This is a genomic window from Chryseobacterium sp. 22532, assembly GCF_052044665.1.
Classification (GTDB): domain Bacteria; phylum Bacteroidota; class Bacteroidia; order Flavobacteriales; family Weeksellaceae; genus Chryseobacterium; species Chryseobacterium lathyri.
In genome coordinates, this window is the sequence record NZ_JBQENJ010000005.1 from 1 (window position 1) to 57,671 (window position 57,671).

At 36.9% G+C, this 57,671-nt stretch carries 52 protein-coding genes and 1 pseudogene (1 of these 53 running past the window's edge); 19 read left to right on the forward strand and 34 right to left on the reverse strand.

All coding sequences use genetic code 11. The annotated features are described in order from the left end of the window. The 6 genes and pseudogenes from ACTJIV_RS14115 to ACTJIV_RS14140 all read left to right on the forward strand — a co-directional run. Nucleotides 1-2,160, forward strand: a 2,160-nt coding sequence (locus tag ACTJIV_RS14115) for an RHS repeat domain-containing protein (RefSeq protein ID WP_440628226.1), incomplete at its 5' end; no start/stop codon positions are given. A 4-nt stretch (nt 2,161-2,164) separates the two neighbouring features. Further along, complete coding sequence (locus ACTJIV_RS14120; RefSeq protein ID WP_440628228.1) at nt 2,165-2,545, forward strand: hypothetical protein; 381 nt, start codon at nt 2,165-2,167, stop codon at nt 2,543-2,545. Nucleotides 2,546-2,675: 130 nt separating this feature from the next. Then, on the forward strand, nt 2,676-3,521 hold the full coding sequence (locus ACTJIV_RS14125) for an RHS repeat domain-containing protein (RefSeq protein WP_440628230.1): 846 nt from the start codon (nt 2,676-2,678) through the stop codon (nt 3,519-3,521). A gap of 25 nt (nt 3,522-3,546) precedes the next feature. Then, on the forward strand, nt 3,547-3,951 hold the full coding sequence (locus tag ACTJIV_RS14130) for a hypothetical protein (RefSeq protein WP_336379103.1): 405 nt from the start codon (nt 3,547-3,549) through the stop codon (nt 3,949-3,951). A 121-nt stretch (nt 3,952-4,072) separates the two neighbouring features. Then, nucleotides 4,073-4,264: pseudogene (locus ACTJIV_RS14135) on the forward strand (RHS repeat-associated core domain-containing protein); the annotation flags it as partial. Between the two features lie 755 nt (nt 4,265-5,019). Next, a complete protein-coding gene (locus tag ACTJIV_RS14140) occupies nt 5,020-5,433 on the forward strand; it encodes a hypothetical protein (RefSeq protein ID WP_440628232.1) in 414 nt (137 codons plus the stop codon). 379 nt (nt 5,434-5,812) lie between these two features. On the opposite strand, the gene ruvC is transcribed toward ACTJIV_RS14140, so the two are convergent. Then, a complete protein-coding gene (ruvC, locus tag ACTJIV_RS14145; RefSeq protein WP_040997663.1) occupies nt 5,813-6,367 on the reverse strand; it encodes a crossover junction endodeoxyribonuclease RuvC in 555 nt (184 codons plus the stop codon). Between the two features lie 60 nt (nt 6,368-6,427). Further along, nucleotides 6,428-6,949: a 2'-5' RNA ligase family protein gene (locus ACTJIV_RS14150; protein WP_440628235.1), complete on the reverse strand. Its 522-nt coding sequence runs from the start codon at nt 6,947-6,949 to the stop codon at nt 6,428-6,430. 82 nt (nt 6,950-7,031) lie between these two features. Between ACTJIV_RS14150 and ACTJIV_RS14155 the strand changes: the two genes are divergently transcribed. Next, on the forward strand, nt 7,032-7,355 hold the full coding sequence (locus ACTJIV_RS14155; protein WP_034746505.1) for a PadR family transcriptional regulator: 324 nt from the start codon (nt 7,032-7,034) through the stop codon (nt 7,353-7,355). Then, nucleotides 7,352-8,077: a hypothetical protein gene (locus ACTJIV_RS14160; protein WP_440628237.1), complete on the forward strand. Its 726-nt coding sequence runs from the start codon at nt 7,352-7,354 to the stop codon at nt 8,075-8,077. The genes ACTJIV_RS14155 and ACTJIV_RS14160 overlap by 4 nt, the downstream gene beginning before the upstream one ends. Nucleotides 8,078-8,158: 81 nt before the next feature. Here ACTJIV_RS14160 and ACTJIV_RS14165 read toward each other — a convergent pair whose 3' ends face one another. Beyond that, nucleotides 8,159-9,136: a serine hydrolase domain-containing protein gene (locus tag ACTJIV_RS14165; RefSeq protein WP_440628239.1), complete on the reverse strand. Its 978-nt coding sequence runs from the start codon at nt 9,134-9,136 to the stop codon at nt 8,159-8,161. Between the two features lie 289 nt (nt 9,137-9,425). On the opposite strand from ACTJIV_RS14165, the gene ACTJIV_RS14170 reads away from it, so the two are divergent. Beyond that, on the forward strand, nt 9,426-10,835 hold the full coding sequence (locus tag ACTJIV_RS14170) for a pyridoxal phosphate-dependent decarboxylase family protein (RefSeq protein ID WP_440628241.1): 1,410 nt from the start codon (nt 9,426-9,428) through the stop codon (nt 10,833-10,835). 83 nt (nt 10,836-10,918) lie between these two features. Here the strand turns inward: ACTJIV_RS14170 and ACTJIV_RS14175 are convergent, their stop codons facing one another. From ACTJIV_RS14175 to ACTJIV_RS14185, 3 genes are all read right to left on the reverse strand, one after another. Next, nucleotides 10,919-11,629 (reverse strand): diphthine--ammonia ligase, encoded by a 711-nt coding sequence (locus ACTJIV_RS14175; RefSeq protein WP_440628639.1) that lies wholly within the window; start codon nt 11,627-11,629, stop codon nt 10,919-10,921. Nucleotides 11,630-11,645: 16 nt separating this feature from the next. After that, the gene (locus tag ACTJIV_RS14180) at nt 11,646-12,416 is read right to left on the reverse strand and encodes a hypothetical protein (RefSeq protein ID WP_440628243.1); all 771 of its coding nucleotides are present in this window, start codon (nt 12,414-12,416) and stop codon (nt 11,646-11,648) included. Between the two features lie 109 nt (nt 12,417-12,525). Further along, nucleotides 12,526-15,873 carry a methylmalonyl-CoA mutase family protein gene (locus ACTJIV_RS14185; protein WP_440628245.1) on the reverse strand — a complete coding sequence of 1,116 codons (3,348 nt, stop codon included), beginning with the start codon at nt 15,871-15,873 and terminating at the stop codon, nt 12,526-12,528. Between the two features lie 186 nt (nt 15,874-16,059). On the opposite strand from ACTJIV_RS14185, the gene ACTJIV_RS14190 reads away from it, so the two are divergent. Then, nucleotides 16,060-16,392, forward strand: coding sequence for a hypothetical protein (locus ACTJIV_RS14190; RefSeq protein WP_111955608.1), 333 nt, complete (start codon nt 16,060-16,062; stop codon nt 16,390-16,392). On the opposite strand, the gene ACTJIV_RS14195 is transcribed toward ACTJIV_RS14190, so the two are convergent. Then, nucleotides 16,389-17,501 carry a DUF3667 domain-containing protein gene (locus ACTJIV_RS14195; RefSeq protein WP_223560393.1) on the reverse strand — a complete coding sequence of 371 codons (1,113 nt, stop codon included), beginning with the start codon at nt 17,499-17,501 and terminating at the stop codon, nt 16,389-16,391. The two genes, ACTJIV_RS14190 and ACTJIV_RS14195, sit on opposite strands and share 4 nt — an antisense overlap. Nucleotides 17,502-17,827: 326 nt before the next feature. On the opposite strand from ACTJIV_RS14195, the gene rplM reads away from it, so the two are divergent. The 3 genes from rplM (at nt 17,828) to rpsB (ending at nt 19,621) form a co-directional block, all read left to right on the forward strand. Further along, on the forward strand, nt 17,828-18,283 hold the full coding sequence (rplM, locus tag ACTJIV_RS14200; RefSeq protein ID WP_034706094.1) for a 50S ribosomal protein L13: 456 nt from the start codon (nt 17,828-17,830) through the stop codon (nt 18,281-18,283). A gap of 6 nt (nt 18,284-18,289) precedes the next feature. Further along, the gene (gene rpsI / locus ACTJIV_RS14205) at nt 18,290-18,676 is read left to right on the forward strand and encodes a 30S ribosomal protein S9 (RefSeq protein WP_045501218.1); all 387 of its coding nucleotides are present in this window, start codon (nt 18,290-18,292) and stop codon (nt 18,674-18,676) included. Nucleotides 18,677-18,859: 183 nt separating this feature from the next. Continuing rightward, nucleotides 18,860-19,621, forward strand: a complete 762-nt coding sequence (rpsB, locus tag ACTJIV_RS14210) for a 30S ribosomal protein S2 (protein ID WP_111955604.1) — start codon at nt 18,860-18,862, stop codon at nt 19,619-19,621. 110 nt (nt 19,622-19,731) lie between these two features. Here rpsB and ACTJIV_RS14215 read toward each other — a convergent pair whose 3' ends face one another. The 9 genes from ACTJIV_RS14215 to tsf form a co-directional block, all read right to left on the reverse strand. Then, the gene (locus tag ACTJIV_RS14215; RefSeq protein ID WP_223560392.1) at nt 19,732-20,169 is read right to left on the reverse strand and encodes a DUF6759 domain-containing protein; all 438 of its coding nucleotides are present in this window, start codon (nt 20,167-20,169) and stop codon (nt 19,732-19,734) included. Nucleotides 20,170-20,174: 5 nt separating this feature from the next. Beyond that, nucleotides 20,175-20,873 (reverse strand): DUF6759 domain-containing protein, encoded by a 699-nt coding sequence (locus ACTJIV_RS14220; RefSeq protein ID WP_223560391.1) that lies wholly within the window; start codon nt 20,871-20,873, stop codon nt 20,175-20,177. A gap of 20 nt (nt 20,874-20,893) precedes the next feature. Continuing rightward, complete coding sequence (gene trmB / locus ACTJIV_RS14225; RefSeq protein ID WP_111955600.1) at nt 20,894-21,571, reverse strand: tRNA (guanosine(46)-N7)-methyltransferase TrmB; 678 nt, start codon at nt 21,569-21,571, stop codon at nt 20,894-20,896. A 97-nt stretch (nt 21,572-21,668) separates the two neighbouring features. Beyond that, on the reverse strand, nt 21,669-22,442 hold the full coding sequence (locus ACTJIV_RS14230; protein ID WP_111955598.1) for a DUF6759 domain-containing protein: 774 nt from the start codon (nt 22,440-22,442) through the stop codon (nt 21,669-21,671). Between the two features lie 196 nt (nt 22,443-22,638). Beyond that, entirely contained in the window at nt 22,639-23,427 is a 789-nt protein-coding gene (locus ACTJIV_RS14235) for a hypothetical protein (RefSeq protein WP_440628250.1), read from the reverse strand. 161 nt (nt 23,428-23,588) lie between these two features. After that, on the reverse strand, nt 23,589-26,981 hold the full coding sequence (locus ACTJIV_RS14240) for a T9SS type B sorting domain-containing protein (protein WP_440628252.1): 3,393 nt from the start codon (nt 26,979-26,981) through the stop codon (nt 23,589-23,591). A 114-nt stretch (nt 26,982-27,095) separates the two neighbouring features. Next, a complete protein-coding gene (locus tag ACTJIV_RS14245; protein ID WP_440628254.1) occupies nt 27,096-29,939 on the reverse strand; it encodes a T9SS type B sorting domain-containing protein in 2,844 nt (947 codons plus the stop codon). Nucleotides 29,940-30,076: 137 nt separating this feature from the next. After that, the gene (locus ACTJIV_RS14250; RefSeq protein WP_440628256.1) at nt 30,077-32,932 is read right to left on the reverse strand and encodes a T9SS type B sorting domain-containing protein; all 2,856 of its coding nucleotides are present in this window, start codon (nt 32,930-32,932) and stop codon (nt 30,077-30,079) included. Nucleotides 32,933-33,210: 278 nt separating this feature from the next. After that, the gene (tsf, locus tag ACTJIV_RS14255; protein WP_111955588.1) at nt 33,211-34,038 is read right to left on the reverse strand and encodes a translation elongation factor Ts; all 828 of its coding nucleotides are present in this window, start codon (nt 34,036-34,038) and stop codon (nt 33,211-33,213) included. Between the two features lie 144 nt (nt 34,039-34,182). On the opposite strand from tsf, the gene ACTJIV_RS14260 reads away from it, so the two are divergent. Further along, nucleotides 34,183-34,941, forward strand: a complete 759-nt coding sequence (locus tag ACTJIV_RS14260; RefSeq protein WP_111955586.1) for a DUF6759 domain-containing protein — start codon at nt 34,183-34,185, stop codon at nt 34,939-34,941. A gap of 62 nt (nt 34,942-35,003) precedes the next feature. On the opposite strand, the gene ACTJIV_RS14265 is transcribed toward ACTJIV_RS14260, so the two are convergent. From ACTJIV_RS14265 to ACTJIV_RS14295, 7 genes are all read right to left on the reverse strand, one after another. Then, complete coding sequence (locus ACTJIV_RS14265; RefSeq protein ID WP_111955584.1) at nt 35,004-35,960, reverse strand: acetyl-CoA carboxylase carboxyltransferase subunit alpha; 957 nt, start codon at nt 35,958-35,960, stop codon at nt 35,004-35,006. Nucleotides 35,961-36,008: 48 nt separating this feature from the next. Beyond that, nucleotides 36,009-37,736, reverse strand: coding sequence for a glutamate--tRNA ligase (gltX, locus tag ACTJIV_RS14270; RefSeq protein WP_440628259.1), 1,728 nt, complete (start codon nt 37,734-37,736; stop codon nt 36,009-36,011). Between the two features lie 150 nt (nt 37,737-37,886). Then, nucleotides 37,887-38,792 carry a glycosyltransferase family 2 protein gene (locus tag ACTJIV_RS14275; RefSeq protein WP_440628261.1) on the reverse strand — a complete coding sequence of 302 codons (906 nt, stop codon included), beginning with the start codon at nt 38,790-38,792 and terminating at the stop codon, nt 37,887-37,889. A gap of 33 nt (nt 38,793-38,825) precedes the next feature. Then, nucleotides 38,826-40,340, reverse strand: coding sequence for a hypothetical protein (locus tag ACTJIV_RS14280; RefSeq protein WP_440628263.1), 1,515 nt, complete (start codon nt 40,338-40,340; stop codon nt 38,826-38,828). Nucleotides 40,341-40,360: 20 nt separating this feature from the next. Further along, nucleotides 40,361-41,599: a glycosyltransferase family 61 protein gene (locus ACTJIV_RS14285; RefSeq protein ID WP_440628264.1), complete on the reverse strand. Its 1,239-nt coding sequence runs from the start codon at nt 41,597-41,599 to the stop codon at nt 40,361-40,363. A gap of 51 nt (nt 41,600-41,650) precedes the next feature. Next, entirely contained in the window at nt 41,651-42,853 is a 1,203-nt protein-coding gene (locus ACTJIV_RS14290; protein ID WP_440628266.1) for a glycosyltransferase family 4 protein, read from the reverse strand. Further along, nucleotides 42,850-43,827 (reverse strand): glycosyltransferase family protein, encoded by a 978-nt coding sequence (locus ACTJIV_RS14295; protein WP_223560382.1) that lies wholly within the window; start codon nt 43,825-43,827, stop codon nt 42,850-42,852. The genes ACTJIV_RS14290 and ACTJIV_RS14295 overlap by 4 nt, the downstream gene beginning before the upstream one ends. A gap of 41 nt (nt 43,828-43,868) precedes the next feature. On the opposite strand from ACTJIV_RS14295, the gene ACTJIV_RS14300 reads away from it, so the two are divergent. Continuing rightward, entirely contained in the window at nt 43,869-44,966 is a 1,098-nt protein-coding gene (locus ACTJIV_RS14300; protein WP_223560381.1) for a glycosyltransferase family 4 protein, read from the forward strand. On the opposite strand, the gene ACTJIV_RS14305 is transcribed toward ACTJIV_RS14300, so the two are convergent. The 9 genes from ACTJIV_RS14305 to pdxA all read right to left on the reverse strand — a co-directional run bounded on the left by ACTJIV_RS14305 (nt 44,963) and on the right by pdxA (nt 53,287). After that, entirely contained in the window at nt 44,963-45,706 is a 744-nt protein-coding gene (locus ACTJIV_RS14305) for a polysaccharide deacetylase family protein (protein WP_111955570.1), read from the reverse strand. The genes ACTJIV_RS14300 and ACTJIV_RS14305 overlap by 4 nt on opposite strands. Nucleotides 45,707-46,087: 381 nt before the next feature. Beyond that, a complete protein-coding gene (locus tag ACTJIV_RS14310; protein ID WP_440628269.1) occupies nt 46,088-46,843 on the reverse strand; it encodes a glycosyltransferase family 2 protein in 756 nt (251 codons plus the stop codon). Further along, the gene (rocD, locus tag ACTJIV_RS14315) at nt 46,843-48,090 is read right to left on the reverse strand and encodes an ornithine--oxo-acid transaminase (protein WP_440628271.1); all 1,248 of its coding nucleotides are present in this window, start codon (nt 48,088-48,090) and stop codon (nt 46,843-46,845) included. The genes ACTJIV_RS14310 and rocD overlap by 1 nt, the downstream gene beginning before the upstream one ends. 420 nt (nt 48,091-48,510) lie before the next feature. After that, nucleotides 48,511-48,918, reverse strand: coding sequence for a type VI secretion system tube protein TssD (tssD, locus tag ACTJIV_RS14320; RefSeq protein ID WP_111955564.1), 408 nt, complete (start codon nt 48,916-48,918; stop codon nt 48,511-48,513). A gap of 327 nt (nt 48,919-49,245) precedes the next feature. Then, nucleotides 49,246-50,601 carry an acetyl-CoA carboxylase biotin carboxylase subunit gene (gene accC / locus ACTJIV_RS14325; RefSeq protein ID WP_111955562.1) on the reverse strand — a complete coding sequence of 452 codons (1,356 nt, stop codon included), beginning with the start codon at nt 50,599-50,601 and terminating at the stop codon, nt 49,246-49,248. A 99-nt stretch (nt 50,602-50,700) separates the two neighbouring features. Then, nucleotides 50,701-51,183 carry an acetyl-CoA carboxylase biotin carboxyl carrier protein gene (gene accB / locus ACTJIV_RS14330; RefSeq protein WP_440628274.1) on the reverse strand — a complete coding sequence of 161 codons (483 nt, stop codon included), beginning with the start codon at nt 51,181-51,183 and terminating at the stop codon, nt 50,701-50,703. Between the two features lie 127 nt (nt 51,184-51,310). After that, nucleotides 51,311-51,514, reverse strand: coding sequence for a 50S ribosomal protein L32 (gene rpmF, locus ACTJIV_RS14335; protein WP_007843326.1), 204 nt, complete (start codon nt 51,512-51,514; stop codon nt 51,311-51,313). 66 nt (nt 51,515-51,580) lie between these two features. After that, nucleotides 51,581-52,111, reverse strand: coding sequence for a YceD family protein (locus tag ACTJIV_RS14340; protein WP_111955558.1), 531 nt, complete (start codon nt 52,109-52,111; stop codon nt 51,581-51,583). An 84-nt stretch (nt 52,112-52,195) separates the two neighbouring features. Beyond that, nucleotides 52,196-53,287 (reverse strand): 4-hydroxythreonine-4-phosphate dehydrogenase PdxA, encoded by a 1,092-nt coding sequence (gene pdxA / locus ACTJIV_RS14345; RefSeq protein ID WP_111955556.1) that lies wholly within the window; start codon nt 53,285-53,287, stop codon nt 52,196-52,198. Nucleotides 53,288-53,335: 48 nt separating this feature from the next. On the opposite strand from pdxA, the gene ACTJIV_RS14350 reads away from it, so the two are divergent. Genes ACTJIV_RS14350 through ACTJIV_RS14360 form a run of 3 tightly spaced genes read left to right on the forward strand, consistent with a single transcriptional unit; the run spans nt 53,336 to nt 56,077 of the window. Further along, nucleotides 53,336-53,920 carry a riboflavin synthase gene (locus tag ACTJIV_RS14350; protein WP_111955554.1) on the forward strand — a complete coding sequence of 195 codons (585 nt, stop codon included), beginning with the start codon at nt 53,336-53,338 and terminating at the stop codon, nt 53,918-53,920. 1 nt (nt 53,921) lies between these two features. Then, a complete protein-coding gene (locus tag ACTJIV_RS14355; protein ID WP_111955552.1) occupies nt 53,922-55,376 on the forward strand; it encodes a sensor histidine kinase in 1,455 nt (484 codons plus the stop codon). Then, nucleotides 55,376-56,077 carry a tRNA1(Val) (adenine(37)-N6)-methyltransferase gene (locus ACTJIV_RS14360; protein WP_440628276.1) on the forward strand — a complete coding sequence of 234 codons (702 nt, stop codon included), beginning with the start codon at nt 55,376-55,378 and terminating at the stop codon, nt 56,075-56,077. Before ACTJIV_RS14355 ends, ACTJIV_RS14360 begins: the two co-directional genes overlap by 1 nt. A gap of 64 nt (nt 56,078-56,141) precedes the next feature. Here ACTJIV_RS14360 and ACTJIV_RS14365 read toward each other — a convergent pair whose 3' ends face one another. Next, the gene (locus ACTJIV_RS14365; protein ID WP_111955548.1) at nt 56,142-56,852 is read right to left on the reverse strand and encodes a cell division ATP-binding protein FtsE; all 711 of its coding nucleotides are present in this window, start codon (nt 56,850-56,852) and stop codon (nt 56,142-56,144) included. A gap of 155 nt (nt 56,853-57,007) precedes the next feature. After that, nucleotides 57,008-57,166 carry a 50S ribosomal protein L34 gene (gene rpmH / locus ACTJIV_RS14370; RefSeq protein ID WP_034701860.1) on the reverse strand — a complete coding sequence of 53 codons (159 nt, stop codon included), beginning with the start codon at nt 57,164-57,166 and terminating at the stop codon, nt 57,008-57,010. Between the two features lie 236 nt (nt 57,167-57,402). Between rpmH and ACTJIV_RS14375 the strand changes: the two genes are divergently transcribed. Beyond that, nucleotides 57,403-57,671, forward strand: partial view of a DHH family phosphoesterase gene (locus tag ACTJIV_RS14375; RefSeq protein ID WP_111955546.1) — the start only. It continues 736 nt past the right edge of the window; the window shows 269 of its 1,005 coding nt (coding positions 1-269); it begins with the start codon at nt 57,403-57,405; the stop codon falls past the right edge of the window.

A 57,671-nucleotide genomic window follows, 5' to 3' on the forward strand; every position in this document is an offset into this window, starting at 1 on the left:
AATATAGAAGATGACAAATGGACAAAGAACTTTATCTGGTATGATACCAAAGGAAGAAATATAGGCTCAAGAAGTAACAACCATTTGGGAGGATATACTGTTGTTAATCATAAGCTTGATTTTGCGGGAATGGTCCTTCAGACCAATACTTATCACAGAAGATTGATCACGGATCCTGAAAAGGGCTTCGTAGAAAAATTCACTTATGATTCCCAGAACAGGCTTCTGACCCAAACCCATCAGGTAGGCAGTAATCCTGTTGAATATCTGGCTCAGAATAAGTATAATGAACTCTCCCAGCTGGAGTCCAAAAAAGTAGGAGGAGTATCCTTAGCATCCCCATTGCAGACCATCGATTATAAGTATAATATCAGAGGCTGGATGACCAATATTAATGATCCAGTCAATTTGGGAAGCGATTTGTTTGGTTATAAAATCAAATACAATCAGGTTGAAGGATTGGAAACACCCAATACCGATTTTCCTGATTTGAAAGTAATGCCGAGGTATAATGGGAATATCGCAGAGGTAGACTGGAGAACTGCTACTGCAGCTAATGATCACCTGAGAAGATACGGCTATGTTTACGATAGCTTAAATAGGCTTTCAGCAGGTTTTTATCAGAAAGACAGCAATCCTTCTGCGAAAGAATATTTTGAGAAACTGGAGTACGACCTGAATGGAAATATTACTAATTTAAAAAGATCTTCTGAATTAATGGAAGGAAATACTGCCGCAAATTTCCTTAATAACCTTAATTATACTTATCAGGGGAACAGACTTACATCTGTTAAGGATCTGGTACCATTTATCGGTGGATATAAAGGAGGTACTATGCAGTATGATGCAAATGGAAATATGACGGGTAATCCCGATAAAAACAAAATGCTTATCACATATAATTTCTTAAATCTGCCAAGCAGCATTACAGAAACAGTATTTGTTAACTCCACAAATAACACCTATTATACCTATAGAGCTGACGGAACGAAAGTATCGAAGAGGTATATACAAGCGGGTGCTGAACAGAATACAGATTACTTAGATGGATTTCAATATAACAATCTGGAAACATTTGGTTCAACGGTTCCTACGGTTCCAACATTAAAGTTTGCACCGACATCAGAAGGTTATTTTGATTTTGAAAAAAATAAGTATATTTATAATTACATTGATCATTTAGGAAATGTAAGATTGAGTTATTTTAATAATGGAGCCATGCTTGAAGTGGTTGAAGAGAACAATTACTACCCATTTGGATTAAAACATGGCAGCTATAACAGTTTACCTGGGAACTATAGTTATCAGTATAAGTACAATGGGAAGGAGTTGCAAGAGACTGGGATGTATGATTATGGCGCGAGATTCTATATGCCGGATATTGGGAGGTGGGGTGTTGTAGATCCATTGGCGGAAACTTCTCGTCGTTGGTCGCCTTATACTTATGCTTTTAATAATCCAATTAGGTTTATTGATCCAGATGGAATGGAAAATAAGGATATTCATCTACTGGGGAATTTAGCAGATAAGGCACTTGAGCAATTAAATGCAAATAGTAGTTTGGCTATGACAAAGGATTCGAATGGCAAATTAGATACTGCCAAGCTAAGCAAAAGTGAATATAATAAATTGTCAGAAACTGATAAGGTTCTATATGATGGTATTAAGAATACCAGTATTGATTCGAAAATTTATGCTGAAAATAACAATGTAACTCCAAGTGGAGGATTAATGCCAGGAGGATCTTTTGGCGGCGCAGATTATGACTCAGTAACAAATACCAGCACAGGAGTGCAATATACAAATCCCGAAGTATTAGGAAATGCCGAAAACTTTACAGGAACTCAAAAAGGAACAGGAATAACTCATGAAGTTGTAGAAAATGTACTTATTACACAAGAATCTTTTAATGCCAAAACAGATGTTTCGATAAAAACAGCATTAAACCCTAGTCCATTATTTGATAAATTCCATGATCAGACAAGAAGCATGATGCCGTATGATAATTTAGTTATATCAGCTAGAACAAGATTTGAATCCGCTGGAACAACAACAAAAAAATATTATGAAGGTTTTGCTGGAAAAAAAGATATTAACGGAAAAATTCAGACACTACCTTTGTATAAAGTTTATTCAAATGATAAAAAATTAAAAAAATAATTTTATGAAAAATATAGTTTTTTTATTTTTCTCTATTATATGCAGTTGTCAAACAAGTAACGTTATTGTTAGTTCAAAACCTACTCATATAAAAAGAAAAATAATCTCTTTTAAGGAAAACGAGGAAGTACTTATACTAATAGCGAATAATAATGATATTATTGAGGTATTTAAAGAAAATAGTACTAAGAAGTGTAAAAAAATAGAAATAGGTAAGACAAGCACCTTTAAAATAATTCCTGTAAGTGACTTGATACAGCAAGGTATTAACTCACCTAACGAGTACATTTTAAATGATTCAACTATTATAAGATATAATCATTATTACTCCGGAGAGAAAAAACAAAACATTTGTATACAATATGCCTTTGATATCACAAGCTGAATAATGCCTCCCTCGTAAATGCAAAATAAACCCCCTCGCTCCCGCACGATTACATCGTGTGGCAGATAACTAAAACAACCCTGTGTTGCAGGTATTTATCAGTCAAGTATAATGGCAAGGAACTAAGGAGATGGGAATGTATGACTATGGCGCAAGATTCTATATGCCAGATCTTGGAAGATGGGGTGTTGTGGATCCTTTAGCGGAGAAAATGCCAAGCTGGTCGCCGTATAACTATACCTTTGATAATCCAGTAAAATATACTGATCCTGATGGAAGAGAACCATTTAATGAGTATGATAAGAATGGCAAGATGATTAGTAATTTAGGTGGAAATAAAATAGATTTTTACCATCAAAGAAATGGAGATACTAAAGTAGTTAGTCGAGAAACTGGAGCTTCAAATATTATTAAAGGCGGAGAATCTATTATTCGTGGTTATACTCATAGAGGAAAAGATGTAGGATGGGGAACTATAACAGCTGAATATTTTGGAGGAAGTGGACCTGCTCGCAGTCTATTTAGTGATTTTAATGATTCTAATGATGGACCTTTTGCTTCTCTAGATAAGTCATCGTCTCCATATTCTTCTTTAGCAAGACAGGATGTACTAAATTCAAAAAATTCAAAAGGAGTCGTCAAAATGGATTATCTTCAAGCTAACCCCATAACAGCAAATTTTGATTTTTATGAACAAATGTGGGGAAGATCAAATATATCTTGGTATAAATTAGGAGATGAAACACTTTTTCTAATGACTGATTCTAAGTCACAAGAGTCATTGTTTTATAGATTACCAGTAAATAATTTTGAAAGAACCGAAGGAAAGGTAAATAGCTTTGGCAATACATATCAGACTTATATATGGACTGAAAGCAAATACGAAGTTCAACAGAAAGCAGTTAACCCAACCTTAAAGAACGTTTTTAAACAAACTATAACACCGCCATCTATATTAACAAGACCTAGATTTTAAATTGAACATCTTAAATTTAATAAATATGAAAAAAAGTATAAGTTTAATTTTATTACCTTTTTTATTTTCGTGCCAAAATATTAGTAATGAAGATATATATGGAAAATATTCACCCATATCATACAAGAATACATATGACACTCTGACAATTAACAAGGATGGGATTTATAACAGAGTGATTTACAATATAAAAGGGAAGAAATTATTGAATTACAATTCGAAATACAAATTAGAAGGTAACACAATAGAGTTTAATGATTTTTATTTAAATTTTGATAAAGATTTAATTGCCTTTCCAGAAGATGTGAATGATACTGATATGACCTATACTACTTTTTTTGAAAAAAAAAATAAGAATATTGTACTTTGCTTTGGTTACCATGATGGGGAGAATTGTTATAAAAAGATTATAGAACAAAAAAAACACTGAGCAAAGACCCCGCTAGTACGAGCGTCTCGTTCGTTCTCAGATAATAAACAAATAAACCCGTAGCTCCGCACGATTGCATCGTGTGGTAGATAATAAGTACATCGTATTTTATGAGGTTACTTATAATTATAAGTACAATGGTAAGGAGTTGCAAGAGACGGGGATGTATGATTATGGAGCTAGGATGTATATGCCAGATCTGGGAAGATGGGGTGTAATAGATCCGTTGGCTGAAAAGATGAGAAGATATAGTCCTTATAACTATGCATTTAGCAATCCTATTAACTTTATTGATCCTGATGGTAGAGAAGGAACAGGATGGATTAAATCAGTTGTTGATGGGCAAACATCTTGGACTTATGACAAAGATGTTCATTCGTTACAAGATGCAAAAGATAAAAAATATACTGGTGTTACAGAATATCAAGATGCTTTGACAATAACAGGGACAAGTAATGGACAACAAAATTATCAATATACTTTAGATGCTTCAGGTGTGGCAACCGATTCTAGTGGAAAGGTAATGACCGAATCCTTCACTACTGGAGCAGGAACTCAAATTGGAGTTAATCCAGATAGTCAAATGTTAGCAATAATTAGTCAGCTACCATTAGCCGGATTTGGAGGAATGGGAGCTGAATTTAGGTATAGTTGTATAGTTGGTCAAGGGTGGTCTGGTGCATTAGGTTATGTTTCGGCAGATAATAATAATGGAAGTTCTTTTTATTTTAACATAAATTATGGAGTGGGTTATGATCTAGGACCGTCTTTAAGTATGTATAGCGTTACCCCTGCTGCTGGTCATGATTTTAAAGTTGAAGGCTTCGCAGGAAATGGCATGAGCTATTCGGGAGGAGTCCCTTTTCTAAATGCCTCCTATGGAGGAACGGATTATGATGGGAAGTTTCAATTTAGAGATATGAAACCTAGTAATTTTGGATTAAATAATAATGGGGCTAAAGGATATACAACTTTTGGTATAGGAACAAATCCAATTGGTTTTGGATCATCATACCAATATGGTACAACAAAGCTATTTGGGACTAAACCTTCTAAAAAATAATATAAATGTTAAAGAGTAATAAAGTTCCATTTTTCATTTCTTTAATTGGATTCCTAATTTTATTTATTTATTTTAATTATGAAAAAGGATTGTCTGGCCTTTTTAAATCAGAAACAGATTCTTTTGTATCTGAATTTTCTCCTATTGAAATACAAAAACAAAAATACTTAGGAGAAGTTGCTGATTCCTTAAATCATATGAATGCTTATATGAGTTTTGGTGAGATTTGTTTACCTATGCTTGATCAATGGAAAAACAAAATTGAGTTAGGGGATTATGTTTTTAAAAAAAAGGATAGTTTAACATTATTAATTGAAAGAAATAATAAAAAAAGTTATCTACATTTTGACAGCACTAATTTTAAAGGTGCTCCACCACCATGTAGGTGTAAAGAGTTAAGTAAAAAAAGCCAACTTTAAAGTTGGCTTTTTTTACTTAATTTATAGAATTGCTTTAACGTCGTATCCTACAATTTTAATACTATCATTAATCTTTAGTAAAGTAATTTTTTCTTCCGTATTTTTGATGTTTCTATCTACTTTATACAATAATATATATTGGGATTTAGGATTTGTTCCTTCAGAAATAAATGTTTCCCATTTAATTATTTTAGTTTTTTTTATATTATCACCACAGTCCTTATCTATTAAACCACTGTATTTTATTAATAATAAGCAAATATAAATACTTTATAAGGTAAATAAACAGTATCTCTCCACGAAATAGAAAGGTTAAATGACATTATATAATATTATACAAAATATCAAGATAAGGAAATTCAGAAAGTAGCTTATATTTCTACTTCACCCTCCCCGGATTCTGTTTCAAAAAACTATCCCAACCGCTGTAGGATTTTGTATCTGCAATAGTCCCGGAATTAAAATGATGGCAGACTGCAACAGCCAAGCCATCTGAAGCATCTAAATATTTGGTAGGAAATTCTTTCAGTTTTAAAAGATTTTGAAGCATTCCGGCTACCTGTTCTTTGCTGGCATTTCCGTTCCCGGTGATAGCCATCTTGATCTTTTTAGGAGAATATTCCGTGATGGGAATATTTCTGTACAGGCTTGCGGCCATTGCAACGCCTTGTGCGCGGCCGAGTTTAAGCATACTCTGCACATTTTTCCCATAAAATGGAGCTTCCAGAGCGACTTCATCAGGATGATATTCGTCAATCAGAGCTAATGTTTTATCAAAGATATATTTCAGTTTCGTTTCGTGGTTCGGATATTTTTTCAGGATCAGCTCGTGGATGGAAATCATTTCCATTTTACTTTTGGTCACGGAAATAATGCCGAAACCCATAATCGCTGTTCCGGGATCAATCCCTAAAATTATCTTCTCTGAAATCATGCTTCAAAGATAGGGTTTATAAATCTTTTTTGGTGAATTGTGGTAAAGTTTGATTGAGCCTTATTTTAATTGTTTTTCAGCAATAGGAATCCATCTTCCGTCATGGCGAAGAAGTAGAATTTTATCGACTAAAAATTTAGTTTTGTATACTTTGGTCTTATAAACTTCCCATGCTTTCAGATAATTATCAAAACTAAGATTTCTGTAGCCAACAGTCATGTGAGGCGTAAAAGATTTCTTGCCAAAACTGAAGTGCTGTGTTACCCTTTGATGAAGTAAATTTAAATTTTCGTTGGCTTCAGGCTGTACAAAAATGACCGCATTTTTTGGATTGGGAAAACTTCCGAAACCATTCAGTAGTATTTCAAAGGAAGGAATATCCGTATCTATCTTCTGGAAAGCAGTATGAATATCACTTTCCAGTTCAAGTTCTCTTTCAAAAGGTGATAATAAAGTAATATGTGCATCATTGGTTAATGCTTTTGAATTATCATAATTCGCAGCAAGATCTTGTTTGAACACCTTTACTTCATCAATGATGCTCTGTGGAGGATAAATAGCGATGAAATACATTTTTTTCATACCGCAAAATAGATATTTTTCAGAAAAAACTTAATGCATAAGAAAATTATGCATAGATTTACAAGGTATAAAAACAAGGTTTTTGAAAAAGAACAGTCTTTACAAAGGAACACTCCAGAACATTATTCTAAAACTGCTTTCTAAAGAAGTGAAAATGTATGGCTATCAGATTACCCAGCGTGCCAAAGAACTTACGGAAGGGGAGCTTGAGATGACGGAAGGTGCGCTGTATCCGCTGCTGCATAAATTGGAGAATGACGGGATGATCACCTCAGAGATCCAAAAGATCAACGGTAGGGACCGTAAATATTACCTCCTGACAGAAAAGGGAAAGAAACACCAGGCTGTTCAGGAAAACGAAATGAAAAGTTATTTGTTAAACCTCAATACCATTTTTAACATATGATGACCAAAGCACAGGAAAAACAGGTTACAGATTATCTTATTTTTCAGGAACTTCCTCTTGATATTTTAGTGGAAATAAAGGACCATATGATCTCCCAGATTGCAGATGTTCAGCTTCGCAAAAATCTGAATTTTGAAGACGCGTTTCTGAACGTAAAAAAATCATGGGACGGAGAATTTAAAATGGTAAGTTACTTTTTATTTTCTCCTGTAGAGATTCCATTAATTGTAAAAAAGATCATTAAAGAAAAATTTAATATTCTCCTGAAAAAGTCTCTTATAATAGGTCTTGCTTTCTTTGGAATTAACCTGCTGCTAATTTATTTTTCAAAAGATCAGGAAGAATACACAATATTTTTCAGACTACTGAATGGACTGTTTTTACTGATAATGGGGACAGTATGGCTATTAAATATTAAAATCTGGAAATATATGAGAACAGATTTTAAATACAAAGGAAAATGTTTTTACACCTCATACCAGCAGAATACGGGTTTGATGGTAATATGTACGATTTCCATGTTGCAGATTGTTGGAAAAACCGGGCATTATGCTTACCAGTTTTTCAGAATGCAAAATACATCTGAAATAGCCGGAACACTTATTACATTGCTTGTTCCCTTTGTTATGCAGACCTTTGTAATTTTCACCCTGTTCAATTTTTTTGAACATAAAAAGACCCTGAAAAGAATGCAGGATTTTCTTCAGCCTGCGGGTAATTGATATTAGGCGATAGCTATAAGTCCAATAGTAACTTACAGTACATTAGGCTTAATTTTCTTATCTGAATTCAGGTTAAATAAATTAGTGTTTTGCTTTGAGCTGTAGCAAAGTGTTCTCAAGATGGTCCGTAATCTTTTTAACTTCCACATGAGGCCTGAAAGTTGAACTTTTTCCCTTTTCTTCATCCGCAATATTAGATAAAATAATAACGGAGGTTTTAGTTTGAGGATAATAAATATTCAGAGAAGGGGAGCCCTTTACATAGCCGCTGTGAAAATAACTTTCAGGGCTTCCGATATTGATCATGATGCCGTAGCCATAGCCCATTTTCCCTAAAATGGCATGATGCCTTTCCGAACTTTTAGAAACAAACTGCTTTAAAGTTTCAGCTTTGAGGATTTTTCCGCTATAGATCGCATTATTCCAGATGTGGAGATCTTCTATGGTTGAAAGAATGCCACCCGCCGGAGTTCCTATATCTTTTCCTCCCAATCTTTTTGGCATATTCGGAACGGCTGTAAATTTTGTAGCATTTCCCAAATAAGCACCTGCAAAATTCTTACCCTCAAAGATATTTCCCGTGGAAGAATTTTTCATTCCTGCTTTTTTGAACAGCTCCATGACATTTTCATCGTATGATTTTCCTGAAACAACTTCTATAATTTGGCCCAGAGCATTAAAGCCGTCATTAGAATAGAAAAAATCCGAACCGCTTTTGAACATCAGTTTTCCTCCGAAAGTATTTAATCCCGAAGTGTGATTTAAAAGCTGGTGAATAGTAATATTTTCATACTCTTTGATTTGAAATGTTTTCAGGTATTTGGATGCTTTGTCACTAACGTTCAGTTTTCCCTGTTCCATCTGGAGAAGAACAAGGGCCGCAGTGAGCTGTTTGCTTACAGATCCAATGGCAAAAACCGTATTGCTGTCGATTTTTACCTTATTCTTGAAATCGGAATAGCCGTTTTCTTTCCTGTACAGTTGCAGAGAATCTTTAAATACGGCAATACTTCCGTTGAAATTATATTTTTTAAATACAGAATCAATCTGCTGCTCCAAAAGTGTTTTTTGAAAAGCTGTAATTGTGGAATCAATAATTACATTTTTGTCAACCGGTTTTTGGAGAGTTTCAGTTTTACATGAAAACAAAAAGCAGAAAAGCAGAAGAAAGGAAACGTTTTTTATCACAGGTGTTTTATATTAAAAGTTACTGACTTTAGGACTGATACATATTTAAATGTAAGAAAATCCTTTGAAGTCTCAAAAAGAAGCAAAATTTGTGCTAAGCCAGGGTAGAATCTTACAAGTATTTAATATTTTTGAATAAATTATTTTACAATATATCATAATGAAAGAATATTTGAAAAGCGATTCAGTGCAAATAGATCATATACTTGAAATCATAAAGCAGCAAGGAACTCAATACTTGAATACCCTGGCAGAAAGGCCCACCTCTGTAAATAATAATCGGGCACCTGAAAACATAAGATTGCCGGAGTCCGGTTTTGGAACTGAAGAGACTTTAAAAATATTCAATGAAAGATTTGAACCCATCATAGTAGGATCATCAGGGCCGCGGTACCTTGGGTTTGTAACCGGAGGCACTACTCCAGCTTCCATTGCGGGAGATTGGCTGGCAACAGTCTACGATCAGAATACTCAAACTACAACAGGCCAGGGAGATATCTCGGGCAATGTAGAAATGGAAACCATAAAGATGCTGCTGGATCTACTTAGCCTGCCGCAAAGTTTTCTGGGAGGTTTTGTAACCGGAGCCACAATGTCTAATTTTACATGTCTGGCTGTCGCAAGGCAATGGCTGGGAAAAGAGCAGGGAAGGGATATTGCTAAAGAAGGAATGTCAGGAACTGTTAAAATACTGACAGCTACACCCCATTCATCATCCATAAAATCGCTGTCACTTTTAGGGATAGGAAGCAATAATATTATAAAGATAAAAACTGCTGCAGAAGATCGCGAAGCGATTAACATACAGGATCTTGAAGATCATATCATAAAGCTTAATGGAGAACCGTTCATCTTAATTTCCAGTGGAGGAACCGTGAATACGGTTGATTTTGATAATTTTACAGAGATCAGAAAGCTGAAAGGAAAATATAAATTTTGGTGGCATATAGATGCAGCATTCGGAGGTTTTGCAGCCTGTTCAAATGCTTATAAACATCTTGTTGACGGCTGGGAATACGCAGACAGTATTACAGTAGACTGTCATAAATGGTTAAACGTTCCCTATGAAAGTGCGGTATTTTTTGTAAAAGAACAATACAAAATTTTACAGATGGAAACCTTTCAGAATTCCAATGCTCCTTATCTGGGAGACCCGTTGGAGAATTTTAATTATTTGAATTTTCTTCCTGAGAATTCAAGAAGATTAAAGGCGCTTCCTGCATGGTTTTCTATCATGGCATATGGCAGAGAAGGATATCAGGATATTGTAGAAAGCAATATAACGCTGTCTAAACAACTTGCCCAACTGATTGAAGACAGTAAGGATTTCAAATTATTGGCTCCCGTAAGGCTAAATACAGTATGTTTTACTTTAAAAGAGGAAGCAAAACAGGATCAGGTCAACAGATTTCTGGAAGCACTGAATGACACCGGAAAAGTCTTCATGACTCCAACTTTTTATAATAAGCATAAAGGAATCAGAGCTGCTTTTGTTAACTGGCAAACCACCGAAAAGGATGTCGAGCTGATATTTAATGTGATGAAAAACATAATAGCAACGCTAGAGTAAAGTAATAAAACTTGTTTATCATTGCGTTAATTTTTAATCTCTGAATTCAGATTAAATTAAAAACCCTAGTAACTAATAGAATCTTATTTCAAAATAAGATCGCAGAACCAGAAAACATACTCACCGTCTTCATCTTCAGGATTTACTTGAGGTTTAGGGTAGGTTTTCTTTACTGTTTCTCCTATTTCAAACTGAACAGGATGTTTAAAGATAGGCCCATCAAAAGTAAATGTGTGGAATTCCCCGTTTTCTCCACATGGATCAACATTTTCAGGAAGATCATTGATGAAATCCTGGTCAATGATTCTTCCTGCAAAACTTTTGTCCAGATAAGTTTCATTCACACAGGTCACAATCGTTTTGAAGCCAAGATTAAGAAATTCGTGGATGAGGTCGGTTGTATCCTGCTTCCAAAGTGGAAATATAGCTTCCATTCCTATGGAATTCAGCTGGTCTTCACGGTATTTCCGGAGGTCTTCCAGGAAAATGTCCCCAAAAACAGACTGTGTAATGCCCATAGCTTGAATGTCTGACATCGTTTTACCCATAATCTCGCGGTATTCTTCCATGGAGGGTTCCTTGGGGAGTTCCATTTTAATCAAAGGCAGTCCCATATTTTCGGCTTGCTTTTCTAAAAGTGAGACATGAACACCATGCATGGAAATCCTCTGAAACTCTTTATTGATACTGGTAAGCAGAGTTGTGACTTCAGTCTGATTTTCCTGTTGGATTTTATAAAATGCAAGGGCAGAATCTTTTCCACTACTCCAGTTGAATACGGCTTTTGGTATCATTAATTCATTCTGCGTTTTATTTTGCTGCATCATTCATTTCTGCTTCAAATTGTGCCAATCCGGCTTTTGTGCTTCCTTTATCAGTTGCTGTTTGCCATTCTTTTTTTGCTTTGGTTTTGTCACCCAGACTATAATAATAGCTTCCTAAAACCGTATGGCCTTCAACCTCGCCCATGCTGATTATTTTTTGTCCTAACTTGATGATTTCAGGATTCTGTTTAGGCTTTTTCAGTTTGTTTTTTAAAACGGCTTCCATTCCGCCGACATCGTTCATTATCATCAATCCAAATTTCTCCATGCATGCCTTTGCAAGACCTCTGGTACATAAATCGTCAATGGTTTTTGTATAATTTGTCATTGCGTTTTCATCAAATAATTTGTCAAGATCATTGGATTTGGCTCTTGTTTTACGGTAATATTCATAAAGAAGCTGTGCATTTTTCTTAGCCAGGGCATCATCTTTTCTGTTGTTTTCGGCAAGGCTGTCTTTCTTTAGGTCCCACTTGGTGTCCTTAACCCAGGTTGAATTACCTGCCAAGCGGTTTTTAGACATTTTAAAAATAAAAATATCCTTATCCGGAAAAACAACCACAGAATCATTTTTCACAAAATAATCTCCTTTTCCATATCCCGCAATATCAACCTTTCCGTTACCATCAAAAGCAAAATATGGGTATAACGTTTCTTTAGAATTGGTGATAAAATAACCCTGGAGGTTGTTATCAGCTTCTTGAGCATTGAAGAGTCCGGAGGAAATAATTCCAATCAGGAATAAAATATATTTCATTAGTTAAAATGTTGCTGTTGTGTAAAAATACAAAAAACCTCAAAGAAATCTCCTTGAGGTTTAATTTATAAGTTGAATATTGCTCAACAATGTTTAAAATTGTCTGGGTTTACATATTTCTTCTGTATTTACCACCCACTTCAAATAAAGCATTGGTAATCTGTCCAAGAGAACAGTATTTAACAGCATCCATCATCACGGCAAATAAGTTTTGCTGGTTGATGGCTGCATATTGCAATTGTTTTAAAGCTTCTGCAGATCTGTCTTCATTAGATTTTTGGAAATTATGTAAAGTTTCGATCTGAACCTGCTTTTCTTCCTCAGTAGAACGGATAACTTCCCCCGGACGTACTGTTGGTGAGCCGTCTTTTCCAAGGAACGTATTCACTCCGATAATCGGATATTCTCCTGTGTGTTTCAACCATTCATAATGCATGGATTCTTCCTGAATTTTTGAACGCTGATACATGGTTTCCATGGCGCCAAGCACACCGCCTCTTTCTGTAATTCTGTCGAATTCCGCATAAACTGCTTCTTCCACAAGATCCGTAAGCTCTTCAATAATAAATGATCCTTGAAGAGGGTTTTCATTCTTAGCTAACCCTAATTCTTTATTAATAATTAACTGGATCGCCATGGCTCTTCTTACAGACTGCTCAGTCGGCGTTGTAATAGCCTCGTCGTAAGCATTGGTGTGAAGAGAATTACAGTTATCATAGATTGCGTAAAGTGCCTGAAGCGTCGTTCTGATATCATTGAAATCAATTTCCTGCGCATGCAGCGAACGTCCTGAAGTCTGGATGTGGTATTTCAGCATCTGGCTTCTTTCGTCTGCTCCGTATTTCAGCTTCATAGCTTTTGCCCATATTCTTCTTGCTACACGGCCGATCACTGAATATTCAGGGTCGATACCGTTAGAGAAAAAGAATGACAAATTCGGGGCAAAATCATTGATATCCATTCCTCTTGACAAATAATATTCCACGTACGTGAAACCATTTGCCAAAGTAAATGCCAGCTGGGAAACCGGATTCGCGCCCGCTTCTGCAATGTGATATCCTGAAATAGAAACGGAGTAGAAGTTCCTAACTTTTTCCGTGATAAAATATTCCTGAACGTCACCCATCAAACGAAGGGCAAATTCAGTAGAGAAAATACAGGTATTCTGAGCCTGGTCTTCTTTTAAAATATCAGCCTGAACCGTTCCACGAACTGTCGCAATGGTTTTAGCCTTAATTTCGGCATAAGCTTCAGCAGGAATCACTTCATCTCCTGTAATTCCTAATAATTTTAATCCTAAACCATTGTTGGAAGGAGGAAGTTCACCGTTGTATTTTGGTCTTTCTAAGCCTCTATCATCAAATTTTGCTTTTAGAGCTTTTTCAACATTCGCCTCAAGATTATGCTCGGCAATATATTTTTCAACATTCTGATCAATCGCTGCATTCATAAAGAAAGCCAGCAGCATTGGAGCAGGACCGTTGATGGTCATAGAAACCGAAGTCATCGCATTTACCAGATCAAAACCTGAATACAGCTTTTTAGCATCATCTAATGTTGCGATAGAAACTCCCGCATTTCCGATTTTACCATAAATATCTGGTGGTAAAGCTGGATCTTGTCCGTATAAAGTTACAGAGTCAAACGCTGTAGATAGACGTTTTGCATCCATTTCCGCAGAAACGTAATGGAATCTTCTGTTGGTTCTTTCTGGTCCACCTTCTCCGGCGAACATTCTTGTCGGATCTTCTCCTGTTCTTTTGAAAGGATAAATTCCTGCAGTGTACGGGAATCCTCCGGGAAGATTTTCCTGACCCTTCCATTTGATCAGATCACCCCAGTCTGTGTATTTTGGTAAAGCAATCTTTGGAATTCTTAAGTGGGATAAAGATTCCGTTGAAGTTTCCACTTTAATTTCTTTTCCTCTTACAAAATAAGAATAAAACTCTTCGTGAAAAGCTTTTTTCGTATCATCCCAGGTTTTTAAGAAGTCGATATTTTCCTGCTGAAGATCTTTTTCTGCTTTTTGATATTCAGCGTCCAGGGTCTCATTCGAAAGGAAGTTTTTTACCCCTTCAATATGATACATTTTTCTGGCTAATTCAGCCTGCTTTTCAACGTTGGCGTCATATTGTCTGTTGTTTTCAACGATTTCAGATAAATAACGAACTCTTTTTGGAGGAATGATGGTTACTTCGTCTGTAATTTCCTGCTCAACAAAACCTTGTAAGTTTAAACCGGAGAATTTATCATTTACTTTTGCAACTAATCTATTGTATAGTTCAGTTGTTCCGTGATCATTGAACTGGGATGCTTTTGTTGCATAAACAGGCATATCATCCAACTGCTGTTCCCATAACAGATGGTTTCTCTGAAACTGTTTTCTAACGGCTTGGAGGGCATCAAGAGCCCCACGTTTATCAGATTTATTTAAAGCCACTAAATCAGCATAATCTAGCATGTCAATTTTCTCCAACTGCGTAGAAGCTCCGTATTCAGGAGTCATCACGTACATTGAAACATCCGCAAAATCAGACACTTCAGAACCGGACTGTCCGATACCCGAAGTTTCCAGAATGATAACATCAGGATGAGCCAGTTTCAAAACATTCAGTGCAGAATGAATGAACGGAGAAACGGAAACATTGTTTTCTCTTGTGGCCATCGAACGCATATAAACTCTAGGATCATTGATCGCATTCATACGGATTCTGTCTCCCAAAAGAGCACCTCCTGTTTTCTTTTTAGAAGGGTCAATGGAAATGATGGCGATTTTTTTATCAGGATTTGAACGGATAAAACGTCTTACCAGTTCATCTGTTAATGAAGATTTTCCCGCTCCACCAGTACCTGTGATACCAATGATAGGAATATTTAGATCTTTTGATTTTTCGTCAATTGCTTTTACCAAGTCCGGTTTTTCTTCTGAGAAGTTTTCGACGGCGGAAATAACTTTAGCGATGCTTGTGGAATTTTCAAAACTGATTGAATCCAGATCACCAGCGGTTATATCTTTTCCTGTCGCGAAATCCGATCTTTTAACCAAATCATCGATCATGCCCTGCAGGCCAAGTTCACGGCCGTCATCCGGAGAATAAATTCTGTCGATTCCGTAAGACATGATATCCTCAATTTCTTCCGGCAGAATTACACCGCCGCCACCGCCAAAAATTTTGATCTGCGGGGAGTTTTTTTCTCTTAAAAGGTCGTAGATATATTTGAAATATTCATTGTGGCCGCCTTGGTATGAGGTTAATGCAATAGCATTGGCATCTTCCTGGATCGCTGTGTTAACAACTTCCTCAGCTGATTTGTCGTGTCCCAGGTGGATCACTTCACATCCTGTTCCCTGGATCACGCGGCGCATGATATTAATCGCAGCATCGTGTCCGTCAAATAATGACGCCGCTGTTACGATTCTCACTTTGTTGGTTGGAGTATATTTTTGGGTTTCCATAAAAAAATCTAGAAAATTTCTGAATTTTCAAATATAATAATAAAATAAGAACCTTTTGGTTTTGTTTAATGGTTTGATTTTAAGAGAGTTGTTTGTAGGTGGCGGGTTGTTATTTTCCCAACTTAACAATCATTCGTTTAATAATGACAAGTAAATTCTTTATTTTTGCACCATAATATATAGAGTATGAAAAAGGCTTTGATGTACTTTGCTTTAGGAACTGTTCTTAGTTTCCTGATCAATTATTTTTTTTACAGTTCTGATAATGTAGGTCTTGATATATATTATGCCCTGTCTTTTGGGATAGCATGGGGAATTGCTTATTATCTGGATACGCCCAATTTTACATTGCCGCAAAAATTAGGTATTTCCTTTGTTGCAATGGGTATTTTGGTGCTCATTGGAACATTCATATTCAACCTGGAGCTTGCCATTCCGTCTATCCTGAAGTTTTCCACGGTTTTTGTAGCCTATTATCTTATTGCTAGTTTTAGGGCAAACAAGTCCCTGCGTAGTTAATGCATTAATAAAAAGCTAACGATTCCCAAGCCCATTAATAAGAATGTAAATAAAACGGTGTTGATAAAGAATAGAATAGCACCTACTAAAATAGTCAGGGCAGGGTGCGTGCGGTAGGTCTTATAATGAGCTACAAAAAAATAACATCCTGCATAAACAGTAGCTCCTGTAGTCAGCAACCATTTCATAATAATGGCAAAGCTGCTTGTTTCATCAAAATAGCTAAACACCTTATTCAGTACAAAAAGAAGAAGGGTCAGCAATAATAAAAAGGAAAAATAATGGAGAGTAAAAACACCATGGTCAAAATACCACCACTTTTTTTTACTGTGAAATATCCATAGCAGAAAAGCAAACAGAGGAAGGTATATGAAAAGAGCTTTTGGTAAATTGTGAACCGAACTCTTAATAAAAAGATTGATAATCTCACTAGGAGAATGGCCTTTTTCTTCCAATTCAAAGATTTTAGCTACGAAAGGGCGAAAAGTCTGATATTTGTGTCCGTTCTTTTGATCTTTCTTATCAAAATCCTTCATAGACTGCAGTCCTAAAGATTTTGTAATGCTCTTATTCTCTTTAAATATATTTTCAACATCTACATCATCTTGAGCTGTATTTTTAACTTGGCTGGAATCTAATGCACGAGTCAGCATTCCGCCGGTAAGGGAATCCGCCTTTAGTGCTTCCGGAGACTGTAAAGCCTCATTTACAGCTTTATTTTTAGCGGCTTCTTTTTGAATCTCTTTATTGATTTCTTTTGCCTGGCGGGAATTTTCCTTTCCGAAATTTAAATCTGTTATCTGAAATGAAATAAAGAGAAATGTTATAAAACTGATAAAGATGTAAAGCTTCACCGGCGGGACAAACTGCTGTCTTTTTCCTTCGAGATACACCTTTGTAAGTCTTCCAGGCTTAAAAAGCAGATTTTTCATAGTTCCCCAAAACTGGCCGTCATAATGTGTGAAGTCTTCAAAAAAGTGAGTGAACAGATAGTAAAAAGGATGGCGGCTTTCTATATTTTGCTGTCCGCAGTGCGGGCAGAATTTTTCTTCAACCTGGTGCCCGCAGTTCAGGCAGGTTTTATCTTCTCTTATTTTTCCGTGGCTCATGGATAGTTAGAACTTTGGGCACAAATATAAATATTTCGCGAAATAAATAATCATATTAATAAGCTTTAAGGAAAATCTTTAAAGTAAAGTTAATAAAGAACGAGTTAATTTCTAAACTCTTTGCGTTTTTAGAATTTTTTGAAATGTTTTCATCAGACATCATTTTACAAGCCATATGTAAAGTCAGTTGTTGATAATCAATCAAAAGGAATTAAAATCCGGAAGTAGGACAGATTAAATAAAATATGTTTTTGGGTTACAAAAATAATTTGTACCTTTGCACACCCTTTTAGGGGAAAATTATGTTTAATCTTTAACTAAAACGTGTGAATACATTAAGTTACAAAACTGTTTCAGCGAACAAAGCTACTGCTAATAAAGAATGGGTTGTGGTAGACGCTGAAGGACAGCCGTTAGGAAGACTAGCTTCTACGGTTGCAAAGATTTTGAGAGGTAAGCACAAAACGAACTTTACACCTCACGTAGATTGTGGTGATAACGTGATCGTTTTGAATGCTGGGAAAATTACGCTTTCCGGAAATAAGTGGGCTGATAAGACTTATATCTGGCATACAGGTTACCCTGGTGGGCAGAAGTCTATGACTGCGGCTGAACTTCAGAAGAAAGATTCTTTAAAAGTATTGGAAAAATCTGTAAAAGGTATGTTGCCAAAGAACAGATTAGGATCTGCTTTATTGAAGAACCTTTATCTATATGAAGGAACTGAGCACAAACATGAAGCTCAACAGCCTAAAACAATTAATGTTAACGAATTTAAATAATTAATTATGTCTATAGTTCACAAAATCGGAAGAAGAAAAACTTCTGTAGCTAGAGTTTATGTAAGACCAGGTTCTGGTGTTATTACAGTAAACGGTAAAGATGCTGCAACTTATTTCTCTACAGACGTGATGGTTTACAAGTTGAACCAGCCGTTTATCCTTTCTGAAACTGTTGGTCAGTATGACGTTACCGTAAATGTTTTCGGTGGTGGTAATACAGGTCAGGCAGAAGCTATCAGATTAGGTATTTCAAGAGCTTTATGTGAAATCAATGCTGAATTCAGATTAGCTTTGAAGCCAGCTGGTTTACTTACAAGAGACGCAAGAATGGTGGAAAGAAAGAAGCCAGGTCAGAAAAAAGCAAGAAAGAGATTCCAATTCTCAAAACGTTAATTTTCAGACTTCAGATTCAAGATTTCAAATTTCAGAATATATTCGGTTTGTGGTCTTGTATCTAATATCTATTTATCAAAACAAAAAAATTGCCCGTTACGTTTAGCATCCAAACACTTCTCCCATCTAAAGAAGTTGTTGATTGTTTAAAAGACGGAAAGTAAACTAACAAAAACAGAAAACATGGCAAAAGCAAATGTAAAAGACCTTTTAGAGGCTGGCGTACACTTCGGTCACATGACCAGAAAGTGGAATCCAAATATGGCTCCATACATTTTTATGGAGAAAAACGGTATTCACATTGTAGACTTACATAAAACAGCAGTTAAATTAGATGAAGCTTGTAGTGCTTTAGAAAAATTAACTTCTGCAGGTAAAAAAGTTCTTTTCGTAGCTACTAAGAAGCAAGCGAAAGAAGTGGTTGCAAAACACGCTTCTGAACTTAATATGCCTTATATTACAGAAAGATGGCCTGGAGGTATGCTAACGAACTTCGTTACAATCAGAAAGGCTGTAAAGAAGATGAACCATATCGACAAAATGAAAAAAGACGGTACGTTCGAAACTTTATCTAAAAAAGAAAGATTACAGGTTGACAGACAAAGAGCTAACCTAGAGAAAAACTTAGGTTCTATCTCTGACATGGTTCGTCTTCCTTCTGCAATCTTCGTTGTAGATATCATGAGAGAACACATCGCTGTAACTGAAGCTAAGAAATTAGGTATTCCAGTTTTCGGTATTGTTGATACAAACTCTGATCCTAGAAAAGTAGATTTCGTTATCCCAGGAAACGATGATGCTTCTAAATCTATCGATATGATCCTGAACATTGTTTCTGATTCTATCAAAGAAGGACAGTCTCAAAGAAAAGCTGATAAAGAAAAATCTAAAGAAGAAGGAGAAAAAGTATCTGCTGAAACAGATACTGATTTCGATGCTGAATAATTAAAGATTTTCTTTAATATAGGAAAAACGCTGGATAGAAATCCAGCGTTTTTTGTGTTTTCATATTCTGATATATAAGAGAACCCCGCTCAACTTGAGAGGGGTTTATTTTAATTGCTGATCTTTATAGCATAAGATGTGGTAATATACTTTGTAGAATCATAAGAGGAGTTACAGAGCATTCCGGAGAGTCTGTAGTTCCGGTTTTTAGGTACCATTGTATAACCCACTTTACCGGAGCCTATCGGGATCTTTTTAAGGAAGCCGGTGCTGCTCACAGTAAGGACCATATTGCAGGGAGATTTATTTTCCACCGAAATAGAAGTTCTGGGATTGCTCGGAGAATCCTCATTAAGGAGATCTGTTAAAACATCTGCTGTTTCAGGTTTATAGGTCTTAATAAGCTCTGCATATTCTCTTTCCGTACTCATCACAGTGCTTCCCGTACTTGAAGGAGTTCTTATAGGATAGCTGGGATAACTGCTGTAGCTGGCACTGCAGCTTATAAGGATAAGTGAAATTCCGGAGAAAGTGGCTAGCTTTTTCATTCAGTTTATTTTTTTGATCTTTTCTTTTTTGAAGGTTTCACAGGTACAGTTTCCTTTTGATCTTTTGCTGCATCTTTATTGGCATCAGGCCTGGGTGTACCGGGATTTTCAATCACTACAAATATACTTTTTTTTATGTCTTTCTGAGAGGAGTATTTTACATCACAGACATTACTGTTCAGGGTATAAGAACCCTTATTGAGAATGATAAAATTCTCACCATGTGCAGGAACTGCCAGGTTGTAGAAATTTTTTCCTTCAATTCTCAGGATGATATTGCAGTCCGAATTATTTCTAAATAGAAGCACAGCCTCTTTACTGGTAATATCTTCATCAAACATAGCATTCAGAAGTTTTACCGTTTTGTCTTTATGCTGATCAGAAGTTTCGGCGATGAGTCTTTTAAACTCTTCCGCATCATTAGAGTTGGAGTTTCTCAAAAATCTGTTCGGAATATCAGTCATTACCGGCCTGGCTTCCATTGGTTTTGCGGTTTTAGCCCCTTTTGTCCAGTTGGAATTCTTTAAGGCAATAAGTTTAGGTTTTAGCACATATCTTTTAGGGTCATCAGGGTGTGCATTCTTAAGGTAGTCTTCAATTTCCTTTGTATTTGTGCTTTTTAGGATATCCTTGTGTTTTTTCTGCGCCGAAGCGGAACCCGAAACCAGGAAAAAGAAGAGGAGGGTCGTTAAAATTTTTTTCATCAATTTGTTGTGTTATTCCATTAGCTTATCCGGAATTTTATATAAGTTATTGTTTTTCCTTTAGCAGAGAAAAGCTCTTCATAATAGGTTTTTATATCTCTGAGATGTTCCGTATTCGGATCGTACTCAGGAGCGCCATAAATGTCGTGGTGGGCTGTAATGATTTCATAACCGGCACCCTGCAAATAGCCTAATGTATAGCCATGCAGAAATTCTGAATCCGTTTTCAGATGGATGATTCCACCTGGCTTCAGGAATTTTTTATATCGTTCTAAAAAGTCAGGATGAGTAAGCCTGTGCTTTGTACGTTTGTATTTGATCTGAGGATCAGGGAACGTGATCCATATTTCGTCAACCTCATTTTCTGCAAAAAAATGATCTACAAGCTCAATTTGTGTTCTGAGAAATGCCACATTATTCATTCCGCTATCCACAGCTTCCTTGGCTCCGAACCAGAATCTGGCTCCTTTAATATCTATTCCGATGAAGTTTTTTTCAGGGAATGTTTTAGCAAGCCCTACAGAATATTCTCCTTTTCCGCAACCCAACTCAAGTACGATTGGATTTTCGTTCTTAAAGAAATCCTTTCTCCAGTTGCCTTTAAGCGGAAAACCATTGAGTGCATCCTCTCTTGTAGGTTGGATAACATTTGGTAAAATCTTGTTTTCAGCGAATCTTGCTAATTTATTTTTGCCCATCGAGTCATTTATAAAATCCTGCAAAAATAGCAATTTTTACATAGATTACCTTGCCTTTTAGACATAAAAGGCAGGTCTCGACAGATTTTAGGAATGCTTACTGAGTTGGAGAACTTCCCAATGTAACCATTATAGCTTTTTCGATTGTTTTTTGAGAAGCATACTGAGCACCACAAACGAGACTTGTGAAAAGATACTGGCCCTTATCTATAACAATCGTACTGTCATCATGGGCAGGAACGGCAAGCCTGTATTTGGTAGTTCCAACACCTTCCATTCTCACAATGATATTACAGTCAGAATTGTTTTTGATCAGAACTATACTTGTTTTGCTGTTTGGATCGTTGTCGAACAGGGAATTTAATATTTTTACCGTTTTATTTTTGTGCTCTACCGGATTTACAGCCATCAGTAGATTAAACTCCTCAGCTTCGGCATTCGGAACAGCGACATTGGCGGATGTATTAACCACAAAAGCATTTTGAGTCGTACTTGGCGTATACACCACCGTAGATTGTTTGGCAGCAAGTTCTGCTTTATATTTGGCGATCTGTTTCTGTTTGATAATGGCGTTCATTTCATCAAAACTGATCTTTGTAGACGGTCTTCTTTTCAGCAAAGCAAGCATTTCCTGCATGTCTTTTACTTTTTGGTCTGCAGGATGAGCATCTTTAATGTATTGCGTCATCATTTCCATCACTCTAGGTTTCAATACAGACCGGCGGGGATCATCGGGGTGGGCATCTCTGAGAAAAGCATTGATCTCATAGATGTTTTTACTTTTTAAAATATTCGTGTAGTCTTTCCCTCTTTTTTGGGCAGATAAGTTAAAAAACAGAACAGAAACAAATAGTAAAAGTAATTTTTTCATTAACAAATATTAAGTTAAAAGCTGATGTTCTTTCTTAATTTGTGTTTTTGGGTCATTAGTTTATTACAATAACGAAATACAATTGTTTTTATTTTAGATACATCATTGTGAGATAAAATTAAACATATTTTTAAATAAAAAAAGAAATGTATACTATAAATTATTAAATAGTATACATTTCCTAAAATATAAAAGTTTATTTAATGACTTCCTGAAGATTTGAAGTCTTAAGCCTTTTCTGATAGATCGGGAGGTACTTTTCGATAGGAATTTTTATTGCCTCAAAATTACCGGACAGAACATACGCTTCAATATTTTCTGAAGTATAAACAAACTGAAGGAAATTATCAATAAGGTTGTCAGGGATTTTGAACTTGGCAAAATAATCTTTACCGAGATAATTCTTAATTTGGGCCACAGAATTATTCATTCTTTCATAGGCCATATAACGTTGTTTTTTCTTTCTGTCTCCCGAAAGGATATCATAGATGCTTTCCAGGCTGAAAGTAAGTCCGCCGTCTCTTAATCCCGCAACCGGAAGTTCAGGAGAGGTTCCGTCACCCTTAGGCTCAGGCAGTCCAATCACTTTTTTGATAGCCAGTCCTTTATCTTCTTTTCTTATAGAATTTACGTCATACCTAAGATTTCCCGTAGGCTTGAACCTGCTCAATACAATTTCCTGTATCTCGTAATAAGCAATTTTCAATTCAATTAAATTTTTCTGCTGCATCATCTGGGGAGTAAGCTTTACATCTTTTCGTTCTGTGACGATAGACGTAAAACGGATCACATCTCCGGGAACGGCAGGTATATTATAAGTACCGTTATAATCAGTAAGTACCGTTTTCTGGGTATTCAGATTGGTTACGTAAACCTGGTTAAGATACAAGATCGAGTTGTCTCTTAAAAATACCTCTCCGGAATATATCTGTGCATTGATTTTTGCCAGAAAAACTAGCATCAATAGGGTAATTAGCTTCTTCATATAATTAGGGCAAAATTACGTAGAAATACGGCAATTTATACCTATTAAGATAGTGATTACAGGTTAAAGTTATATTAAACTTTAATACTTAACTGTTAATGAATGTTATAAATAATCATAAATAAAAACGATATCATGAAATTTGAACTAAAATCATTTCGTTATTTACGTTTTACCAGTAGCCAGCTTGTATATTTTATAGGAATAGAGGTGCCAAATTCTGTCCAGGATATGAAATACCAGTAGGTAGCGGTTGGTACAGGCCTTCCGCCCATGGTTCCGTCCCAGGTATACCGGTTGCTTGGGCTCCCTCTGAAGATTTCTGCCCCATAACGGTCAAATATTCTGAATTCCAGGTTCGTATTACTCATTAAAGCGGAATAGTCTATCACATCATTGTGTCCGTCACTGTTAGGAGTAATGGTATTGATGAGATTGATGATGGCAAATGCTTTTTCTACTTCACCACACAGCTTAGAGTCTCTTACAAAGACCTTGTGGGCTCCTCTTGGCACATTGTTGAACACATTTGAGCTCTGCCAGCTTACTCCGTCCAGAGAATATTCATATGGAGGTACACCGCCGCTTACACCCACCGTTACTGTAGATCCGTTGATTTCAAGAGAGGTAATAACCGGGAGAGGTGATTCTATAACATTAACATATTGCTTGTAAACACAACCATTGAATGTAAGCTCCACCCAGTAGCTCCCCACAGGAACATTGGAAATAGAAGGAGAAGTGGCTCCCGTACTCCAGAGGTATTTTTCAAACCCGGGACCTGCATCTAATGTAGTGGTAGCTTTTAGACAGATGATCTTGTCTTTTAAAATATCAGATTTCTTAGGGGCTTTAACGGTGATTTTAATAGAACCAACCTCAGGACAGACCCCATTTTTTTCAAATCTGATATAAAAGGTCTGGGTACCTGTACTATTAACGGTTGCTGATATAGGATTAGTGTCATTCTGGGCATCAGCTAAACTTCCATGGAAAGTATAAGTTACATTTGGGTCTGCTGTAAACTGTGGAATAAACTGTGCAAGATCAATCGCCTTTATTCCGTCAAGATCATCATCACAAATGCTTGTTACGGCTGTATGCGTTAATAAAGGAATACGGGCTCCTATGCTGAACTGTAAAGGTTTCACAACAACAGCACAGCCATCAGGAGATTCAACCCTGATGTAAATGGTTGTTGTGGCTGTATAGCTCCAGTTATTAGGAAGGGTATTGTTGTTTCCTGCATTGGCATCAGCAAGAGATGCGTAATATCTTACGTTGGTAAAGTAACTGGGATTATTCAGTACAATGCCTGTTATACTGGATAAAGTAACGGTGACGGTTCCGTCCATATTGTCATCACAGAAAATACCGTTATAATTGTTCGGTACAATAGCTACGTTATATAAAGAAAGGGTGATTTGGGCAATACTTTTACAGCCCAGATTATTTTTTACGACAGCATATACAATGGTGCCGTCTGGTGCGGTATAGGCATTCGTCGAGGTGATAAGGGCTCCCGGGTTTTCTGTCTGCGCATCAGCTAAGGTAGGGTAATAGGTAATAGTTACCGGTGAGTTATTGGTTACATTGGCGGAAGTAAGGTTAAAAGTTCCCTGGCCATTAATATTACAGGCATGTAATGTAGCATTTGTTACGATAAGAGCCAGAACATTAACGGTGACGGTTACTGTTTCACAGTCCGTAAAAACAGGATCATCTCCGCAGAAAGTATAGGTAAAAGTATCTGTCCCCGTACTTCCTGGAGTATTAACAGTATAAGTAATGATTCCGGTTACAGGATCGATTACAGCTGTTCCCAATGTAGGAGCATTCACAATGGCTACCGTAGAAGGGACGGGAGTTTGTGCAGAGCTGCTGAATGTAGGGGTTATCGTTTTTGTGCTGCAGACATTATAGGTGGTGGCAGTCAGTTTGGTGCAATTCAGTACTTTAAACTGTTCTGTCACCAAAGGTGCACATTTCCCCATTGTCACGGAACAGGTGTAATATCCGGACTGTGTGGGGCTAATGGATGATCCTGTGGCTCCGGGAATAAGAGTTCCATTTACATACCACTGATAAGTATCGTAAATAACAGGATCTACCGTAAGTACAATGCCGGGAGCACAGCCTCCTCCTGAGCTTAAAATAACGGGCTGTGTAGGAAAGCCTGCAAAAAAACCTCCATATCCTACAGCATTACTCCCTGCATTAATTCCCGCGGTGATTGCCTTGTCGGAAACTATAGTGATTGTGCCGGTAACATTAGGAATACCGTATGTAACCCAGTTGGCGGTGCCTGTCATATTAAATGGACCTGTTGTTGCCGGTGGAACAGCGCCGTTTACCGTGACATTGGCTCCTTTTTCTGTAATAAGATTCAGCTTTGTTGGAATATTAAGGATTCCTGAAGGGTTGGCGGTTGAATGAACAAAATTCTCATCAATAAAACCTAGTTCATTAATCTGTTTGGGAAGATAGCAGTTCAGTGCCGGAATAAAATTGAATCCGCCGGTTGCTACTTCACTTCCTGAAACGGAATCTCCGGCAAGAATCTGATAGACATAAGCATTTTTGGATGTTTTAAGGTAAAGGTTATAATGGACGCCTGCCTGTAGTTTAAACTTTGAATCAGGAATAATAAAATATTGTCCTGCATTTATAGTAGTAAGGGGAGGAATTTCATCATTGACAAAGATCTGCGTATTATTCTCAGTAGCAATAACAATAGCTCCTTCCATATTGGATCCAATTCTGCCGTTTCCCTTTACCAAAGCAAACTCAGTTCCAAGCCTTTCGACAGGAACAGCCTGATCCATTAAAATATCAGAGCTTGAAGGGTAGTTTCCTGCATATTGACCGTTGAAATTTCCGTTGGTAATATTGACTGGTTTATTGGCAGTGATCTTAGCTCCAATGAAACCATCAGTGTTTATTGTACCTACCCCGTCTATAATGTATGACTGTCCTTTATTAAGAGTAAAAGTCATTGTAGGGTTTGTGGTTCCGGTAGTCCCGTTCGAGAACTGTACGGTTGGCTTATATCCACTTACTGTAACTGTTGTATTGTCCTCTGTTGCAAGAACGCTGGCCATAAAGTTTAAGATAGGATTACTGACCGTAATGGGAGCATTGGCAACATAAAAGTTTTTTCCTGTAGAAGGTATTCCCTTAGAAGTAATAATTTCAGCATGGTTGAACACAGAAAACCTGAGATTGGCATAAAAAGGAAATTCTGCTTTTAGATATAGTCCTTTCGTTGTAGGAGTAAACAGATCTGCCTGAAGGGTAGTGATAATATATTTCCTTAATACATCAAATTTCTGGGGATTATTTTTACTGATGGTTACCGTACCGATAAGTACATTGTTATTATAAATGTTTACCGGGAAAGGAGTTGTTCTGTTTGTCGATAAGTATAATTTCTGATATGGATTAGGACTTATGCTTCTATCCATCATGGGTGCAAACCAATGTTCCCTGTCCAACTGTGCGAAGGCAAAGGCGAAAAAACAAAATATAAACAAAAAAGATAAATTTTTTTTCATTCAGCAGAGGGAGTTTAACACAAATTTAATAATAAAATGGATTTATACGTCGAAAAAGTAATAAAAAAACCGCGATGATAAAACCGCGGTTTGGGAAGTTGTATTTTTCAGCGTTTACTCTCTGCTTTTGACAAGAATCCAACCTGTATATTTTACAGCAGTCTGTTTACCAGCAGGTTCATTCCAATGGATCTCAAACCAGTAATTTCCGGTAGAAACTCTTTTGCTTCCGCCTAAAGTTCCGTTCCATTTATAGCCATTTGATTTATCTCCCTGGAATATTTTGCTTCCATATCGGTCAAAAATGGTGAATTCCAAATTCTTTTTGCCTGATAATAATGAATAATCGAGGACATCATTGACCCCGTCTTCATTAGGGGTAATAGCATTAATCAGATTAGAAATGGTAATTTCTACTTTTATTGGATCGCAGTTATAACTGTCTTTCACATATACTGCAGGTGTCCCTCTTGCCACATCTGTGAATATGTTGGTATCCTGCCATTGGATATTGTCCAGTGAGTACTGGTATGGAGGAGTTCCGCCTATTGCATAAACGGTAACAGTGGTATTTGAAATGTCAATATTGGAAACAACCGGCTGTTCGGAAGCATATACCTTCACAGTCTGAAGCGTTACACAATCGCCCGTTTTCAATTTTACCCAATAAGTTCCTACACCAACATTCTGGATGGACTGTGTTGTAGCACCTGTGCTCCATTCGTAACCATTGAAACCAGGTCCGGCATCCAATGTTGTTTTGTCTTCTATACAAATAATCTTATCAACAAGAACAGTAGACTTTACAGGGGGAAGAACGGTAAGTGAAACCTCTGCAATTCTGTAGCAGCCGTTTGCATTGATTACTTTTACATACGCAACTCCGGTAGGAGCAATATAAGTTGCTGGATTTAAGATTTCATTCGTACTGTTGTCCGCATCTGTAGGAGAAGGATAATATTTCTTGGTTACTCCCGGCTGTACAGTTACTGAAGCGTTAGTAAGGTTAAATAATCCTGTCGCTGGATTCGCTTCCAGATAACAGGTTCTTAAAGAAGCATTATTAACAATAGGACTCTCAGAAACTGTTAAATTTAATGTTACCTCCTCACAATCTGTAAAGTCAGGATTATTTCCACAAAACTTATAAACAAATGAGTCCGGTCCTACATAAGTATAGGCAGGGGCATAGCTTATCACCCCTGTCACGGGGTCAACTACAGCATTACCATTAACAGGAGGTGTAACGATGATTACACTGCCCGGTACCACAGATTGTGTTGAATTTGTAAATGTTGGAACAATCAGCTTAACGCCGTCGCACACCGTTTCGTTCAATGTAGTTTCCGTAAGGCAAGTAAATACTTTATACACGGGAGTAGTTATTGGCGGACATGAGCCTACCGTGATCTTTACAGTATAGTTACCCGATTGTGTCGGAATATAAGAGTTGGCTACAGCTCCGGTAATGGGAGTACTATCTCTGTACCACTGGTAAGAATCAAAGCTGTCATCCACTTCCAGAACAATTCCAGGAATACAGTCGCCGGTCTGTTTGGCAATAACCGGAATGGAGGAAAATCCTGCGAAATATCCACCATATCCTACCACGCCACTTCCTCCGGAGATTCCTGCCGTTACAGCTTTTGAAGAGGTTATTGTTACGTTTCCTGTAACATTCGGTACAGAATAGGATACCCATGATGAAGTTCCTGAGACAGGATAGGGTCCCTGAGCAGCAGGAGGGGTAGCACCATTAACAGTAACTGCGGCTCCTGTTTCTGTCAGGATATTTAATTTAACATTGTTGGTTGTAGGGGGAAGGATGTTAATATTTCCTATTTCATCAATTCTTCTTGGAAGATAGCAGTTCAAAGGTGGGATATAATTGAATCCGATTGTAGCGTTACTTGTTGCAACACCTGCTAATAGCTGGTACACGTAAACATTTTTTGTTGTTTTAATGTACATATTGTAGTGGTTATTACCCTGATTGATGTAATTGGTATTGGATAACTTATTCACTCTGTAGCTTTCTCCTTCATTCAATGTGATTACCGGAGTGGCGCCATTGTTAATGAATACCTGGGTGCCGCCTTCTGTAGCAACAATTAAGGCATCCTCCATTCTTTCACTGATATCTCCGTTTCCTTTTACAAGAACGAATTCATTTCCCAGTCTGTCTGTAGGAACAGATTGGTCCATGACAATATCTGCTCCATCAAAAAAGCCACCCGGCGGAATAATAGCGAATTGGCCATTAAAATTTCCGTTAGTTACAGAAATCGGTTTATCAGCCTCTATTTTGGCACCGATAAAACCTTCTTTATTTCCGGCTCTATCGCCAATCCCTTCAATGATATAAGACTGGCCTTTATTGAGGGTAAAAGTCAGAGTTGGATTGCTTACACCCGTCCATCCGTTGGTAAATATAACGTCGGGAGAGTAATCTGAAACAGTAACGATAGTATTATCCTCTGTAGCCATCACACCGGTAGTAAAATTCAGTGCAACTATAGGATTTTCTATGGGCGAAACTACCGCATAAAACTTCTTGCCGATCCCTGCTTTTCCTTTAGATGTCAGAATTTCTCCATGACTGCTTACGGAAAACCTTAAGGTGGCGAAATAAGGTTTTGTACCTTTTGTATATATCCCTTTGCTTACCGGAACGAAAAGTTCAGAAGTATTGCTGGTAATAATGCTCCCTAAAGGAATGATAAATGTCTGAGGGGCCCCTTTGGAAACCGTTACTGTTCCCAGCAGGACGTTATTACTGTAAATTTCCACAGGAAATGGAGTGGTAGAATCCGTGGAGAAATATAAAGCCTGCTGTGGATTGACAACATTGGTGCTCCGTGCCGCCATCGGAGCAAACCAATGCTCCGTATCTCTTTGTGCAAAAAGTGGATTAGCTGTTATAAACAGCAATAGAAAAGTTAGTAAAAATATTTTCATTTATATGGGAATTAGGATTGTCGCAAAAATAGGAGAATATTTCATTTGGAATTATAAAATATGTATAAAATATTGATTTTTGATCAAAAAAAACCGCGATTTCAAATCGCGGTTAATTATTTATTGTTTAAAATGGGTTATTCAATGTTTTTTACTAAAATCCATCCTGTATAGTGAATAGGAGTTTTTTCTTTGTTGGTTTCATTCCAGTTGATATGATACCAATAGGTTCCTGTTACCAGCTTTTTGTCATAATGTTTTCCATCCCACTTGTAATTGTTGAATTTATTTCCGGTAAATATCATATTTCCGTATCTGTCATAAATTACAAAAGAAAGGTTTTCCTTATAAGCTAAATCACTATAGTCAATAAAGTCATTTTTATTATCACCATTAGGAGTAATGGCGTTTAATAAATTAGGAACCGTTACTTCTACTGATGTAGGATCGCAGTTGTAAGCGTCCTTCACGTAGAAAGTATGTTGGCCTCTTGTTAGTCCTGTGAACACATTAGAATCCTGCCAGTTGGATGGCGAATCTACTGCAAATTTGTATGGGGCTTTTCCTCCGTTTATAACCACTGTTGCTGTAGTGTTAGAAATTTCGATCTTGGTAATTACCGGATCTTCAGCTTTTTTTACTCTTACAATCTGTGGCAGCAGGCATCCGTTTTTGCCCAGAACTACAGTATATTCTCCAATACCTACATTTTGAATGGAAGGCGTTGTTGCTCCGGTACTCCATAGATAAGAGTCATATCCAGGACCTGCATCCAGATTTGTTGTTCCGTCCGCACAGATATACTGGTCAACAAGAATTGGCGATTTTTTTATAGGAAGAGCAATCAGCTGAATTTTTGCATTCGCTGTACACCCTTCGTTAGTGGTAACTTTTACATACACAAATCCTCCAGCAGAAGGATAGTTCTGAGGGACTGTGATCTCGTTAGTTCCTGCAGTAAGATCGGCCAATGTAGGATAGTATTTTTTAACTACTGCGTTATAATCAGTAACGCTGGCTTTAGTAAGATCAAAATAAGCATATGGATCTACATCATATTGACATGCCTTGAGTATTGCATCTCTCACTACGAAAGGGACTACGGTAAGATTTAAAGTAACCTGCTCACAATCTATAAATTCAGTAGCATTACCACAGAATTTATAAACGATCTGATCCGCACCATAATAGTTGGCCGTAGGAGTGTAGGTAATCGTTCCGTTTGAATTTATTACAGCTGTACCATGTGCTGGCGGAGTAATAATCACCAGTGTACCTGGTACAGGGGTCTGTGTTGAAGATGTGAATGCCGGTGTAATAACCTTCGTAGAACATGCATTCAGTGTTTGTGTCGTAAGTTTTAAACAGGTAAATACCTTATAGATTGGGGTAGTAACAGGGGGACATGTACCCATTGTTACTTTTACCGTATAGTTTCCAGAAGTTGTAGGGGAAAATGTATTGGTCGTTGCCCCCGCGATAGCTGTTCCGTTCAGGAACCACTGGTACCCTTCATAAGTATCATCCACTTCAAGTACAATACCGGGAGCACATTCTCCGGAACGCTTGGTAATTACCGGAATTGAAGAGAATCCCGCAAAATACCCACCATATCCTACAGCACCACTTCCTGCAGAAATACCTGCGGTAACTGCTTTTGTTGAAATAACAGTAACGTTCCCTGTAATATTAGGAATAGAATAAGATACCCATGCTGTAGTTCCTGTTGCGGAGAAAGGCCCCTGTGTAGTTGGAGGGATGACTCCATTTACGGTTACAGTTGCTCCTGTCTCAGTAAGTATGTTTAGTTTCACGTTTTTTGTACCACTGGAAAAAGTTTCAGGGAGTTCATTGATCAATCCTATCTCATCGATTTTTTTTGGAAGGAAACAGTTCAAAGGCGGGATGTAATTGAATCCTTCTGTTGCCGTACTGTTTGGAAGACCTGCCAAAAGCTGATAAACATATGCATTTTTAGAGGTTTTGATGTGCATATTGAAGTGGGAGCTTCCCTGATCAATGTATGGGAATACATAGGTATTGTTTGGTCCCTGGCCTACTCTTACCCATTCTCCTTCATTCAGGGTTTGGATAGGAGTGGTAGATCCGTTAAGAAAAACCTGAGTATCATTTTCAGTTGCGATAATCATTGCGTCTTCATCCCCGTCATTGTTGTCTCCGTTTCCTTTTACAAGAACGAATTCATTTCCTAGCCTATCTACAGGAACGGATTGGTCCATAATAATATCAGAACCTCCGGATCCTGCGCTTGGAGGCAGGGCAAACTGACCATTAAAATTTCCGTTTGTAAGTGATATAGGTTTGTCGGATTCTATTTTGGCACCGATAAAGCCAGTGGCATTAGCACCCGTATTGTCCCGGCCTTCGATAATATATGCCTGCCCTTTATTAAGGGTAAATGTCATTGTTGGATTTGTGGTTCCTGTAGTACCGTTGGTAAACTGAAGGCCTGCATTATAGCCCGAAACTGTAACGTGAGTATTGTCCTCAGTAGCTAGAACCCCTGCAGTGAAATTTACATAAGTAATAGACTGTCCGGTCATTGGAGTAGAAGCAGCATAGAATTTCTTCCCGATTCCTGCTTTCCCCTTAGAGGTTAATATTTCTCCATGGCTGGTAACACTAAATCTGAAATTTACATAATATGGTTTTGTCCCTTTAGTGTAAATTCCTTTACCAATGGGGGTGAACATTTCAGACGGAGCAGAAGTGATCATTTTATCCGTTGTAAGCTCATACACTTTAGGATCACCTTTCATAATGGTTACTGTTCCAAGCAGTGCACCATTGCTGTAAATTTCTACAGGGAAAGGCGTTACTGAGTCTGTAGAAAAATATAAAGCCTGTTTAGGACTGAGCAAAGCGGAGGGTTTTGCTGCCATAGGTGCAAACCAATGCTCTGTATCTCTTTGTGCAAAGAGCGTGTTAATTGATAAAAGAACTAATACTAAGCTGAGTAGAAATCTTTTCATGTGTCTGGAATTAGGATTTATACAAATTTAAAATAATATTTGAAATAGTGTTAAATAAATATAACAAAAGTTAAAAATTAATCATGATTTTTAATTAAAAGCCATCCGTAATATAAAACTGCTAATTTCGTATCAGCCTCTGTACAGATGATCACATCCCGGTAAATATCAGCGGAAGATTTCTTCCGTTTAATTTTCTCTCTATTGTTTTAACTGGCATAACACATAAAAAATCCCGGTGAATTTCACCGGGACCTGTATTATTCTTTGAAAGATGATTAAGCTAAGCTTACTCTTACAAAACCTGTTACTTTAAGGTCTGCATTTACAGATTTTACATAGTCAGCTACAGAAATAGAGCTGTCTTTGATGAAATCCTGGTGTACCAAAGTGTTGTCTTTGTAGAATCTCTGCATTTTACCTTTCAGGATATTGTCGATAATGTTTGCAGGCTTACCTTCTTCAGTAAGTTTATGTCTTTCGATTTCCAATTCTTTGTCGATAGTTTCCTGAGAAACTCTGGTTTCGTCAAGAGCGATTGGGTTCATTGCAGCAGCCTGCATAGAAACAGCTTTAGCCACTTCGTCAGCTCCGTCTACCTTAGCAGAAAGGGCAGTGATAGCAGCGATTTTGTTTCCAGCGTGGATGTAAGCTCCAAGGTAAGGCCCTTCAATTCTTTCGAATGCTCCGATCTCGATTTTCTCACCGATAACTCCTGTCTGCTCGATTAATTTATCAGCAACAGTAAGTCCGTGGAAGTCTGTAGCTAAAAGTTCTTCTTTAGTAGCTGCGAAAATAGCCATTTCAGCTAATTCGTAAGCAAGCTCGATGAAGGCTTCGTTTTTAGCAACGAAGTCAGTTTCGCAGTTTAGAGAGATGATCACTCCTAAAGTGTTATCCTCGTTTACTCTGGCGATTACTGCACCTTCAGAAGATTCTCTGTCAGCTCTGTTTGCAGCAACTTTCTGTCCTTTTTTTCTAAGGATATCTACTGCTTTTTCGAAGTCTCCTTCTGCTTCAACTAAAGCTTTCTTGCAGTCCATCATACCTGCACCTGTTTGGTTTCTTAATTTTGCTACGTCTGCAGCAGCTGGTGTATAAGACATAATATGTATTATTTTTTTATTTAAGATTAGTATTAATTTTTAGCTTAATTTTAAAGCAGTGCAAAGATAATGATTTTAATGATAAACTAAAAAATGACTTTTCACGTTATTGATATATTTAATACTATTTTAAAGACCTGATTAATGAAAAAAATCTTTCTACTTATATTTCTATGCATTTTTACCTTAGGTTTCTCCCAAAAAAAGAAAAAATCGAAATCTAAGGCTGTTGTAGAAAAAGAAACGGTAATCATCTATACAGAGCAGGATGCCGAAGCTTCTAAAGAGGCCAGAGTGATCGCCGGTTTTCTGAAACAAAACCCCGGACATGCCAAAACTGATTATTTTAAAAGAAAATTGATTGAAATGATTATGGCCGATAATTCTCCTGAAGCCAAACCTACGATTAAGCCGATCAGTAAAGAGAAAATAGAAAAAATTGTTCAGAATAATGAGCTTAACAGCGGTAAAGTGATAGCGGCCAATAATAAAACATCTGTTGAAAATAAGAACACGGATAAGATAAATGATGCTATAAATGCTTTGAAAGAAGAGAGACTGGCAAGTGTTGGTTCCGCAAGTTCCGCCAAAACTGCCGGGGTTGCCAAATCAGAAGCTAGTGAAGCCCATAAAAAAACGGCAGCAATGCTTACCCACATTTTTAATAATGATATGAATAAGAATGAGGCTTATGTCAATATCAAGAACAGATCAAGCTGTAACCTGATCGTAAAAATAAGTGGAAAAAAATATTATAATCTAACGGTTCCCGCCAAGGGACAGAATTTTATTCTGATAGATAAAGGGGAGTATGTACTGACTACAATGGTGTGTGATGCAAAATATTCTTCGATCAAGAAAGTTACTCAGGATATTGAAATTGCACTCAACGTAGCTGATTAAGATCAATTAAAACTAAACTATAAGTAAAAACGGTTAAGAAATTTTCTTAACCGTTTTTTATTTTATCCTTTAAACTGTCCCATTGCAATGAATTTCTCCTGCCTCTGGGTTTCAAGTTCCTGTCCTGAAAACTTTGAAAAAGCTTTAATATTCTGTAAAATAGAATGCTTAAGGTTCAGATAAGCTACTTCAGGATCATATTGAGCACCTCCAAGGGGTTCTTCAATAATACCGTCGATGAATTTTTCTCTTAAAGCATCTTTCGGGGTAAGGTTTAATGCATTGGCTGCATCTTCCTTATGATCCCAGTTTCTCCATAAAATAGAAGAGCAGCTTTCCGGTGCGATTACAGTGTACCATGTATTTTCAAGCATGTATACTTTATTTCCGACTCCTATTCCCAAAGCTCCGCCACTTGCTCCTTCACCAATAATATAAGTGAAAATAGGAGTTTTAAGCTGAACCATTTCAAAAATATTTCTGGCAATCGCTTCTCCCTGTCCTCTTTCTTCAGCTTCTAATCCAGGATAAGCTCCCGGTGTATCTACTAAAGTCACTACAGGGATTTTGAATTTTTCAGCAAGCTTCATTAGTCGTAAAGCTTTTCTGTATCCTTCAGGATTTGGCATTCCGAATCTTCTGTACTGTCTTTCTTTAGTGGTTCTCCCTTTCTGGGTTCCTATGATCATTATTTTCTGGCCATCCAATGTTGCTAAACCGCCGATCATTGCAGGGTCATCTGCGAAATTTCTGTCACCGTGAAGCTCCAGAAAACTCCCTTTATCTACCATTCCGTTGATATAGTCAATTGTATAAGGACGATCAGGATGGCGGGATAGTTGTACTCTTTGCCAAGGGGTAAGATTTTCGTAGATTTCTTTTTTCTTTTCCAAAATCTTGTCCTCAATCTGGCTGCATGCTAATTTTACATCAACACCACTTTCTTCTCCTACTAAAGAACAAGTCTGAAGTTGATCCATCAGATCTTTTATAGGAAGTTCGAAACTTAAATATTCCATTTCTTGAAGTAAATTAAATCTTTCAAATTTATGAAAAATTATGAAAAACTATTTAAAATTATTGATAGCATTGTTTATTCGGGAGATAGTTTCCTCTTTTCCAATCAGTTCCATGATATCCGGAACATCCGGGCCTTTCAGTTCTCCTACCAGAGCCAAACGTAACGGCATCATTACTTTTCCCATCCCCAGGCCTTTGTTTTCCGCGAAATCGTGAACTGCCTGCTTCAGGATTTCTGAGCTAAATTCAGTGGCAGTAAGATTTTCGGATAATTCCCCTAAAACAGCTGAAGTTTCCTCGTTCCATGCTTTTTTTGATGCTTTTTCATCGTAAGAAACCGGAGCTTTAAAGAAAAATTTTCCGTTTTCATAAATATCTTTAGGAAAGGTAGCTCTTTCTTTCATCAAACCGATGATCTTTACTAACTTTTCATCAGAAACACCGGAAAGGTCAATGTCTGTATTTTTTAACAGCTGCAGAAGCTCGTCGTCCGATTTCATCTGGATATACTGATGGTTGAACCATTCGGATTTCTCCTTGCTGAATCTGGCACCTGCTTTATGTACTTTATGAAGATCAAATTCTTTACCCATTTCTTCCAGTGATAAGATTTCTTTATCATCTGAAGGAGTCCAGCCTAACAAAGCGACCATATTGATAAATGCATCAGGAAGATATCCGTTTTCTCTGTATCCTTTAGAAACAGCTCCCGTTGCAGGATCTTTGAAGTCCAGCGGAAATACAGGGAATCCAAACTTATCACCATCTCTTTTGCTTAATTTTCCGGAAAGACCTTTCTTTAAAAACTGTTTTACAGAAGCGGTTAACGGATTATCTTTATCATTTTCGCCCAGCATTGATTTAAATCTCGGGCTTTTTACTTCTGCAAAGAAAGATTTAATAAGCTCTGCTGATTCATCAAAAGAAAACTGGCTGTTTTTCAAAACGAATTCTTCTGCAAAAGATTTTGTGATGCTGTCAATATTATCTTTATTAATTAAAGTTGATACATCAGGCTTCAGGATTAAAGAAAGGTGGGCAAACTGAGGTGCTTCCCATCCCATCGCTTCGTATAATAAAGTGTGAAGTCCTAAAGATGGCAGCCATTCTTCACCACGGATCACGTGGGAAATTTCCATTTCGTGGTCATCAATGATGTTGGCAAAATGATAAGTAGGCATTCCATCGTTCTTTACAAGGACTTTATCATCCAGTGTATTGGTGTTCACAGAAGAATTTCCTCGGATGATATCCTGAAGGTTTAATGTTCTGTCGACCGGCATTTTGAATCTTACCACATAAGGTGTTTTTTCATCCAGTAATTTCTGAACTTCCTCTTCGGAAAGTGCGACACTGTTTCTGAGACGGTTTCTGGTTTTATTATCATAAGAGAAAACCTCACCGTTGGCTTCAAATTCAGCACGGATGGCATCCAGTTCTTCAGGAGTATCAAAAGCGATATAGGCATAATCTGTTTTCAGGATCTGCGCTGTGTATCTGTCGTAGATGTCTCTTCTTTCAGACTGTCTGTAAGGGGCAAATCTTCCTCCTTTCTTAGGACTTTCATCAGGAACGATTCCGCACCATTCTAAAGCTTCTTCGATATAGTCTTCAGCTCCTTCTACATATCTAGCCGTATCTGTATCTTCGATTCGAAGTACAAATTCACCACCCTGGTTTTTGGCAAAAAGATAATCATATAATGCGGTTCTTACGCCTCCCAAATGCAAAGGTCCGGTAGGACTTGGAGCAAAACGAACTCTTACTTTCCCCATTTCAATAAAAATTTTGTGCAAATTTACTGAAAATTACCCGAGTTCAGGTGAAGAAAATTAAGATTAAAGGGCCGGAAGCTTGAAGAGGGAGGCTGGAAGTTCCTGTTGGGGTTAATATAACTTCTTTCTTCCGTCTTCAAACTTCCTATCTTATTTAAGCATCAGCAGTTTGAAGAATAAGACAGGATTTTTGTACTTAATTCTGTACTTTTCTTTTTTCCACTCTGTTTGCAGCCTTTCTTTTTCAGATTCTGAATCTGTTTCTGATAATAGGATTTCGTATTTGAAATGAATGAGCTTAAGTCTGTATTTTTTATAAAGTTCCTGATCGGCTTTTATGTAATCAATGTATTTATGAGTCACTTTTTCATAAGAATCTTTCATCAGCTTCCAGTTTCTGGAAAGGCTGGTGGACAGGATTCTGTAATAGAATAGTTTCTTATCAATGAATCCAATTTTATAGCCTTTGGAAGTCAGTCTTAAATTCATATCCCAGTCTTCGGTATTGATGTTTTCATCAAATGGATATTTTACAAGAAGTTCTCTTTTTACAAATGTTCCTACATTGGCCGTTTTGTTTTCCGAAACATTTTCATGGAAAAAATTATTAAGCGTGTCCATGATCTGTTTTTTCTCTTTCGGAGTATAGGCATCTGTCATTTTCTCTTCCGACTGATAATATTTATAACCGTCCGAAAGAATGAAGTCTACAGGATTTTTCTCAATGTATGATACTTTTTCTGAAAGATGGTCTTCTGTATACCAGTCGTCTCCCGAAAGCAGGGAAATATATTCTCCCGATGCATGAGAAACTGCAATGTTAATGTTTTTTGCTACGCCGAAGCTTTCTGTATTTCTGATGATTTTGTAGTGCTTGTCAAACTTTGAAAGAGCCTGTTCTGCATTTTCAGATGTCCTGTCTTGCGAGGCATTATCCAAAAGAATAATTTCATAATTGCGGTAGGTCTGCGAAATGGCGGACAAGCATGCCTGTTCAATGAACTTTTCATGGTTCATGGTGATGATGATGAGGCTTACAAGCGGCGGGTTGTTCATTGTTTAAAGATACTGATTTTAGATAGGATGAGTTTAATTGCTATAAATGGTAAAATATTCTGTCTTCCTGATCGCCTTTTTTTGTTTCATAAGTTCAAGGGTTATTGAACTGACAAAGAAGCCTTTTTTATAGTAATGAAAGAGATTGTTATCTACTGCTATTGGGTTTGTTTTTAATTTTTGAAGCTCAGATTTCCAGCTTGGGTATTCAATGTCCATTTCCCATGACGCACGGTTCAAAAAACTGGTGTTAATAATATCCAAAAGAGGTGAAGCGGGTAAGAATATAATATTTTTATGCACTTTATGTATCCTTTGTGCTTCCAGGATATAAGAATATTCTTTTTCCGAGACCAATAGACCTGAAACTGCCGGGATGTTTTTAATAAAGAGATGTTTAGAGGCAAGATTTTCGGAAGCATAAGGATATTTGCCTCTATATATTGAAAAGACGGTTAATATAACTCCCCATAAAAGTATAAAAAATTTGTTCTGCTTTTCTATAAACCTATAAAGAAGAATCAAAATAAAAAAAGCAGGTGTATTATATCCCCACGATATAGAAGAGCACCATCCGAGAAACAGCAATAAAAATATAAATTTATTTTGCCGTTCATATTTTAGAAATAAGATGAATAAGAGAACATACAAAACATAAGCTCCCCTGAATTGCCCATCATTAAAAAAAGGATATATGATAAAGACCGGCAATACAGCCATCAATGCTATTTCAAATACTTTTCTATTAATATTTATAAAATAGATCAAGGACAATGAAAGAATATAGAGTATGGTGTGAAAGTTTTTTTCAAAAGAAAAATAAGGAGCTATACAACCTTCGTAAAGATAAGATGGCGATGCAGACTGTAAAACCTGATCTATAAATAAGCTGAAATTTTCAATAATCCGATACTGAAACAATACTGCAATTAAAAATAAAAAAGAAGGAATAAAGAGGTACAGGTCTTTTTTTGTAATCACCAATTTTTTAAACAGATCAAAAAGGATAATCACTGATGCTCCCAGTCCGAAAATCATAAACGATTGCTTGGTAAGAGAAGCGAATACAATAAAAAGGAGTGAACTCAGATACCATTTTTCTTTATAAAACAGCAGCGCAAGGACGGCAAAGAAAATTCCGTCTATAGTATGCCAGGGCATAATGGGGAAGGTATGAAGAAAACATAATACCAGAAATACGGTAGTCTGTAGATCCTTCCTCTCAAAAATAAGCTTCTGTATGGTATAACAAATGACAAAGCTTTCTATAATAACAAAAAACCGGGAAATTAGAATTAAATAATCAAAATGCAGCGGAATAAACTTGAGCAGGTAATCCCAAAAAATGACTCCGAAAAAAGGACGGATAAAATCGAAATCCTTGTAAATAATCTGCCCGGCTTTTAATCTTTCTACTGCAGACAGCTGAAACCCTAAGTCAACCTGATTAATGGAATAAACACTTATAAACGCAAAATATAAACCTGATAAAAATAGTATTCCGTAAGAGAAAATCTGATTTTTATTATAATTGGGTACTAAATTCATATTTTGTAATCGTGATCTGTTTAATCCGTGACTTCTTGCATATTGATTAGCTTATCCAAGTACTGACTAAAAACTTCAGGATCCAGTCTGTAATCTTCATGGAAACCTTCATAATCCTGCGGGTAAATATAAAAATAAAGATCGAAGCCTACTTGCTTAGCTAAGGTAGAAAAAATTGCAAAATCTCCCCATACGGAACTGAACCAGCTCAGGCCTTTAGCACCTTGGTTGGCAAATAATACATTCGTCCAGGCTGCACCACTGGGGCCAATAATATATTCGGCATTGTTGACCAGGTAGATTTGTTCATGAATGTTCAGATCTTCAAAAAAGACTTCTTCAAACCCATGCTTTTGTACCAAAGCCAGGATTTCTTCTTCATTATATTTTCTATACTGAGATCTTCTGGAGATAAATATTCTTTTAACTGGCTGAATGTGGACTTTGGCGAGATCCAGATTGTCAAAGGCTGTTTTTCGGAGATATTGGAGCGACGATTTTGATAGTTTTGTAAACCCGGCCTCATAGGTCATACCCGGCATAATATTCGGGACTGCATAATTGTTGCTGGTGATATGCCACAGCTTTTTAAAGCGGTAATAATTTTTTTCGTGGCTGAGGAACATAATTTTATAATCCTTCAAAAAGAACATAAGCAGGTCCTTCAGATTTTCGACCTTCTGTACATCTTCATCTATGATGATCAGCTTATTTTTTGCATCAGGAATATGTTTGAAATACTCAACTTTGGACAGGATATCTACCAGGAAATGATAATAATTGAAAGTAAACGTTCCACCCATGAAAATAGCTTCCTCGTCATAATAAACCTCTTTATAGTTCTTCACCTTGGCAAGAGTCATTGAATGCTGCAAAAGATTGTTGGTATTGTAGACATACGTGATTCTGTCGTCGTCATGCCATTTTTCATAATAGATCTTCTCTTTTTTCAGATCCAAAAAATAAGTGGAATTGGGAATACAGAAAACATTCTGAAGGGCAAAAATCTCTATGGCATTTTTAGGTGTTTTTATAGAAGCTTGAGTCGTAGTATCAAACGTTTTAGGCAGAAACAATTCTGACTCTTCTTTGTCACTGATTGTAATTCTTTCCGTACAGTATTCAGAAGGGATGGAATCCAGCGGTAAAAAATCGGTTACGAGTCTTTTGGCTTTCCTGAAAAAAGACTTGATATAATATTTTTTTCTAAGTGCTTTAAGCTGCTTTTCTAAATTTTCAATTTGTTCCTTCGCATTCATATTCTAAAACTTAGGATGAACTAAGAAGCTCGTTCGTTATTTCCGGAAATATTACAGTTTGTATTTTTCTATAATTTCTGTATAATAACTTATGGTCTCATCCACCATCATATCAATGCCGAATTTAGATTCTATTAATTTTCGTGCATTGACTGATATCCTGTTTCTCAGCTCATCGTCTTCAAAAATAAGACTTATTTTTTCGTGGAAGTTTCCTTCCCCGGCAATCAGCCCATTCGCAGGTTCCTCTATGATTTCTTTAAAGGAATCTATCGCAGAACATACAATAGGTTTCTGCATGGCCATTACCTCGAGCAAAGATAAGCTAAAATTTTCACCTTTAGAGGGGAAACACACCACCTCTGCTTTGCCGATGAGCTGTACAATTTCCTCTCCCGGTTTATTGCCATAGAAATGAATTGAATTCCGGGTCTCCATATCAGGGATGTTCTCAGTGATATAGGCCGGATAATGATTGGGCTTTCCTATGAAATGAAGCGATGTTTCAGGATATTTTTTTTTGAGCTTAATAAAAGCACTGATCAGAGTTTCTGCCCCTTTTTCAAAAGAAACATTTCCTAGAAAAAATACAGATTTGGGAATGATTTCTACATTTTCTACAGGTTTGTAGAACTGTTCATCAATGCCGTTGTAAATGAGTTTCGGATCTTTGATACCAAACAGGTTCTTATTGATCTTCTCATTATACCGGGATATCGTAATAATATTTTCGGAACTTTTAAAAGCAGCTTTTTCACAGAAGATTCTTCCCTTATGCACTTTTTTGTAGCCAAAATATTTTTCCAGAACAGACCATGAGCCATGGCATCTGATCACATAAGGAATTTCTTTAGGGATGGAAAGTGCCAGACCGTCAAAGTCATGGGTTTCTGCAATGTCAAAATGAAGATTAATCTTACTGATCCAGGAACTGATCTGATTAGAGATGCTTTTTTTCTCGTATAAATAGGTTTTAAAATGAATCTGCTCAAGAATTTTCAGTTTTCCGGTAAAAGACCTTAGCAGTTCAAGAAGAGGATTGGCTTTGAAAATATCTTTGATTGAATGGATCTTTACACCGTTTTCCTCTATATCAAATACATATTTTGAAATCAGGAAAACATGTACTGAGATCCCTCTCTTTACAAGTTCTGCGCATAAATTTTTATAAAAAACGCCTGTTCCGCCTACTTTAGGAGTTCGGGAAGATTTGTATTCCCGGGTTACAATAAGTACATTTTTTATTTCTTTCATGAATTCAGTTTAAATACAGTGTTCACCCAATGGTCGAGAGTATACTTATAATAAACTTCTTCAGGCAGTTTTTCGTATGGTGTAGTGAAAAAATCTTTTTTCAGATTGCGGAAATTCTTATCCAACACCAAAATGTTATTGGGATTATAAAAATCATATGTTTTGATGGTGGGGTTATCAGTAATAATTTTCTTTTCCAGAGCCATGGCTTCAAATATTCTGAAGCTGAGTCCGGTCTGGTCGGCCCGCATCAGGTCAAGGATAACTTTGGTATTCTTATAATAGGCGGGAAGTACGTGATGAGGTATCTTTTTTCTTCCGAACTTTAAAATATCAATATTTTTTTTATCAATGATCTGGTTCAGTTTATTTTTCCAGCCCTTTTTACCAACCATATAGACCTCGAATTTTATTTTCATTGGATGTATACGGTTGATCAACATATTTAGGGCAGAAAGCCTTTTTTGGTCATACGATGTGATGTAAAACAGGTCCAGCTTCGGACGCTGCTTGGATGCCGGAATATGGTCCAGGTAATTATAATTGGTAATCTTTTCGAATCCGAAGTTCTTTACATCTTCATCATCAAAAGAAAATATCGTATCAAAATAATGTAGAAGATGGGTAGCCGGGTTCCGCGCCATGCTGTCATACAGATAGGCAATGTTCCGGTCCGTATATTCCCTGATCTTTTGATGGATGCTTTCGTCAATAGCCTCAGGATTGATGACCAGGATTTGATCCTGTCGTCCTATTTTTTCCAGAGACTCCAGTATGAAACTTTGTCTTTTGTGATATTTTGGATTTTTGCCCAGAAAAATCTTGCTGAACGTGTTTTTTATACGCTCTCCGGTATTTTTGTGGGTAAAGGCTCCGATGTTGATGTGGCATGCTTCAATGCCTTTATCACTCAGTTTTTCCACTATGTGTTCATCATAATTCCAGAAATCGAAGCTGATTAAACAAATTTTCATACTGCAAAAATAAAAATTTCATATTTAAATTTATATTTTTGATGAAAAGCCTGACCGGAATGCAAAAGAAAATTCTTATTGATGTCGAAAGATTAAAGTACCCGAAGTCGGGGATTGCCAACGTATGTGTTTCATTAATAAAGGGTCTGGACGAGAAAACCTCTGATTTTGAGTATACTTTTTACGGACCAAAAAAAAATATTCCAGAGACGAAAAAAAACTTTAATATTATCGACTGGAAGTTCTGGCAGAAGAAATTTTCTATAAATACTCAGCCTTTTTCCCTGATCCATACTGCTCATCAGCTTTCCAAATATTTTCATACCGTAAAAAAAGGACAAAAAAAGGTAGTAACGCTTCATGATCTTAATTTTCTTCACGATGGAAGCCTGGAACAAAAAGTGAAAAAAGACACAAAACTCGTTCAGAAAAATATAGGTAATGCAGATGCCATCGTTTGTATCTCAGAATTTGTAAAAGAAGATTTTCTTAAGAACAGGAAGCTTTTTACTTTAAAAAATGACGTTAAAGTAACAGTAGTCTATAACGGACTCATTTTTCCCGAAACCACGGAGTTCACTTCTAAGAATAGGTACAGTTTCATCGGGAAGAAATATATTTTAAATATCGGAGTGCTTTTCCCCAAAAAAAATCAGGATGTACTTCTGGATCTTATTTCAAAAAATGACAGAGACCTGGTATTGGTAACTTCATCTGCAAAATCTGCCTATAAAGAGAAATTTTTGGAGAAAATAAAAACTCTGGGACTGGAAGATAAAGTGCACATCCTGGAAAATATAGATAATAACGAAAAATATTTTCTTCTTCAGCATTGCGAATCATATTGCCATCCTTCATTGGCAGAAGGTTTTGGAATTCCTCCCGTGGAAGCCATGTATTTTGGAAAGCCTGTTTTTTTAAGCACATTAACAAGCCTTCCTGAGATAGGGGGAGATTTGGCTTTTTATTTTGATGACTTTTCAGCGGAACATATGCAGCAGGTTTATGCATCCGGAATGCAGGCTTACGGCTCCGGAACGGATGAATATGCTGTACAGTTAAAGCAGAGAGCCCTAAAATTCGGATACCTGGAAATGGCAGGAGCTTATGAAAAGCTTTACCATGAACTACTGAATTAAAGTTTAATCTTTCCGAGCCTTAATTTCCACTTAAATACATCGAAACTGTCACCTCCCCTGATATCAATTCTTTTAATCTCAAATTTATTTTTCCAGGGATAATAGGCAATATTGTTACCGATGCGTACTGCAGAAATAATTCCTGCTTTTTCGAGTAGGGAGAAAAATTCTTTTTTTTGTTCCCCTTTCTTAGGGAATTTGCCATAAGGGTAGGCGAGTACCTTGGTGAAAGGGATTGCTTTTTCCTCCAGGGTACGGATGTTTTTATGAATATCATCTGCTGCTTCCTGAAGTGAGATCTGAGAAAAGTTCTTATGAGAGTGGCTATGAAGCGCAATTTCAACGATTTCAGGATTTAGCGATCTGATCTCGTCAAATGTCATGAGCTGGCGGTTTTCATCCGCTTCGCTTTTCTGGATAAGTTCGGTTGGAATGAAGATGGTGGCTTTCAAACAGTATTTTTCCAGCAAAGGAACTAAGTATTGAAGATTGTTGAGGTAGCCATCATCAAAAGTGAGAATGAGTTTGTTTTTCAACTGGCTGTTGGTTTTCAGTTCATTAAAAAATAAGGTGTTATAATTATTTTTAATGTACTTAAACTGCTGTTCCAGATCTTCTGCCGAAACGGTCAGCAAATCTTTGCCGGAAATTTTTTTCTCCGGCAAAACTTTATGATACATGAGAATGCGGACACTTTCTGTTCCTGAGAATCCGAATGTTCTTTTAATAAATCTGAGCATGGCTATATGAATGTATAAACCGTGTTTTATATAATGCTGTCTATAAAATTATTTACGGTTTATATAATTCTATTGTTTATTACTGACTAACTGATTGAATAATGTATGAGTCTACAAAAAAAGACATCTGTTACAAGATTCAAAATTAATTAAATATTGAACGCATTAACTTAAAAATAGCTTAAAATAAGATTTAAGCTAACAAACAACTTGAACACAAAGTTAAGTAAGAAGTATTAAGTAAGGACAATAAAGCGATAAATAGAGGTCATCCGGCTATTTATAACAATCTGCATTAGATGATTAAATCTATGGCATTATATAACAGAACAGCCGGCTGCAATAGAATTGAGCCGGCTGTTTAGTTTTAATCCGAAGAAATTATTTGAATTTATGGATCTCGTTAATTTTTATATACTTCAGAAAGGTGTAAAATGCTCCGGTGATTGAGATATAAAATCCGGCGACGCCATCCAGAAAGCCCAGTTTAAAAAAATAGGTTTTCATGAAGTCATAAAAAGGAGAAAATATAATTTTGAAAAGAGACACTGATTTCCCGTTCAAAACCTTTTTTTCTGCCATCAGCTGTGTATAATTATTGATCTTTTCAATATGATGGGCTATGCTTTTATAGGTGTAGTGATCAATATTTCCGGGAAGCCTTCCTTTTTTATCCTGTGTAATAAAGCATTCATGTACCAAATCGTCAGAATATTTTCCGTGCCCTTTTCTGAAGAATCTTTCTCTCCACACATTACCCCAGCCGCCATATTGTATGGTTTTCTTCAGCAGAATATTGTTGAAGTGGATCTCATAGACGTTATAGGAAGGATTGGAACTGGTTAAAACTTCTTTGATAGCATCAACAGCCGTTTTATCCGGAACTTCATCGGAATCCAAAAACAGGATCCACTCTCCGGAAGCTTCAGACAGGGTATAGTTTTTCTGACAGCCGAAGCCGTGAAATTTTTTTCTGATAAATTTTACCTTCGGAAACCCCATACAGATTTCCTCAGTTTTGTCTGTGGAAAAAGAATCAACGACTATTATCTCATCAGCAATCTCGTAGACACTGCTGATGCTTTTTTCAATGACTCTTTCTCCATTTAAAACAATATAACAGACTGATAACTTCATTAACGAAATTCTGTAATAGTTTTTTCAATGATTCTGACACAGTCTAAAAGCTGCTCTTCTGTAATAACCAAAGGTGGTGCCAGTCTGATGATATTTCCGTGGGTAGGTTTGGCCAAAAGTCCATTTTCTTTTAACTGTAGGCAAAGGTTCCATGCTGTAGAGCTGTCCGGAGTATCATTAATTAAAATAGCATTCAAAAGGCCTTTTCCCCTTACTTTGGTAATAAGACTGTTGTTTTCGATAATTTTTTCGATTTCGGCTCTGAAAAGTTGTCCCAGCTGTTCGGCTCTTTCGGACAGTTTCTCATCGGCAACCACATCCAATGCTGCTACGGCTACGGCGCATGCAATAGGATTTCCTCCAAAGGTAGAACCGTGCTGTCCCGGCTTGATTACATTCATAATGCTGTCATTAGCCAATACTGCAGAAACAGGATACATTCCTCCGGAAAGGGCCTTTCCTAAGATAAGAATATCAGGCTGTACATTTTCATGGTGGCATGCAATAAGCTGTCCTGTTCTTGCGATACCGGTCTGCACCTCATCTGCAATAAACAGTACGTTATGTTTTTTACATAATTCAGAAGCGTTTTTCAGGAAACCTTCATCCGGAACGTAAACACCGGCTTCACCCTGGATAGGCTCCACTAAAAATGCAGCGATATTTCCTGCTTCTCTGTTCAGAACTTCTTCTAATGCTGCAGTATCATTGTAAGGGATTTTTATGAATCCGGGTGTGAAAGGTCCATAGTTCTGGTTGGCATCAGGATCATTGGAGAAAGAAACAATGGTAGTTGTTCTTCCGTGGAAATTATTTTCGCATACGATGATCTTGGCTGCATTTTCTGAAATTCCTTTTACTTCGTAACTCCATTTTCTGGCTAATTTTACGGCTGTTTCTACGGCTTCAGCTCCGGAATTCATAGGAAGTACCTTATCAAATCCAAAAAGGGAAGTGATTTTTTGCTCATACTCGCCTAATTTTGAATTGTAAAATGCTCTTGATGTCAGGGCCAGCTTCTGGGCCTGATCTACCAAAGCTGCCACAATTTTAGGGTGGGAATGTCCTTGGTTCACAGCAGAATATGCTGAAAGAAAATCATAATATTTTTTGCCTTCCACGTCCCATACAAAAACGCCTTCGCCGCGGTCAAGAACCACTGGAAGAGGGTGATAGTTATGGGCTCCATGTTTGTCTTCAAGGTCAATAAAATACTGTGAGTTTTTTGCTGTTGCTGCTGTTGACATATGTTTCGGTTTTTGACAAATTTAAGCATTATTAATGAGATGCATGAACAAAAACGTAATACAGTACAACTGGGGATTTAAAGTGTATTTTAAGGCTATGTTATGCTCCTCTAGAAAATATTTCTTTTCCTGATCAAGGGGTGTAGGTTTTATATCTTTCCGGAATGGGTTCTATTATTTTTAGGATGTTGTTATTATCATATTAATAAAGTACGTGAAGTTTTTCGGATCATATTGCGGGAACTCATTTAAAAGAAATATTAGCGATCATTATTTGTTTTTATAAATAAGCTTAACCATTTTTAGGGTATATTTTTTAGGTTAAAATAGTGACCGTCAATACAACAAAAAAGACAGAACAGTATCCCTCACTTCGGGTTACCGTTCTGTCCGCTGTTTTTTGATATAGAAATTATATTCTTAAGATGTAGGCCATTCTGCTCTATAAGAAGAATTACCCAGATCAATATGCTCGGCACTCACGACGAAGCTGATGTACATACTGTTGTCATCTACCGCGTCAAAATCTACTTCGTGCTGAATTACATATCCGTTTTCCCATTTCAGAGTAGTCAGTGTTCCTTCTTCGTGAGATTTGTTGAACGTTACTTCTCCGGTTGTAGGTTTGTATTTTCCGTTCAGAAGACTTTCCAGAATATCTGATTTTTCTGTAGCTTCAACTGTGATTTTGATGAGAGCATTGGAAGGATCTGATGCTACTCTTCCTGATACGTCTGTAGAACGGGATACACTGTAGTTAAGTTTTAATAACTTCTGTCCTTCACCGCCATTGAATTTTAGAATTCCTCTTGAATTTCTTTCTGCCATGATTAGTAAATTTTAAATGTTAATATTGTGTGATTGGATATCTTATGTCACCAAATTTAGAAGTAATTATATTACCAGGAAAAAATTTTTAAAAGAATTTTAAAAAGTGTCGTAATTCTTCGACTAACAGTTGTTAGGTGATTTGTTTGTTGGTAATCAGCTGCTTATAGGTTTTTTACATTAAGAGTTTGTTTACTTTCGATGGACAGGACGAATGGAAGGATTTTGAAATGCAGATCAATATTTTCTCAAAAAATGAAGTTTGCAAAATTAGGTATAAAAAAACTGCCTCAAACGAGGCAGTTAAAAATTTATAGATCAATAATCTTAGTGATTATCATATTTTCTATCCATTACAAAATCTTCCATGAATTTTGTTGTATAGTTTCCGGCCAGATAATCTTCATTATCCATCAGCTGTCTGTGGAACGGGATAGTTGTTTTTACCCCTTCAATATAGAATTCTTCTAATGCACGTCTCATTTTAGCGATAGCTTCCTCACGGGTTTGAGCCGTAGTGATAAGCTTAGCGATCATTGAGTCATAGTTGGAAGGAATTGTGTATCCTGAATATACGTGAGTATCTACTCTGATCCCGTGTCCACCAGGGATATTTAATCCTGTGATTTTCCCCGGAGAAGGTCTGAAGTCTGCATATGGATCTTCAGCATTGATTCTGCACTCAATTGAGTGTAATTTCGGGTAGTAGTTGATTCCCGAGATAGGCGTTCCTGCAGCAAGAAGAATCTGCTCTCTGATCAGGTCATAATCAATTACCTGCTCAGTGATAGGATGTTCTACCTGGATTCTTGTATTCATCTCCATGAAATAGAAATTTCTGTGCTTGTCTACAAGGAATTCAATAGTTCCCACTCCTTCATACCCAATAAATTCTGCAGCTTTTACAGCAGCTTCACCCATTTTCTCACGAAGTTCGTCAGTCATAAATGGAGAAGGTGTTTCTTCAGTTAACTTCTGGTTTCTTCTCTGTACGGAACAATCTCTTTCAGAAAGGTGGCATGCTTTACCAAATTGGTCACCTGCAACCTGAATCTCGATATGTCTTGGCTCTTCAATCAGTTTCTCCATGTACATTCCTCCATTCCCGAAGGCCGCTACAGCTTCCTGAATCGCAGATTCCCAGTGGTCTTTAAGATCTTCAGCTTTCCATACAGCTCTCATTCCTTTTCCACCACCGCCTGCGGTAGCTTTGATCATGACAGGATATCCTGTTTCTTCAGCCACTTTTACAGCATGCTCGTAAGATTCAATTAATCCGTCAGAACCAGGTACACATGGTACTCCTGCTGCTTTCATCGTTGCTTTAGCGTTTGCCTTATCGCCCATTTTTTCAATCTGTTCAGGAGAAGCACCAATAAACTTGATGTTATTTTTCTGGCAGATTCTTGAGAAATTAGCATTTTCAGACAAGAATCCGTAACCTGGATGAATGGCGTCAGCATTAGTGATTTCTGCTGCAGCAATAATATTAGGGATTTTAAGGTAAGAGTCCTTACTCATAGGAGGACCTATACAAACCGCTTCATCAGCAAATCTTACGTGAAGACTGTCTTTGTCGGCAGTAGAATATACTGCAACGGTTTTGATCCCCATTTCTTTGCATGTACGTAAAATACGCATTGCAATTTCGCCACGATTGGCTATTAATATTTTTTTGAACATCTTCTTCAATTTGAAAATTAGATAATTTGAAAATTAGGTAATGTTATTTTGAATGCAGAATTAAGTCTAACATCTAATGTCTAACATCTAACTTCTAAATTAAGATGGATCTACTAAGAATAAAGGCTGGTCGTATTCTACCGGAGTAGCATCGTCTACCAGGATCTTCACGATTTTTCCGCTGATCTCAGAATCGATCTGGTTGAATAACTTCATTGCTTCGATTACACAAACTACTTTTCCTGCAGAAACTTCGTCACCGACATTTACAAATACATCTTTATCTGGTGAAGGCTTTCTGTAGAAAGTACCGATCATAGGAGATTTGATAGCCACATATTTGCTGTCATCAGATACTGCTTCTGCTTTTTCAGCAGGAGCCGCTGCCTGAGATGCTACAGGAGCAGGAGCCGCTGCAGCCTGAGGAGCTGTATGGTAAACTGCTGGTTGTGCATAAACCGCATCGCTACCGGCTAATGGAGTTTTAATAGTGATTTCGAAATCTTTAGTTTTGTATTTTACTTCTGAAACTTCAGCTTTAGATACAAACTTGATAAGATTTTGTATGTCTTTAATGTCCATAAATTTGATATTTGATTTTGTCCCAAAGATACCAAAAAAACACAAAAAACAACAAAAAACCGCCTAATTTTATCAAAATTGGGCGGTTTTTGTATTAAAATGAGGCTTTTTCAGTGAAAAGCGACTCTTAGTTTTCTTCTGTAGTTGCTACTTCTTTTTCCAATACTACTTTACCTCTGTAGTAAAGTTTTCCTTCATGCCAGTGAGCTCTGTGGTAAAGGTGAAGTTCACCAGTTGTTGCATCTTTCGCTAATTGAGGAACTACTGCTTTATAATGAGTTCTTCTCTTATCTCTTCTTGTGGACGACTGTCTTCTCTTAGGATGTGCCATTTTGAATAACTTTTTTAATTGATGAGCGATGAGATTCATCATCTCATCATATTTAAATTATTTTATTTAATTATTGTCTTTTAATTTTCTCAGTGCGTCCCATCTGGGATCGCTCTCATGATTTTCCTCTTCGGGTTCCTCAATATCTTTTGGACTGAACCTGTTCAGAATTTCCAGATCTTCATCGCTTACATTCGGTGAAATTTTCTTCATCGGTATAGAAAGCTGTACATTTTCATAGATCAGTTGTGCCACATTGAATGCGTGATCTGAGGCTGGGATGGTAATGACATCTTCATTGCTGTCGTCGTATTCTTCGCCAAAATGCACTAAAATTCCGATCTCGTTTTCAATAGGGTAGTCGAATTCATCATTTGTGATATCACAAATAAGCTCTACTGTTCCATGTACTTTGATCTCAAATTCTAAAAATGTCGTATGCTTTTCAAGAAAAACATCAGCTGTTATTTTAGGATTTGTAAATTCCTGTTCAGTGTCAAATAATTGAAAGAACGTTTTATCTATCTCAAATTTGAACACGTGCTTCCCGTTTTTAAGTCCGGAAAAGCTTACGTCATAGTTTCTTAACTTGTCCATAAAATGAGTGTGCAAAAATATGCAATTTTTTTATAATAACAAATAAAATACATAACAAATTAATTTAAAATTTGTTTTAACAATTTATCCTTCGTTTTCGTCAGGAAGATCCTCATCTACTCCGTTATCCACAGCCATTTTTCTCGGCTGCATACGATTGCTCATCAGGTCATTATATTCGCTTCTGTTCTTAAAAATCTTAATAGCAGTGAAGATAGCTTCGGTAAAACTCTGCTCATCAGCAATGTTTTTTCCTGCAATATCGTAGGCCACTCCGTGGTCCGGAGAAGTCCTGATAAACGGAAGTCCTGCTGTATAGTTTACGCCTTCTTCATAGGCTAATGTTTTGAATGGGGCAAGTCCCTGATCATGGTACATGGCTAAAACAGCATCAAAGCTTTTGTATTTATTAGGCTGGAAGAAACTGTCTGCAGGATAGGGTCCAAACGCTAGTATTCCATTATCAGAAAGCTCTTTTATTGCCGGCTCTATAATCTCGATCTCTTCTTTTCCGATCACACCTCCGTCTCCAGCGTGAGGGTTTAGCCCCAATACTGCAATTTTTGGTTTTTGTATGCAGAAATCTTCTATTAATGTCTGGTTCAGGGCTCTGATCTGTTTTTTTATTTTTTCTTTGGAAATATTTTCTGCAACACTGGCAATGGGGATGTGATGGGTAGAAACAGCTACTTTCAGATCTTCTGTAACCAGGAACATCAGTCCTTTTTTACTGAATTTTTCCTCGAAATATCCTGTGTGTCCTGCATGCTTAAAGCCCATTTTTACCATTTCATCCTTATTGATAGGCGCTGTAACAAGCACATCAATCTCTCCTTTCATTAAAGCTTCGGTGGCCAGTTCCAGGGAATCAATAGCCATTTTGGTAGATTCTTCTGTAGGAACACCTAATTCTACATTCACATTGTCTTTGGTGAGGTTCACCATATTCAGTTTTCCTGCCTGAGCCTGCGATGCTTCATTAATGTAGTTGAAGTTAAGATTCAGTTTGAAAATATTTTTCTGAAAGGTAAATAACTTTCCCGAGCCAAAAATCACCGGAGTGAAAAAATCCGTAATGGTTTTGTCACTCAGGGATTTCATGATGATCTCCGGACCGATGCCGTTAAAATCACCGATTGAAATTCCTACTCGTACTTTATGGTTTTTTGGGCTCATTTTGATTATCTTTGAAGATTATAATTTACAAATTTAGCAAAAAATAATATGTTCACAGGAATTATTGAAGCAGTTGGCATTATTGAAAAGATTGAAGAAAAAGGAAGTAACATAGATTTTACATTAACATGCCCTTTTACGAACGAGCTAAAAATAGATCAAAGCCTTGCCCATAACGGATGCTGTCTTACAGTTGTTGAGATTAAAGAGGATCAATATGTAGTAACGGCAATCAACGAAACACTGGAAAAGACCAATCTTGGAAAATGGGACGTGGGTACTGTGGTAAATCTTGAGCGATGCATGAAGATGGACGGAAGATTAGACGGACATATTGTACAGGGGCATGTTGACAAAACCGGTGAAGTAGCAGGAATTGAAAATAAAGACGGAAGCTATTTTATTACCATTAAATATGAAGACAACGGTAGTTTTGTAACTGTTCCGCAGGGGTCCATTACGGTAAACGGAATAAGCCTCACGGTAGCAAAAAGTGAAGATACACAGTTTTCTGTAGCTATTATTCCATATACGTGGGAGTTTACGAATATGCAGCATCTTAAAATCGGAGATAAAGTTAATTTAGAATTTGACATCATTGGTAAGTATATTGCTAGATTAATTAAAAAGTAGGATGCCAATAAGTAAATATAAAGGATACAGTTTAAGGAACCGGGTGTTTTTCGGGTTCTTACTCGTATGTTTTTTAAGTGTTGTTGCTACCTCGCTGGTTCCCTATTTTGTTTTAAGGAATAATTCCCTGCAGCAGAGTAATATCGACATGCAGGAGAAGACCAATGCCGTGATGAGATATCTGGATTATGCTGTGAGCCGCACCCTCGTTGAGACAAAGGATCTGCCACAGGTTTTGGGGAATAAGATTTTTGAAATAGCAGATATCAATCAGCATGATATTGTGATTTATGATCTGAAAGGAAGCTATCTTCTTTCCAATAAAGATGAAAGCCTTATTGACCAGAAAACCATCCCACTCAATATTGTCAATAAAATTCTGGCTACCGATTCAAGAGTTGATATTAAAGGGTATGACAAAACCAAAGACGCAGGACGTACTTCATCGTATCTCCTTTTAAAAAATAATGAGCTTGAACCCATAGGAATTGTATATATTCCTTTATATCATAATGAATCTGCCTATCTGGATGTCCTTCATCAGTATATAAAATATATTTTGCTGGTAGATATTTTTCTTATTTTGTTCAGTGTCTGGATAAGTTGGGTAACGTCCAACAGTCTGGCGAAAAATATTACTAAATTTTCTGATATGATCACCCGTATTACATTGTTTGAAAATGAAATGCGGCCTATCAGGTACTATAAAAATGATGAGCTTAATGCACTGGCAAGGGCTTATAACAGGATGATTCTGCAGATCCAGGATCAGAAAGAAAGGCTACGGTTTAAAGCCTCTGAAGAAGCCTGGAGAGAAATGGCAAAACAGGTGGCCCATGAGGTTAAAAACCCTCTTACTCCAATGAAGCTTACCATTCAGAATTTTGAAAGAAAATTTGATCCTGAAGACCCGAATATCAGAGAAAGAGTAAAACAGATGAGCAAGACTATGGTAGATCAGATTGACCTGATTGCGACTGTTGCCTCAGCTTTCTCAGAATTTGCAAAACTTCCTGAAAAAAATAATGAAGTCATCAATCTTAATACTGAAGTGGAAGATATTCTGCGTGTTTTCAATGATGACAGCATTTTTATGCATTCCAATAAAGGTAATATTATGATCAATATGGACAGGATTTACCTTTCCAGGATCATTACTAATCTTGTAACCAATGCAAAACAGGCCCAAAGCGATGAACGTAAGCTGATTATCAACGTAGATGTGGAACAGCATCAGAGAAGGGTAATGATTTCCATACAGGATAACGGAATCGGGATTCCTGAAAATATGTATGAAAGAATATTTGAGCCTAATTTCACCTCTAAAAACAGCGGTATGGGACTTGGACTTTCTATGGTAAGAAAAATGATCGAAGACTACAAAGGGGAGATTGCAGTGAAATCAGAAGTAGGGAAGGGGTCTACATTTACCATTACACTACCTACGAACCTATAGTGAAGCCTTTTAAATTTAAATATTTTGAAATCCAACAGTCGAAAGAGGTCTTTCGTGTAGGAACAGACGGTGTTTTGCTGGGTATTCTGGCTGATGTAAAGAGTGCTTCGGAAGTTTTGGAGATAGGAACCGGAACCGGCCTGATTTCGTTAATGCTTGCTCAGAGAAATGATCACGCTTCTTTTCTGGGTCTTGATATCAATGCGGACGCTGCTCTGCTGACTAAAAAGAATTTTGAACAATCTCCTTTTCATTCAAGGCTGAAAAATATCCATCAGGATCTTAAAACTTTTCATACAGAAAATAAATTTGATCTTATTGTTTCAAATCCTCCTTATTTTGAAGAATCCGGATCTGATAAAGATAAAATAGCACGTCAGACTGTAGAACTGAATTTCCAGCAGCTTATTTCTGTTTCTGCAAAACTTCTGTCTGATCATGGTGTTTTGTCGGTTATTATTCCTGTTGAGGCCGGCAGTGTTTTTATTGATATAGCATCAGAAAACCGATTGTTCTTAAAACGAAAAGTTAATATTAAAGGGATTGAGAATTCAAAAACGAAAAGATTAGTTCTGGAATTTTCGTTCATAGAAAGGGCTATTGAAGAATCTGATTTTGTCATAGAAAAAAGTCCGAGACAATACTCGGACCAATATCTTGAACTCACGAAGGAGTTTCATGTCTTTAAAAGTAGAAGCTAGAAACTAGAGGTTAGATGGTCATATTCAGTCTGTACCTCCAATTTGTAATTCTTTATCTTATGTCTTATTCAAATAACTCTGCAGTATCCAACACGGAAACTTTTCCGTCTTCGCATCTGATCGCTTCTCCAGGGAAGTTCTGGATCATATGGTAATCGTGTGTTGCCATTACTACTGCGGCTCCGTTTTCAAGGGCTACCTGTTTCAGAAGCGTCATGATTTCATTGGATGTTTCCGGGTCAAGGTTTCCTGTAGGCTCATCGGCAAGGATAAGATCCGGATGATTAAGTAAAGCCCTTGCAATAGCGATACGCTGCTGCTCCCCACCTGAAAGTTCATGCGGCATCTTGTGCTTTTTGCTTTTCATGTTTACACTTCCAAGAACTTCATTGATGCGGTCTTCCATTTTTATTTTATCACTCCACCCTGTTGCTTCAAGAACGAATTTCAGATTTTTCTCAACTGTTCTGTCAGAAAGTAGCTGGAAATCCTGGAATACAATCCCCAGTTTTCTTCTCAGGTTAGGAATATCAGATGGTCTCAGTTTGGCAAGTTCAAAACCTACCACAGCTCCATGTCCTGATGCTAAAGGAATGTGTCCGTAAAGTGTTTTCAGAAGAGAGCTTTTTCCGGAACCTGTTTTTCCGATAAGGTAACAGAATCTGCCCTTTTTGATGTTAAGATTAACGTCAGAAAGAACAGTAAAGTTTTTTTGCGCAATTTTTGCGTGCTGTAAGCTTATAATATTATCTCCGGAGATATGTGTATGCGGCATAATTCAATTTTATAGTGCTATTTCTAAAATATTTTTTCAGATCTTAAAAATAGAGAAAAGAAGCTTAAAAACCCTAAACTTTAGGAAATTTTAACAACAAAAAATGCCTGAAAAACTTCTTTTCAAGCATGATTTGTATATGATAATTCGAGATATTATCTCTTAGCGCGGGCTGCACTAACAGTTAAACTCTTTCTGCCTTTAGCTCTTCTTGCTGCCAAAACTCTTCTACCATTTGGCGTAGACATTCTTTCTCTGAAACCGTGTTTGTTTCTTTTCTTTCTTTCTGATGGCTGGAATGTTCTTTTACTCATTACTATATATTTAAATCGTAATTAATCTATTAATTTTCAGGTTGCAAAGATATAGAAATTTTTAAAAGTTACAAATTTTACTTATCTTTTTTTAGAAATTATTTGACAATGCTTTTTATACCAATATTGACAAACTGCATTAAGAAACGAAATTTTGTGCAAAGAAATAATATTTAGCTGATTTATTTAAAAGCTCTATCTTTGAAAACTCAAATTTAAAGAAAAATAAACACACGATGTTTACACCAGCAGAACTTTTAGATATCAACACATTACTTACGCCTGAAAATAAAATAATTATCCTTACCCATTATAATCCGGATGGCGATGCTATAGGCTCCAGTCTGGGATTAAAGCATTATCTTGGGGCAAAGGGAATTCCGGTGGAGGTGATTGTTCCCAATGATTTTCCGAAATTTCTGAAATGGATGCCGGAATCCAAAAAGGTGGTCATCGGGGAGTATAAAAGAAAGTATGCATCTGATCTGATCAGTGGGGCAGATGT

Excerpts from the sequence above, each read along its gene's own strand:
- ACTJIV_RS14285 (WP_440628264.1), bottom strand. The coding sequence starts at position 41,599 with ATGAATGCGAAGGAACAAATTGAAAATTTAGAAAAGCAGCTTAAAGCA.
- ACTJIV_RS14300 (WP_223560381.1), top strand. The coding sequence starts at position 43,869 with ATGAAAAGCCTGACCGGAATGCAAAAGAAAATTCTTATTGATGTCGAA.
- ACTJIV_RS14215 (WP_223560392.1), bottom strand. The coding sequence starts at position 20,169 with ATGAAAAAGCTAGCCACTTTCTCCGGAATTTCACTTATCCTTATAAGC.
- ACTJIV_RS14305 (WP_111955570.1), bottom strand. The coding sequence starts at position 45,706 with ATGCTCAGATTTATTAAAAGAACATTCGGATTCTCAGGAACAGAAAGT.
- accC (WP_111955562.1), bottom strand. The coding sequence starts at position 50,601 with ATGTTCAAAAAAATATTAATAGCCAATCGTGGCGAAATTGCAATGCGT.
- rpsB (WP_111955604.1), top strand. The coding sequence starts at position 18,860 with ATGGCAAAAGCAAATGTAAAAGACCTTTTAGAGGCTGGCGTACACTTC.
- rpmH (WP_034701860.1), bottom strand. The coding sequence starts at position 57,166 with ATGAGTAAAAGAACATTCCAGCCATCAGAAAGAAAGAAAAGAAACAAA.
- tsf (WP_111955588.1), bottom strand. The coding sequence starts at position 34,038 with ATGTCTTATACACCAGCTGCTGCAGACGTAGCAAAATTAAGAAACCAA.
- ACTJIV_RS14280 (WP_440628263.1), bottom strand. The coding sequence starts at position 40,340 with ATGAATTTAGTACCCAATTATAATAAAAATCAGATTTTCTCTTACGGA.
- ACTJIV_RS14310 (WP_440628269.1), bottom strand. The coding sequence starts at position 46,843 with ATGAAGTTATCAGTCTGTTATATTGTTTTAAATGGAGAAAGAGTCATT.
- trmB (WP_111955600.1), bottom strand. The coding sequence starts at position 21,571 with ATGGGCAAAAATAAATTAGCAAGATTCGCTGAAAACAAGATTTTACCA.
- accB (WP_440628274.1), bottom strand. The coding sequence starts at position 51,183 with ATGGACATTAAAGACATACAAAATCTTATCAAGTTTGTATCTAAAGCT.
- ACTJIV_RS14130 (WP_336379103.1), top strand. The coding sequence starts at position 3,547 with ATGAAAAAAAGTATAAGTTTAATTTTATTACCTTTTTTATTTTCGTGC.
- ACTJIV_RS14290 (WP_440628266.1), bottom strand. The coding sequence starts at position 42,853 with ATGAAAGAAATAAAAAATGTACTTATTGTAACCCGGGAATACAAATCT.
- ACTJIV_RS14220 (WP_223560391.1), bottom strand. The coding sequence starts at position 20,873 with ATGAAAAAAATTTTAACGACCCTCCTCTTCTTTTTCCTGGTTTCGGGT.
- ACTJIV_RS14150 (WP_440628235.1), bottom strand. The coding sequence starts at position 6,949 with ATGAAAAAAATGTATTTCATCGCTATTTATCCTCCACAGAGCATCATT.
- ACTJIV_RS14250 (WP_440628256.1), bottom strand. The coding sequence starts at position 32,932 with ATGAAAAGATTTCTACTCAGCTTAGTATTAGTTCTTTTATCAATTAAC.
- ACTJIV_RS14235 (WP_440628250.1), bottom strand. The coding sequence starts at position 23,427 with ATGAAGAAGCTAATTACCCTATTGATGCTAGTTTTTCTGGCAAAAATC.
- ACTJIV_RS14365 (WP_111955548.1), bottom strand. The coding sequence starts at position 56,852 with ATGCCGCATACACATATCTCCGGAGATAATATTATAAGCTTACAGCAC.
- ACTJIV_RS14160 (WP_440628237.1), top strand. The coding sequence starts at position 7,352 with ATGATGACCAAAGCACAGGAAAAACAGGTTACAGATTATCTTATTTTT.
- ACTJIV_RS14230 (WP_111955598.1), bottom strand. The coding sequence starts at position 22,442 with ATGAAAAAATTACTTTTACTATTTGTTTCTGTTCTGTTTTTTAACTTA.
- ACTJIV_RS14260 (WP_111955586.1), top strand. The coding sequence starts at position 34,183 with ATGAAAAAAATCTTTCTACTTATATTTCTATGCATTTTTACCTTAGGT.
- rpmF (WP_007843326.1), bottom strand. The coding sequence starts at position 51,514 with ATGGCACATCCTAAGAGAAGACAGTCGTCCACAAGAAGAGATAAGAGA.
- rocD (WP_440628271.1), bottom strand. The coding sequence starts at position 48,090 with ATGTCAACAGCAGCAACAGCAAAAAACTCACAGTATTTTATTGACCTT.
- ACTJIV_RS14190 (WP_111955608.1), top strand. The coding sequence starts at position 16,060 with ATGAAAAAGGCTTTGATGTACTTTGCTTTAGGAACTGTTCTTAGTTTC.
- ACTJIV_RS14240 (WP_440628252.1), bottom strand. The coding sequence starts at position 26,981 with ATGAAAAAAAATTTATCTTTTTTGTTTATATTTTGTTTTTTCGCCTTT.
- ACTJIV_RS14175 (WP_440628639.1), bottom strand. The coding sequence starts at position 11,629 with ATGATACCAAAAGCCGTATTCAACTGGAGTAGTGGAAAAGATTCTGCC.
- ACTJIV_RS14170 (WP_440628241.1), top strand. The coding sequence starts at position 9,426 with ATGAAAGAATATTTGAAAAGCGATTCAGTGCAAATAGATCATATACTT.
- rpsI (WP_045501218.1), top strand. The coding sequence starts at position 18,290 with ATGTCTATAGTTCACAAAATCGGAAGAAGAAAAACTTCTGTAGCTAGA.
- ACTJIV_RS14265 (WP_111955584.1), bottom strand. The coding sequence starts at position 35,960 with ATGGAATATTTAAGTTTCGAACTTCCTATAAAAGATCTGATGGATCAA.
- ACTJIV_RS14140 (WP_440628232.1), top strand. The coding sequence starts at position 5,020 with ATGTTAAAGAGTAATAAAGTTCCATTTTTCATTTCTTTAATTGGATTC.
- ACTJIV_RS14125 (WP_440628230.1), top strand. The coding sequence starts at position 2,676 with ATGGGAATGTATGACTATGGCGCAAGATTCTATATGCCAGATCTTGGA.
- ACTJIV_RS14275 (WP_440628261.1), bottom strand. The coding sequence starts at position 38,792 with ATGAACAACCCGCCGCTTGTAAGCCTCATCATCATCACCATGAACCAT.
- ACTJIV_RS14245 (WP_440628254.1), bottom strand. The coding sequence starts at position 29,939 with ATGAAAATATTTTTACTAACTTTTCTATTGCTGTTTATAACAGCTAAT.
- pdxA (WP_111955556.1), bottom strand. The coding sequence starts at position 53,287 with ATGAGCCCAAAAAACCATAAAGTACGAGTAGGAATTTCAATCGGTGAT.
- ACTJIV_RS14180 (WP_440628243.1), bottom strand. The coding sequence starts at position 12,416 with ATGAAATATATTTTATTCCTGATTGGAATTATTTCCTCCGGACTCTTC.
- ACTJIV_RS14195 (WP_223560393.1), bottom strand. The coding sequence starts at position 17,501 with ATGAGCCACGGAAAAATAAGAGAAGATAAAACCTGCCTGAACTGCGGG.
- gltX (WP_440628259.1), bottom strand. The coding sequence starts at position 37,736 with ATGGGGAAAGTAAGAGTTCGTTTTGCTCCAAGTCCTACCGGACCTTTG.
- ACTJIV_RS14340 (WP_111955558.1), bottom strand. The coding sequence starts at position 52,111 with ATGGACAAGTTAAGAAACTATGACGTAAGCTTTTCCGGACTTAAAAAC.
- ACTJIV_RS14350 (WP_111955554.1), top strand. The coding sequence starts at position 53,336 with ATGTTCACAGGAATTATTGAAGCAGTTGGCATTATTGAAAAGATTGAA.
- tssD (WP_111955564.1), bottom strand. The coding sequence starts at position 48,918 with ATGGCAGAAAGAAATTCAAGAGGAATTCTAAAATTCAATGGCGGTGAA.
- ACTJIV_RS14120 (WP_440628228.1), top strand. The coding sequence starts at position 2,165 with ATGAAAAATATAGTTTTTTTATTTTTCTCTATTATATGCAGTTGTCAA.
- ruvC (WP_040997663.1), bottom strand. The coding sequence starts at position 6,367 with ATGATTTCAGAGAAGATAATTTTAGGGATTGATCCCGGAACAGCGATT.
- ACTJIV_RS14295 (WP_223560382.1), bottom strand. The coding sequence starts at position 43,827 with ATGAAAATTTGTTTAATCAGCTTCGATTTCTGGAATTATGATGAACAC.
- ACTJIV_RS14355 (WP_111955552.1), top strand. The coding sequence starts at position 53,922 with ATGCCAATAAGTAAATATAAAGGATACAGTTTAAGGAACCGGGTGTTT.
- ACTJIV_RS14185 (WP_440628245.1), bottom strand. The coding sequence starts at position 15,873 with ATGGAAACCCAAAAATATACTCCAACCAACAAAGTGAGAATCGTAACA.